This is a genomic window from Arthrobacter sp. Z1-9 (assembly GCF_054792695.1).
In genome coordinates, this window is record NZ_CP096456.1 from 964,225 (window position 1) to 1,021,895 (window position 57,671).

Genomic DNA, 57,671 nt, shown 5'->3' on the forward strand with positions numbered 1-57,671 from the left:
GTCGGGACGCACTGCGGACAGCCGCTCAAAGAGTTCGACGGCGGTGGCCGGGGTGGCGCCGTAGCCCAGGTCTACCACCAGGGGGTGCGCCGCAGACCGGAGCCGCCAGCCCTGCGTTCCGGTCAACCAGCGGTCAACGCGGCGCATGCGGTTGGGGTTGGTGGTGCCGCGGGTTACGTTGCCTACGGGCCGGCCCTGCCTGCCGCCCGGGTTCCTGCCGGTTATCTGCGGGGCGGCCACCCGTTCAGCTTTTTGCACCACCGCCCAACCTTATCCTTCCGTGCTCCCGGAGCTTCCCTGCCAGGTGGCGCCCGTTGTAACGCTGGGCGGGCGGCGGCGGCGCTCGGCTAGGATGAAAATCATGACTTACAAGCTGATTCTGCTGCGCCACGGCCACAGCGAATGGAACGCCAAGAACCTTTTCACCGGCTGGGTGGACGTAGACCTCAACGACCAAGGCCGAACGGAAGCAGCAAGGGGCGGTGAGCTCCTGGTTGAGAACAATATTCTCCCGGACATCCTTTACACCTCCCTGTTGAAGCGGGCCATCAACACCGCAAACATCTCTTTGGACAAGGCCGACCGCGGCTGGATCCCGGTCAAGCGCGACTGGCGCCTGAACGAACGCCACTACGGCGCACTGCAGGGCAAGGACAAGGCCCAGACCCTCGCCGAATACGGTGAAGAGCAGTTCATGGAGTGGCGCCGCTCCTACGACACTCCGCCGCCGCCCCTGGACGACGACTCCGAGTTCTCCCAGGCGCACGACCCCCGCTACGCGGACCTGGGCGACGCCCTTCCGCGCACGGAATGCCTCAAGGATGTCCTGGTCCGGCTGCTGCCGTACTGGGAGTCGGACATCAAGGAGGACCTGAAGGCCGGCAAGACCGTCCTGGTCACGGCCCACGGCAACTCACTGCGTGCGCTGGTCAAGCACCTGGACGGCATCAGCGACGAAGCCATCGCCGGCCTGAACATCCCCACGGGCATCCCGCTGGTCTACGACCTCGACGAGGATTTCCAGCCCGTCAAGCCCGGCGGCACCTACCTGGATCCCGAAGCAGCTGCAGAGGCCATCATGGCCGTGGCCAACCAGGGCAAAAAATAAGCCCCAGAACGTTCGACGGCGGGCCGGTCACGTGTGGTGACCGGCCCGCCGTCGTCTGTTCAGGGGCTTGCTGTGTCAGCTGTGCTCGGTGCCGTTCGGCTGCCAGGCACCGGTCACGAGGTAAGTGACCTTTTGCGCGACAGAGACGCCGTGGTCCGCAAAGCGCTCGAAGTAACGGCTGGCCAGGGCCACGTCCACGGTGGTTGCCGGTGATTCGGCCCATTCCGGGGCGGCGATGGCCTTGAAGACGCTGAGGTGCAGGTCGTTGATGGCAGTGTTTGCCTTCAGGATGTCCCGGGCCACCTCAAGGTCGCGGGTTTCCAGCAGCACGGTGAGCTTCTCAGCGATCTGCTGGTCCAGCTCCGCCATGCTCTTGAACGTTCCGGTCATGGATTCCGGAATAACAGTCGAGGGGAAACGGAGGCGGGCCAGCTGGGCGATATGGCGGGCAAGGTCGCCCATCCGCTCCAGCGAGGCGCTCATCCGCAGGGAGCCAACGATCATCCGGAGGTCACTGGCAACGGGACCCTGCAGCGCGAGGATGTCGATGGCCCGTTCATCCAGGCTGTTCTGCAGGAAGTCAATGCGGGCATCCGCAGCAATGACGTCCTGGGCGAGGTCCACGTCCGCAACCTCGAAGGATGTTGTGGCCTTGACTATGGCTTCGCTGACCAGCCGGGAGATCTCCACCAGCTGGTCACCGACCTGGGTGAGCTCTTCCTGAAAAACCTTGCGCACTTAGGCGTCCTTTCCTTGGAACTCCGTCCCGCCCGCTCCAGGGCAGCAGGAATTCGTGTCGCCGTTCGGCAGTCCAACTGGTTACTCTGCCAGTATCCGGTAAACGGTTAAGTCCTTGAAGATGAACGTTAGTTGAACCGTCAGTGCAGCAGTCCCGGACGCGCCGACGGCCGCGAGCCAGCGCATAAGGTGGAGCTGTGGATCCTATGCTCATCGGTCTGGTTGCCGGCCTCATCGGCCTGGCACTGGGCACCTTCGGCGTGCTGGCCTACCGTGTCAGCGAAAAGCAGCGGCACCTGCTGGACCTCGACGCCGATGAAATCGCGCTGCCGGCCGGCGCCGCCGAGGTGCTGGCCGTCGTCGGACGCGCCTTTGTGGTGGTGGACGCTGTGGACGGCGTGGTCCGGGCCAGCCCCGCGGCGTATGCCTACGGGCTGGTCCGCGGGCACACCGTGGTCCACAAGGAACTGCTGGACATGACAGCAGGAGTCCGGCGGGACGGCGTTATTTTGGAGAAGCAGCTGGAGCTTCCGCGCGGCCCGTTGGGGCAGGGCACCATCATTGTCCAGGTGCGGGCAGCCATGCTGGGGGAGGAATACATTCTCCTGCTCGCGGACGACCGCACCGAGATCACGCGCACTGAAGAGATCCGTAACGACTTCGTAGCCAACGTCTCCCATGAACTGAAAACCCCCGTCGGTGCCATCTCCCTGCTCGCCGAAGCACTGGAGTCCTCGGCTGATGACGAACAGGCAGTGCGCCGGTTCGCCAAGCGCATGCACAAGGAATCCGGCCGCCTGGCTGCCCTGGTACAGGACATCATCGAGCTATCCCGGCTGCAGGGTGCCAGCGTCGCACAGGAAGGCCGCCCGGTAGACGTCAACGCCGTCATCTCCGAGGCCGTGGACCGGTCCCAGCTCCCTGCCGAGAGCAAGAACATCCGCATTGTGGTTGGCGGCCGGACGGACGGCAAGGTTTTCGGTGACCAGGACCTTCTGGTCACCGCACTGCGCAATCTGATCGACAACGCCATCCGCTACTCGCCGGCCAACACCCGGGTGGGCATCGGCGTCCGCTCCCGGGATGGGCTTGTCTCCATTTCGGTGACCGACCAGGGCGAGGGACTCAGCCCCGAGGACCAGGAGCGCGTCTTCGAGCGTTTCTACCGTGTGGACTCAGCCCGGTCCCGCCATACCGGCGGCACCGGCCTGGGACTGAGCATCGTCAAGCACGTGGCCTCCAACCATGGCGGGGAAGTGACGCTCTGGTCCCAGCCGGGCCAGGGATCCACCTTCACGCTCCGCCTCCCGGAAATGGAAGGACAGGACGGCGAGGACGAGGTTCCGCAGGCCGCCACCCCGGGACTGACCGGACCCGGACACCGGAACCCCGCTGCCACCCAAGTACCCCGCGCCGCAGGCGCAAAAGAACGAGGAGCTAACGCTTGAGCAGGATTTTGATTGTGGAGGACGAGGAATCGTTCAGCGATCCCTTGTCGTATTTGCTGGGCAAGGAGGGGTTCGAGGTGGAGGTCGTGGACAACGGCCTGGACGCCATCACCGAGTTTGACCGGAACGGGGCGGACCTGGTGCTGCTGGACCTCCAGCTTCCCGGACTCTCCGGCACCGAGGTGTGCCGCCAGCTGCGCCAGCGCTCCAGCGTCCCGGTGATCATGCTGACGGCCAAGGATTCCGAAATCGACAAAGTAGTGGGCCTGGAACTTGGCGCCGACGATTACGTCACCAAGCCCTACTCCTCCCGGGAACTGGTGGCCAGGGTCAGGGCAGTGCTGCGCCGCCAGGGCGAGCCGGAGGAGCTGATCTCCTCCACCGTCCAGGCGGGGCCCGTCCGGATGGACATTGAACGCCATGTTGTCAGCGTGGGCGGCGAACAGGTGCTGCTCCCCTTGAAGGAGTTCGAACTCCTGGAGATGCTCCTCCGCAACTCCGGCCGGGTGCTGACGCGCGGGCAGCTCATCGACCGGGTCTGGGGATCGGACTACGTGGGCGACACCAAAACACTCGATGTCCACGTCAAGCGGCTGCGCGGGAAAATCGAACCCGATCCTTCAGCACCGCGGTTTTTAGTGACAGTGCGCGGCCTTGGCTACAAGTTCGAGCCGTAGCCGGGAATGAGCCTAAAAGGGCATAACAAAAGGGAGGAGCCGCCTGGCCCCTCCCTTTTGTTATGCCGAAGCTTCTTCGGGCCTGCAGCCTAGTGGTTGCCGCCGCCGAGGTCGGAAGCCGTGGGGGAGGGAGTTGCCGACGGCGACGGGGTGCTGCCTGCCGGCAGGTATTCCTCGTACTCCGGCAGCGTCGCGTCCAGCACCGGAACCTTCACGGTGTTGCTCACGTTGGTGCCGTCTTCGCTGATCTTGATATCAACCAGGGATCCCGGGATACCGCCAGTGGTGTCCAGGATGGCTTCGTCGGTGCTGTTGTTCAGCAGGGTGTAGTCGTTTGCCTTGACCGGCACTTCGGTCTCCGAGCCTTCGGCGCCGTTTAGCTTCAGCGTCACATCCTGGGAGGACGAGTTGTAGACCGCACCGATGACGCGGCCGGGCTGGTCTTCGCCGTTCGAGACAATGAGGATGTTGCGCAACTTCAGAGGACCGAGTTCGGTGATGATGCCGTCTGACGACTGGTACTGCTCGCTCGTCTGCTGGGAATTGGTGTACCCGCATCCTGACGTCAGCAGTCCGACGCCGAGGGCGGCAGCCGTCAGTGCCAATTTGGCGCGCTGGGCCCGGTTCATCGCAGTGAAACGCACGTCACGTACTCCTCGAGAGTTTTGAAAGATTATTCAGCCATAGCCTATCCGCAAACCCCGTCAAACGAGGATTCGCCGCCGTCATATCCTCCCTTGGCAGCGCCCGTGCGATGCACTAATATCCGCGTTCGTCAAGGGGTTCAAGGGGGTCGATTGTGCCGTTTTTCCGCGTATTTTCGCGGTTCGGAGCCCTTTTGCCGGCCGGTCATATGCCTGAATCGTGATAAACTGGTCTGCGGGAAAGGGGAAATGTCCACATGGTATTTGAGGTCGGCGAGACAGTAGTTTACCCTCACCACGGTGCTGCGAAGATTGAAGAAATCAAGATGCGCACCATCAAGGGCGAAGAGAAGATGTATCTCAAGCTCAAGGTGGCTCAGGGTGATCTGACCATTGAAGTTCCAGCAGAGAATGTAGATCTTGTTGGCGTTCGGGACGTAGTGGGCAAGGAAGGCCTGGAGCACGTTTTTGATGTGCTTCGTGCCGAGTTCACCGAAGAACCCACCAACTGGTCACGCAGGTACAAGGCAAATCTGGAGAAGCTTGCTTCCGGTGACGTCATCAAGGTGGCAGAGGTCGTCCGCGACCTGTGGCGCCGCGATCACGACCGGGGCCTTTCCGCAGGCGAAAAGCGAATGCTGGCCAAAGCCCGGCAGATTCTGATCTCAGAACTGGCCCTGGCTGAAAAGACCGACGAGGAGAAGGCTGCAAGCGTTCTCGACGAGGTTCTGGCTTCCTAAGAATTGAACCCCGGTGGCACCCAAGTGCCGCCGGGGCTTCTTTTTGCCCAAATTCAGGTCCGGGCGGGGCCAGCCGCGGGGACGTAGGCTAGTCCGCATGAGTGAAACTCCCACGCCCCCCGTCACCGCCGTGATCCTGGTGGCCGCCGGCTCCGGGCAACGGCTTGGCTACGGCATGCCCAAGGCGGCAGTGCCGCTGGGCGGCGAACCTATCCTGATGCACGCCCTCCGCGGCATCGTCGCGTCCGGGGTCAGCAGCCAGGTGTGCATCGCCCTGCCCGCCGGCGACACTGGCCTGCGGCAGTTATGCGAGGACTTCCGGGTAGAACTGGCCGACGGCGGACCCCTCCTATCCATTGTCGACGGCGGCGCCACCCGGGCCGATTCCGTCCGGGCGGGCATTGCAGCCCTTATGGACGGCATCGACGCCGTGCTGGTGCACGACGCCGCCCGGGCCCTGACCCCGGAATCGGTTTTCCACCGGGTGGTGAACGCGCTGGCCGCCGGAGCCGAGGCCGTTATTCCCACCGTCGCTGTGGTGGACACGGTCAAAACCGTTGCTGCCACTACCGGGGAAGACAGCGCGCTGGCGCCGGAGGTTGTTACCGGGACCGCGCACCGCGAAGACCTGCGTGCCGTCCAGACGCCGCAGGGCTTCCAGCTCAACACCCTCCTGAAGGCGCATGAAGCGGCCCGGACCCTGGACCAGCAGCAGTCCTCCGCCGTAACTGATGACGCGATGCTCGTGGAGATGCTTGGTACCCCGGTCCATGCCGTCCGGGGCTCCACCCAGTCGTTGAAGATCACTACTCCGCTGGATCTGATCCTCGCCGAGGGACTTTTGGAAGGGCCCCTGGGCGCCCGTTGGGTGGAGGGCTGACTGTGGCTGGCGTCAACATGGTCCTGCCCCGCACAGGGATTGGCATCGACGTGCATGCGTACGCCCCGCAGGACGTGCCGCGCCCGCTGTGGCTCGGCGGGCTCCTGTGGGAAGGCGAGCGTGGCCTTGCCGGGCACTCGGACGGTGACCCGGTGGCCCACGCCGCGGCGGACGCCCTTTTTTCAGCCGCCGGGATCGGTGACCTCGGCACGCACTTCGGCACCAGCCGTCCCGAGTTCGCCGGCGCATCCGGAGTCACCCTCCTTGCGGAAGCAGCCAGGATCGTTCGGGCCGCCGGGTTCGAAATTGGCAACGTCGCAGTCCAGTTCGTTGCCAACCGGCCCAAATTCAGTCCCCGCCGTGAAGAATCCCAACAGGTTCTCAGTCAAGCCGCAGGGGCGCCGATCAGCGTTACGGCAACCACCAGCGACGGCCTGGGGTTCACAGGGCGCGGAGAAGGCATCTCCGCCGTGGCCACAGCCCTCGTGTATCCGAGGCCTTCCACCGCCATCGGCTAATCTGGAGCGGTGACCCTGCGCTTCTATGACACTGCCTCCGCCGAAGTCCGGAACTTCGTGCCCCTCGTCGAGGGCAAGGCCAGCCTTTACTACTGCGGGGCCACGGTGCAGGGCATGCCCCACGTTGGCCACATCCGCTCAGCCATCGCATTCGACCAGCTCACGCGCTGGCTGACCTACCGGGGCTTCCGGGTCACAGTGGTCAGGAACGTCACCGACATCGATGACAAGATCCTCGCCAAGTCGGAGGCATCCTTCGCGCCGGAGTTCACGCCTGAGGCCGGTGAAGTCAGCCAGGAAGAGTGGTGGGCGCTGGCCTACCGCTACGAACAGGAGTTCCTGAAGGCGTACGACGCCCTGGGCGTCTCCCGGCCCACCTACGAGCCCCGTGCCACCGGCCACGTACCGGAGATGCATGCGCTGATCCAGCAACTGATTGACCGCGGCCACGCCTACCCGGCCTTGGATGAGTCCGGCGATGTGTACTTTGACGTCCGCTCCTGGAGCAAATACGGTTCCCTGACGCGGCAGAACATCGACGACATGCAGGCAGCCACCGATGCCGACCCGCGGGGGAAGAAGGATCCGCGCGACTTCGCGCTGTGGAAGGGCTCGAAAGACGGTGAACCGGCCACCGCGAGCTGGGCGTCCCCGTGGGGTGCCGGCCGCCCGGGCTGGCACCTTGAGTGCTCCGCCATGGTCACCAAATACCTGGGCACTGAATTCGATATCCACGGCGGAGGCCTGGACCTGAGGTTCCCGCACCACGAAAACGAGCTGGCCCAGTCCCAGGCTGCAGGCCATGCGTTCGCCAACTTCTGGATGCACAACGGCATGGTCACGTACCAGGGCGAAAAGATGTCCAAGTCCGTCGGGAACACCATCAGCCCGGCCGAGATGCTGGAACTGGCCCCGCCCCGGGTAGTCCGCTACTACCTTGGCCAGGCACATTACCGCTCCATCCTGGACTACCGGCCCACGTCGCTGCAGGAGGCTGCCGCCGCCGTCGAACGCATTGACGGTTTCCTCGCCAAGGCCTCAGCCCGTTTCGGCAACGATTTCGCCCCTGCCGACGGCAACTTCGGCTCATCCACGGACGCTGTGCGCACATTCTCGGAGGCAATGGACGACGACCTCAATGTCCCGCGTGCGCTGGCGGCGCTCCATGAGACGGTCCGCGCCGGGAACACAGCCCTCGCCGACGGTGACGACGACGCCGGCCGTCACGCGCTGAGCGCAGTCATGGTGATGACCGAGGTCCTTGGGCTCAACGCCGTCGCAGGCACGGGCGAGGGCAGCAGCAAGGAAGCAGCCGCCCTCGACGTCCTTGTCCAGTCGCAGCTGGCAGCCCGTGCCGCGGCACGGGCCGAGAAAAACTGGGCCGCGTCCGACGCCATCCGCGACACCTTGGCCGCCGCCGGCGTCATCGTGGAGGACGGTCCGGACGGCGCGACCTGGAGCCTGAAGCGGGACTGAGGGGTAAATACCCGTCGCCCATTCCGCCCGGGTCGGGCGATTTTACTTGATTCAGTAGACTGGTAGGCAGACTTAGTCAACACAATCAAGGGTGGAACACAATGGCCAACAATGGTCGCCGATCGGTTAAAGCGAAGAAGGGTCCAACCATCGGAACCGGTGGTCACGGCCGAAAGGCCCTCGAAGGCAAGGGCCCCACGCCCAAGGCAGAGGACCGCCCGTACCACAAGGCGCACAAATCCAAGCAGCTCGCAGAGCGCTCGGCGGCCAAGCGCGGCACGGGTGCCCGCAGTGCCGGCGCCGCCAAGTCCGGCCCCAAGGGGCGGGCCACTGAAGAAGTGGTCACCGGCCGGAACTCCGTGGTTGAGGCCCTCCGCGCGGGAATTCCCGCCAAAGCCCTGCACGTCGCCATCCGTATCGAAATGGATGACCGGGTCAAGGAATCCCTGAAGATCGCCGCGGAGCGCGGCATCCCGCTGCTGGAGACCGGCAAACCCGAACTGGACCGGATGACTGACGACGCCATCCACCAGGGCCTGGTCCTGCAGATTCCGCCCTACGAGTACCAGGACGCCTACGACCTTGCCGAGGAGACGGTGGCGAAGTGGAAAAAGGGCCACGTCCCCAATGCACCGCTCTTTGTTGCCCTCGACGGCATCACCGACCCCCGGAACCTCGGTGCCATCATCCGGTCCGTGTCCGCCTTCAGCGGCCACGGCGTGATCGTCCCCGAGCGCCGCTCCGTGGGCGTCACCGCCTCCGCCTGGAAAACCAGCGCAGGAGCGGCGGTCCGCGTACCGGTCGCACGCGCGTCCAACCTCAACAGTGCGCTGAAGCAGTTCAAGAACATGGGCATCTTTGTCCTCGGCCTGGACGGGGACGGTGACGTCTCACTGCCCGACCTCACCCTCGCCGCCGAACCCGTGTGCATCGTGGTGGGCTCGGAAGGCAAGGGCCTAAGCCGCCTGGTCCGGGAGAACTGCGACCAGATCGTTTCGATCCCCATCGACTCCGCAATGGAATCCCTGAACGCCTCCATGGCAGTGGGTATCTCGCTGTACGAGGTCTCCCGCCAGCGCGCGGCAAAGTAACCCGACGCAGTAACCACAATCCGTAGGGCCTGCCTGGGCGCCAGTATGACGCGCAGGCAGGCGATGTGCCCTTGGCGGCTAATATTTTAGGTGATGGTCATGCCGCTCTTCGACACTGCTTCCACCACGGACGCCTCAACGGCTCTTCCACTCGGTGTGACTGTCCCGCGCGCGGATTTGGCGGCGGCCGGTCCAGCCGGAAACGGAATCCGCCCGGGTGCGCGGGCCAATGTGGCCTGCTACGCCCCCGGCGTGCGGAACCTGGAAATCGTCTATATTCCCCCGGGCGGTGACTGGCGCGTCCAGGCACTGCCCAACGTAAGCGACGGCGTTCATCACGGAATTGTGGACAACCTGCCGTACGGTTCCCGCTACGGGTTCCGGGCAGCATCAGCCGAACAGTCCCTGCCGCTTGCCATGCCCACCCGGGATATTGACGACGACAGCGGGCAGCCGCTGCTGCTGGACCCCTACGGGCGTGCAGTCGACCAGCGGGACGGGTTCCTGACCAGCGTCCGGATGGCCAGCGACTTTGACTGGGGATCGGACGGCAGGCTCCGCCTTGAGTGGCGCGACACCATCATCTACGAGGCCCATGTCCGCGGCCAAAGTATGCTCCACCCCGACGTGCCCGAGGAAATCCGCGGCACCTACGCCGGCCTGGCGCACCCGGCCATTGTTGAACACCTCAAAAGCCTCGGAATCACCGCCGTTCAGCTGCTGCCCGTGCACTTCCACCTGGATGAACCGCACCTGCAGGACCTGGGACTGACCAACTACTGGGGATACAACACCGCAGCCTTTTTCGCACCGCACCCCGGCTATGCCACCAAGGCAGCCCAGGAAGCAGGCCCCCAGGCGGTCCAGGACGAGTTCAAGGGAATGGTCAAGGCACTCCACGCCGCAGGCCTCGAGGTCATCCTTGACGTCGTATACAACCACACCGCTGAAGGCGGGCCGGACGGGGAGACCCTGAGCTTCCGCGGGCTGGGGGAGGACACGTACTACCGGACGGACGGGAACGGCAAATACGAAGACACCACGGGCTGCGGCAACAGCCTGAACTTTGCGGAACCACGGGTGGTCCAGCTGGTGGTGGACTCACTGCGCCACTGGGTGGACGAGTTCCACATTGACGGCTTCCGGTTCGACCTTGCCGTGACGCTCTGCCGGAATGCGGCCAATGAGTTCGATCCCCGGCATCCGTTCCTCGTCGCCATCGCGGCGGATCCCGTCCTGTCCGGCGTCAAGCTGATCGCCGAACCCTGGGATATTGGCTACGGCGGCTGGCAGACCGGACGCTTCCCGGCCGGCTGGGCGGACTGGAACGACCACTTCCGTGACGCCGTGCGCTCATTCTGGCTGGCGGACCGGGCTTCCATCGAATCAGGCGGGCAGGGCGGATCGGTGGCCAAGCTCGCGGACGTGATGTCCGGTTCCGCAGCCCTTTTTGCGGCGTCCGGCCGCTCCCGGCTCGCGTCGGTCAACTACATCACCGCCCATGACGGCTTTACCCTGAACGACCTCGTCTCCTACGACCGGAAACACAACGAGGCCAACGGCGAGCAGAACCGCGACGGCCACGGTGATAACCGCAGCTACAACCACGGCTTTGAAGGCCCCACCGAGGACGGCGACATCCTCGCCCAGCGCGCCCAGTCCCGCCGCAACCTCATGGCCACGCTGTTGATTTCCCTCGGCGTGCCCATGATCACCGCCGGGGACGAACTGGCGCGGACCCAGCAGGGCAACAACAACGCGTACTGCCAGGACAACGCCATCGCGTGGCTGGACTGGACCAGGACGCCGGAGTCCCACGAAATGCTTCGCAGCACTAAACGGTACATCCGCCTGCGCAAGGAGTTCCTGGCCGCACAGCCCCATGACTTTCCTGTCCAGGATGGGCAGTCCTACCTGTACTGGTTCGACCACGCCGGGCAGCCCATGTCCATGGAACGCTGGAACGATCCCCAGCACCGCGTCATGCAACTCCTGCTGGGTTCCGACGACGGCACGTTAGCCGGCCTGGTGGTGGTGAACGGCACCAACTCCGATGTGCAGATCACGCTGCCCCGCATTAGCGCGAAGGGCACCCGGCACACCATGTTCGAGCTGCGGCTGACAACATCTCCGCTGCACGAGCTCCGCCAAGGTAGCATGGTGGCCCCCGGGGAGAAGGACCTCCTGGAGGCCAACTCCATCAATATCTACCGCAGCTGATCACCGGGGAATAACGCAATGCGCAACCGCAATGTCCTGCCCCTGGTGCTGACGGTGCTCGTGGTACTGGGGCTGCTCGCGTTCGGCGGCACCGGAATCCTAGGCCAGCTGACGGACAGTACGACGCCGGAGGGCGCGTCGAGTGCCTCGCCGGCGGCGGGTGCCGCCACAGGACCCTCCGCCCAGGGTTCCCCCGCTGCAGGCTCCGGTCAGGGACATACCGCACGCAAACCCCAGGCGCAGGAGAACCCTTCCCGGCTGCCGGAGGTGCGGGAGTCTGAATTGCCGGCTGAAGGCCGCCGCACGCTCGCCCTCATCCGCGCCGGGGGACCTTACAGTTACCGCCAGGACGACGAGACCTTCGGGAACTTCGAGCGGATCCTGCCTCGGCGGGACAGGGGCTACTACCGCGAATACACGGTGCCAACACCGGGGGAATCAGACCGGGGAGCCCGGCGCATCGTGGCCGGCCACGGCGGCGAGAAGTACTACACAGATGACCACTACGGGACGTTTCGATTCATAGTAGAAGGCAGCTAGGCAACCATGAAGATTTACTCCGGAGACACCTGGACCCTGGAAGAACTGCAGGAACAGGTAGCTGACGCCGGACGCCGCAGCCTGGTGGTTCCCGCCGCTGACAGCAAGAAGGCAGTCCTGGAAACCTTCGGGGAGGTCCTCAACTTCCCCGAACACTACGGCGTGAACCTGGATGCCCTCAACGATTCCCTGCATGACTTCGCGGACAGCATCACGGACAACGGCAACCCGCCGGTCACCGTGTTGTGGCAGGTAGCGGCGCCTTTCCGCGGCGACCGGTCCTTCGGAGTCATCTGCGAAATCCTCCAGGACGCCGAGCGCTACGCCGGCAAGGACCTCGCCGTCACAGCCGTCATGCTCTAAGCACGTTCTTCCTGCCCGGCATATGTCTCCAGCAGGTCCAGGGCCCGGCCGCCGCCCTCCTCCTCGGCAAGGGCCTTGCGCATGCTGTCTGCCTTCTCGCGGCCTCCCGGGAAGGGCGGCAGGAGGGGAACCTCGGGGTCGGTCAGCACTTCGATCACCACAGGCCGGTCGGCCGCGAACGCCCGCTCCCAGGCATCGCCCAGAAGCTCGGGATCGTCCACCCGGATGCCCGTGAGGCCCAGCAGTTCGGCGTAACCCGCGAACGGGAAGTCCGGGAGCTCCTGGCTGTCCCGGAATCGCGGCTCGCCCTCGGACTCGCGCTGCTCCCACGTCACTTCGGTGAGCTCCCGGTTGTTGAAGACGCAAACGACGAACCGGGGGTCCTGCCACTGCCGCCAGCGGTGGGCCACTGTCACCAATTCGGCTATCCCTGCCATCTGCATGGCACCATCCCCGGACAGCGCCACCAAGGGCCGGTCGGGGTGGGCAAGCTTGGCCGCAATGCCGTACGGGATGGAGCAGCCCATGCTTGCCAGCGTGCCTGAAAGGTGGGCCGGCACGCCCCGCGGAAGGATCAGTTGGCGGGCGTACCAGTAAACGCAACTGCCGACGTCGATACTCACCTGGGCGTTGGCCGGAAGCCTGCCGTTGAGCTCCCGCACCACCCTTTCCGGGTTGACGGGCATGGCAGGCACTGCGGCCCGTTCTTCGGCCAGTGCCCGCCAGCGCGTGACTTCCTGCTCGACGTCGGCCCGCCACTGCCCGGGCGGCCGCTGGTTGAGCCGCGAACCAAGGGCCTGCAGGGCCGTTGCCGCGTCGCCGGCAAGCCCCACTTCCACAGGGTAGCGGTTGCCGATCTTCCGCTCGTCGATATCAATTTGTACAGCCCGTGCCGCTCCGGGCGGTGGATAGAACTCGGTCCACGGATCGTTCGAGCCGACAATCAGCAGCGCATCGCAGTTGCCCAGCAGATGGGCGCTGGCGGTGGTGCCCAGGTGTCCCATGGTGCCCACGGCGAACGGCAGGGTTTCGTCCACGTACGGCTTTCCGAGGAGGCTCGTGGCGATCCCCGCGCCCAGCTGTTCGGCCACGGCCACTACTTCTGCGGCCGCATGCCGGGCGCCCTGGCCCACGAGAAGCGCAACCCTCTGCGCATTGTTGAGGATCGCAGCGGCAGCGTTCAGGTCCTCACCGCGGGGCGACTTCGCGGACGTGCTCCAGGACGGCGCGGTGACCACGATGCCATGTTCCTGTTCCAGCTGCGGTGCGGGCGCGGACTGGATGTCGTGCGGCAGGATCACCACGCACGGCGAAGAGGTGGCCCTGGCGGTGCGGAAGGCGCGGTCCAGGACCATGGGAAGCTGCTCCGGGGCGTTGACCTGCTGCACGAACTGGGCTGCAACGTCCTTGAACAGGACGGTCAGCTCGATTTCCTGCATGTAGGCCGAGCCCAGCACGGTACGGCTTTGCTGCCCCACGATCGCCACCACGGGCACGCCGTCGAGCTTGGCGTCGTAGAGGCCGTTGAGGAGGTGGACGGCGCCCGGTCCCTGCGTGGACGTCACCACTCCCACGCCGCCGGTGTACTTCGCGTGCCCGACCGCCATGAATGCAGCGGTTTCCTCGTGCCGTGCCTGCACGAAGTCAACCCGGCCCTCCGCCCGGCGGAGGGCGCCCATAAACCCGTTGATCCCGTCTCCGCTGTACCCGAACACGCGGTTGACGCCCCACGTTTCGAGCCGCTCCACGATCAGGTCTGCCACGGTCCGGTCGTTCATGGGATCCTCCTGCAATGGGTTCTGTCCCTGTCTGTTAGGCGTTGACGATCAGGCCCAGCTCAGCCTTCGAGGCCAGTGCGTCGTGCCGGGGCAGCACCCGGACGGTGTATCCGAAGGACCCGGAACGGTCGATCACCAGCGAACCGCTGAACAGGTGCCGGCCGCTGCCCAGGTCTTCCTGGACCTTCAGTTCCATCACCGTGATGTCCGCGAGGGTGTCGCTTTCCTCCGCCCTGCCGTAGGCCACCTCCACGCTGACGTCCTCCGGGGTGAGAGTGGTCAGTGCCACGTAGGCGTTCACCTGGAGCGTGTCGCCGATTTGCGGGTCCTCGGAGACCCCCACGGAGTCCACGTGTTCCACATGCACCTGGGGCCAGGCGGCGCGGACCTTCGCCGTCCAGGCCGCCAAAGTGCGGGCCTGGGAATAGGAGTTGGCGCCGGCGTTCCTGCCGGCCTCCGCAGCGGGACGGTAGAGGATGTTTACGTAGTCGCGCAGCATGCGCTCGGCGGAAACGGCCGGGCCAAGGTGCGAGAGGGTGTGTTTGATCATCGACACCCAGTGGGTGGGCACCTTCTCCGTGCCCGACGTCGACGGCCCCGCAGCACCTGCGGCTTCGGACACCGTGATGCCGTAGAAACGCGGGGCAACCTGCGTCTCAAGCAGCTCGTAGAGCGCGGCGGCTTCGATATCGTCGCGTTCCTCCGGCGATGCGTCATTGTTGGCCGTGGGAATCGCCCAGCCGTTTTCGCCGTCGTACATCTCATCCCACCAGCCGTCCAGGACTGAAAGGTTCAGCGAACCGTTGAGCGCGGCCTTCATGCCGGACGTTCCGCAGGCCTCAAGCGGCCGGAGCGGGTTGTTCAGCCAGACGTCGCAGCCCGGGAACAGCGTCCGTGCCATCCCGATGTCGTAATTGGGCAGGAAGGCGATGCGGTGCCGGACCTCCGGGTCATCGGTGAAGGTGACCAGGTCCTGGATCATCTTCTTCCCCGCGTCATCGGCGGGGTGGGACTTGCCGGCAATCACCAGCTGGATGGGATGTTCCTTGTGCAGGAGGAGTGCCTTGAGCCGTTCCGGCTCGCGCAGCATCAGGGTGAGGCGCTTGTAGGTGGGGACGCGGCGGGCGAACCCGATGGTGAGTATGTCCGGGTCCAGCACGTTGTCCGTCCAGCCCAGCTCGGCGTCGGCCGCGCCGCGTTGCTTCCATGCGGCACGGAGCCGGCGGCGGACGTCCTCAACCAGCGCGACCCGCATCTCGCGCCGCAGCGCCCACACGTCGGTGTCGCTGACGTTGTAGGCAAGGTCCCACCGGCCCAGCGCTTCAGCTTCGCTGCCGAACTGGTCCCGGGCCAGCTTTGAAATCCGGCTGTCCACCCAGGTGGGCACGTGCACGCCGTTGGTCACGGAGGTGATCGGCACTTCCGAGTGGTCGAAGCCGGGCCAGAGCGCGGAAAACATCCCGCGGGACACTTCGCCGTGCAGCTTGGCCACACCGTTGGCCCGCTGCGCCAGCCGCAGGCCCATCACTGCCATGTTGAAGACGGACGGGGTGCCGTTCGCGTAATTTTCGCGGCCCAGCTCCAGGATCCGGTCCACGGGCACAGCCGGTGCAAGCCCCGCCTGGAAGAAGTGGTGGATCTGTGAGATTTCAAACCTGTCGATGCCGGCTGGTACCGGGGTGTGCGTGGTGAAAACAGTGGAGGCGCGGCCGGCAGCCAACGCTTCGTCGAAGGTCAGTGCCTCGTCCCCGGCCATCAGTTCCTGGATGCGCTCGATGCCCAGGAAACCGGCATGGCCCTCGTTGGTGTGGAACACTTCCGGAGCGCGGGTCCCGGTGAGCTTCTGGAAGGCGCGCAGCGCCTTGACCCCGCCCATGCCCAGCAGCAGTTCCTGCTGGAGCCGGTGGTCGCCGCCGCCGCCGTAGAGGCGGTCCGTGATGCTGCGGGCGGCTTCGTCGTTGCCCGGAACATTCGAGTCCAGGAGCAGCAGGGGGACGCGTCCGACGTCGGCACGCCAGATGTGTGCCAACAGCCGGCGGTTGTTGGGAAGTGGCAGGGAGATCTGCACCGGCTGGCCGTTGCCGTCGCCGGAAGGCTCGCGGAGGAGGGTGAGCGGCAGGCCGTCGGGATCCAGGACCGGGTAGGTTTCCTGCTGCCAGGCGTCCCGGGACAGTGACTGCTTGAAGTATCCGGCCTGGTACAGCAGGCCGACGCCGATCAGGGGCACGCCCAGGTCCGAGGCAGCCTTGAGGTGGTCACCGGCCAGGATGCCCAGGCCGCCGGAGTACTGGGGGAGGACTTCGGTGATGCCGAATTCGGGGGAGAAGTAGGCAATCGACGCCGGCGCGTCCGGGCCCAGGCTCTGGTACCAGCGGGGCTGCTCAAGGTACCGGTCGAGGTCCTCCTCGGCGGCGCGGACACGGTCCACCACGGACTGGTCTGCAGCAAGCTGCTGGAACTCCTCACGGCTTACCAAGCCCAGGAAACCCACGGGATCCTCACCGCTTTCCACCCAAAGCCGCGGGTTCAGCCCGGCGAAGAGCTCCCGGGTGGGGCGGTGCCAGGACCAGCGCAAATTAGTCGCCAGCCGGGCCAGCGGCCGGATTGGTTCGGGGAGGACTGTACGGACCGTAAATCTGCGGATTGCCTTCACCTGCGTCACACTAACGGACAACATGCGCGGCTGGAACCAGCTTTGGGTTTCTTTTGCGTAAATGACAGTTGGGGCGGAGGAAATGACACAGGCCGCAACGAAAATAGTGCGCAGGCTTAGCATTCCTGGCCATTTCTCGCTAACGTCGAGGCTGTGACGACTAACTCAGGAACCATTGCCGCATCAAAGGAAAAGCCGCAGGGCCGCATCACGGAAGGCCTGCGGTTCGGACGTTTCCCCATCACGGCTGTGCAGCCGGTGGTGGAGGGTGGAAAATTCCCCGCCAAGGCCCTGCCGGGCGAGGGAATCGTGGTGGGGGCCACCGCCTTCCGGGAGGGGCACGACCAGCTCGGGGTCAGTGCCGTGCTCCTGGATCCGGCCGGCCAGGAACGCCAGCGCGTCAGGCTCACGCCGCCCCGCGGGGAACGCGGCATGGGGACCGACCGCTGGGAAGGCGTCCTCACGCCGTCGGACACTGGCAACTGGTCCTTTGTCATCGAAGCCTGGCACGACCGCTACGGCACGTGGCACCACAACGCAGAGGTGAAGGTGGAAGCCGGCATCGACGTCGAGCTGATGCTCGCCGAGGGTGCCGCCCTGCTGGCTGAAGCGGCCGACGACGACTCCCGCAGCGAGTGGGACAGGGGCGTCCTCCGGGATGCCGCCAATAAGCTGGCTGACCCCTCCCTCAGCACGGAGGAGCGCCTCGGGGCCGGATTCAGCCACGCGGTGACCGGCGTTGTCGCGCACCAGCCGATCCGCGAACTGGTCACGGTATCAGAGCAGTACCCGCTGCTGGTTGAGCGGGACCTGGCCGGCCGGGGCGCCTGGTATGAGTTCTTCCCCCGCTCCGAAGGCGCAGTCAAGGATCACAACACGGGCACCTGGACCTCCGGAAACTTCCGCACCGCCGCGCAACGGCTCGACGCTGTTGCCGCCATGGGCTTTGACGTCATCTATATGCCGCCCATCCATCCCATCGGCGTCCAGCACCGCAAGGGGCCCAACAACACACTCATCGCGGGCCCGAACGATCCCGGCTCGCCCTGGGCCATCGGCGCGAAGGAGGGCGGCCACGACGCCATCCACCCCGACCTCGGGACGTTTGAGGACTTTGACGCCTTTGTGGCGCGGGCCAATGAACTCGGCCTGGAAGTCGCCCTGGACCTGGCACTGCAGGCCGCCCCGGACCATCCGTGGGTTGAGTCGCATCCCGAGTGGTTCACCACCCGGGTGGACGGCAGTATTGCCTACGCGGAAAACCCGCCCAAGAAGTACCAGGACATTTATCCGCTCAATTTCGATAATGACCCGGAGGGGCTCTCCAACGAAATTCTCCGCATAGTCCTGCTCTGGGTCAGCCACGGCGTAAAGATATTCCGCGTTGATAACCCGCACACCAAACCTGTGTGGTTCTGGGAGTGGCTTATTGCCCAGGTTAATAAGGAGGTTCCGGGAGTTGTGTTCCTCGCCGAGGCCTTCACCCGCCCCGCCATGATGCACGCGCTGGGCCGCGCCGGATTCCAGCAGTCCTACACGTACTTCACGTGGCGCAACACCAAGAAGGAAATCGAACAGTACTTCAACGAGGTCAGCCACGAGTCTTCGGCCTTCTTCAGGCCAAACTTCTTTGTGAACACCCCGGACATCCTCACGGAATACCTCCAGTTCGGCGGCCCGGCAGCGTTCAAGATCAGGGCAGCCCTGGCGTCCACGGCAAGCCCGTTGTGGGGTGTCTATGCGGGGTATGAGCTGTACGAGCACGTTGCCCGGCCGGGGGCCGAGGAGTACATCGACAACGAGAAGTTCGAGTACAAGGCACGGGACTGGGATGCGGCCGCCCAGTCAGGACGGACACTTGCTCCGTACATCACCAGGCTGAACGAGGTGCGCCACAGCCACCCGGCGCTGCAGGACCTGCAGAACCTGACGGTGCACCACAGCACTGACGACTCCACAGTTGTGTACTCCAAGCACAAGACCCTCCCCGACGGATCCAAGGACACCATTATCGTGGTGGTCAACCTGGATCCCCACGTCACCAAGGAATGCAGTGTGTCGCTGGACCTCGCAGTGCTCGAGCTGGCCGCTGAGGACCTCACAGCAAATGGCGGCTTCCACGTGGACGACCTCATTTCCGGTGAAAGCTGGGAATGGGGCGAATACAACTACGTTCGGCTTGATCCGCACGTGGAGCCTGCGCACATCCTCAGCGTGAGGAGAATGCATCAGTGAGTTTTAATCCGCAAAGTTCGGGCCAGCATTTCACGCCGAAGAGCACCTTCGAACTGAATGCGCCGGGCCTGCAGCACGATCCGCTGTGGTACCGGAAGGCAGTTTTCTACGAGGTCCTCGTCAGGGCTTTTGCGGATGCCAACGGTGACGGTTCCGGGGATTTCTCGGGCCTCATCGACAGGCTTGACTACCTGCAGTGGCTGGGCGTGGACTGTCTCTGGCTGCCGCCGTTCTTCCAGTCGCCGCTGCGTGACGGGGGTTACGACATCTCCGATTACAACTCAGTTCTGGACGAGTTCGGCACCATCACCGACTTCAAGCGGCTGGTTGCTGAAGCGCACGCCAGGGGAGTGCGGGTCATCATCGACCTGCCCCTGAACCACACCTCCGACCAGCACCCCTGGTTCCAGGAATCGCGGAAGGACCCGGACGGACCGTTCGGCGACTTCTACGTGTGGAGCGACACGGACGAAAAGTACCAGGACGCCCGCATCATCTTCGTGGACACCGAGGAATCGAACTGGACCTTTGACCCCATCCGCCGGCAGTTCTTCTGGCATCGGTTCTTCAGCCACCAGCCGGACCTGAACTTCGAGAACCCCAAGGTCATCGACGCACTCTTTGACGTGGTCCGGTTCTGGCTGGACCAGGGCATCGACGGGTTCCGGGCCGACGCCATCCCCTACCTCTTTGAGGAAGAAGGGACCAACTGCGAGAACCTGCCCGCCACCCATGAGTTCCTCCGCAGGCTCCGCGCCATGGTGGACGAGAGCTACCCCGGACGGGTCATCATCGCCGAGGCGAACCAGCCGCCCAACGAGGTGGTGGAGTATTTCGGAACGGAAGCGGAACCCGAGTGCCACATGGCGTTCCACTTCCCGATCATGCCGCGCCTGTACTACGCGCTCCGGGACCAGAAGGCCGCACCCATCATCGAGACGATGCAGGACACGCCGGACATTCCCGACGGCGCCCAGTGGGGCACCTTCCTGCGGAACCACGACGAGCTGACTCTCGAAATGGTTACCGCCGATGAGCGCGCAGCCATGCTCGGCTGGTACGCGCCGGACCCCCGCATGCGTGCCAACATCGGCATCCGGCGCCGGCTCGCGCCCCTGCTGGACAACTCGCGGGCAGAAATCGAACTGATCAACGCCCTGCTGCTCTCGCTTCCAGGCAGTCCATTCCTGTACTACGGGGACGAGATCGGCATGGGGGACAACATCTGGCTTGAAGACCGGGACGCCGTCCGGACGCCCATGCAGTGGAACCCGGACCGGAACGCAGGCTTCTCCAACGCGGACCCGGGCAAGCTCTACCTGCCGGTCATCCAGTCACTGGTCTACAACTACAACATGGCAAACGTTGAGGCTGAAGCCGCCCACTCAGGCTCCCTGCTTCGCTGGACACGGCAGATCCTCAGCGTCCGAAAGAACCACCCGGCTTTCGGCCTGGGCACCTTCAAGCACGTCGCGGCCGACCATGACGCCGTGCTGGCCTACCTCCGGGAGTTGCCCAGCGGCAACTCCGCCGGTGTGGACGGCGAATCCATTCTGTGTGCCTTCAACCTCTCGCAGCACCCAGTGGCCGCAAGGCTCCGTATCCCCGATTACGGCGGACGCGGCCTTCGTGATGTATTTGGCGGCCAGCCATTTCCTGGCATCAACGAGGACGGGACGCTGACGCTGACTCTGGGCAGCCACGATTTCTTCTGGCTGAGGATCCGGTCGGCAGCGTCCAATCCTTCGTCCCCCTATACGCAGGCAATGCCGATCCTCTCGATTGAGAACTGACATGAACCAGCCCATCCTTACCCCCGCCCTTACCTCGTTGCTTCAGGAATGGCTTCCAAGGCAGCGTTGGTTTCCCATAAAGACGCCCGGCTTTGAGCTGTCCCAGGCCGGCAGCCTGGGGCTGGAGGATCCCTCCGGCCACGCAGGGCTCGAAGTGTTCCTGCTGAAGGTGACCACCAGGGGAGCCGACGGCGGCCGCCGCACGGCCGTTGTCCAGGTCCCCTTGAGTTTCCGGCCCGCGCCCGCGGCGGGCATGGAGCGCGCGCTGGTCGGGGAGGCCGCCGGGATGGATCCGACCAAGCCATGGGTTTATGACGCCGTGCACGATCCGGACTTCGTTGGCGGCTGGCTTGAGCTGATGCGCAGCGAGGACAAGGCGCCCAGCGGCACCGCTACCGGGTTCCGCGCCCCGGGTAACCACCGCCTTCCCACTGCCCGTGGCGTGGTGAAGGTCCTGTCGGGGGAGCAGTCCAACAGTTCAGTAATCGTGGACGACGGCGAATCGGCCGCCATCGTGAAGTTCTTCCGCGTCCTGTCCGAGGGGACCAACCCGGAGGTTGAGGTGGGTGCTGCCCTCACGTCGGCGGGCACCACTGAAGTTCCGGCGACCCTTGGCTGGGTGCGCGGCGAATGGCTGGCGCACGGCATGCCTTCCTCCGACGGACCGGGCTCCGGCTCCCGGTACGTCCAGGGGGAGCTGGCGGTGGCGCATGAGTTCCTGGCCGGCGGGCGCGACGCCTGGCGCCTTGCTGTTGACGCGGCAAGGTCCGGAACGGACTTTACGGCCGAGGCGCGGGCACTGGGTGCCGCCACCGCCACGGTCCATCGCCGCCTCGCAGAAGCACTGGGGCAATCAGCGGAGGCTGAACCCGGCAAGGTGATTGCCCCTGCCGTAGCCCAGCGCGTCCGGCAGGCCTGGGCGGAAGCCGCCTCCGCCGTCGGCCCCTACGATGACGCACTGGACGACCTCCTGCACGGGCTCGACGGCGTGGCAGCCGGTCCGCTCCAGCGGATCCACGGCGACCTCCACCTTGGCCAGATCCTCCAGGTCCCCGGAGAGGCCGGAAACCCGCCACGCTGGGCGATCCTCGACTTCGAAGGTGAACCACTGCGTCCCATCGCAGAGCGAAACGTTCCCGATGTTCCCCTGCGCGACGTCGTGGGCATGCTGCGGTCCTTCGACTACGCGGCAGGAGCGGCGCAGCGCGAACAGGAAGGCGCCCAAGTGCCGGCCACTTGGGTTGATGACTGCGCCGAGGCCTTCCTTGCCGGATACGCCGGCGTCACTCCCGGCACTGTGGACAGGGACTCGCCCCTGTTTGTGGCATTGTGGCTGGACAAGGCACTGTACGAAGTAGTTTATGAAATGCGCAACAGGCCGGACTGGCTGGCGATCCCTGTGAACGCCGCCAGACGGCTCCTCAGCGGTAACGGCGCCGGCGACCAGGCCGGGGCAGCATCGGAAGGTAACGAAATGACAGGCTCAGCACGAACGGACCGTCCGGGGGTGCCGCTGTATGTGGATGCGGGCATCCTGGGCAGGATCGCGAACGGTGAACACCACGCACCCCATTCCATCCTGGGCGCGCACCTGGACGACTATGGGCACGTGACCATCCGTACCGTGAAGCACCTGGCGGAAGCCGTGACGGTCATCACCGCGGCCGGCGAAATCCCGATGGAACATGAAGCCCACGGCGTGTGGGTTGCCGTTCTGGAGCCGCTGCAGCAGGGGCACGTCCCGGACTACCGCCTGGCCGTAACCTACCCGGGTGCTGAACCAGTCACCGTAGACGAGCCCTACCGCTACCTGCCCACCGTGGGTGAAGTTGACCTGCACCTCATCGGCGAAGGCCGGCACGAGAAGCTTTGGGAAGTCCTGGGCGCCCACGTCCAGCACTACAAGTCGTCCCTGGGGGACGTGGACGGTGTGTCCTTCGCTGTCTGGGCCCCCAACGCACAGGCTGTCCGCGTTATCGGCGACTTCAACGCCTGGGACGGACGCGAAAACTCGCTCCGCTCCCTTGGCTCCTCCGGCGTGTGGGAGATTTTCGTTCCCGGGGTTGCAGTCGGTGCGTGCTACAAATTCCAAATCCGCACCAAGGCCGGCCACTGGGTCGAGAAGGCTGACCCGCTGGCCTTCGGCACCGAGGTTCCCCCGCTGACGGCGTCGAGGGTGGTTGAGCCCTCGTACGCTTTCAAGGACGACGAATGGATGGAGGCCCGGGCCCAGCGGGATCCGCACAACTCGGCCATGAGCGTCTATGAAGTCCACCTCGGATCATGGAAGCTTGGCCTCGGCTACCGGGAACTGGCCAAGGAACTGGTGGACTACGTCAAGTGGCTTGGCTTCACCCACGTGGAATTCATGCCGGTGGCGGAGCATCCCTTCGGCGGATCGTGGGGTTACCAGGTCACGTCGTACTTCGCCCCCACCTCCCGGTTCGGCCACCCGGACGAATTCCGGTACCTGGTGGACGCACTCCACCAGGCCGGCATCGGGGTCCTGCTGGACTGGGTGCCTGCGCACTTCCCCAAGGACGCCTGGGCCCTGGCCCAGTTCGACGGCGAGCCCCTGTACGAACACGCCGATCCCGCCCTGGGTGAGCACCCTGACTGGGGCACGCTGATCTTCGACTTCGGCCGCACCGAGGTCCGCAATTTCCTCGTGGCCAATGCCCTGTACTGGCTGGACGAGTTCCACATTGACGGTCTGCGCGTGGACGCCGTCGCTTCTATGCTGTACCTGGACTACTCCCGCGACGAGGGGCAGTGGCGGCCCAACCGCTTCGGCGGCCGGGAAAACCTTGAAGCCATCTCCTTCCTGCAGGAAGTCAACGCCACGGTGTACAAGACGCACCCCGGGGCTGTCATGATCGCCGAAGAATCCACCGCCTTCCCCGGCGTTACGGGTCCCACCAGCCACGGCGGCCTCGGCTTTGGCCTCAAGTGGAACATGGGCTGGATGCACGATTCGCTCAAGTACGCGTCCGAGGACCCGGTGAACCGCAGGTGGCACCACGGCACCGTCACCTTTTCCCTGGTCTACGCCTTCACGGAAAACTTCCTGCTCCCCATCAGCCACGATGAGGTAGTCCACGGCAAGGGCTCCATGCTCCGCAAGATGCCGGGCGACCGCTGGCAGCAGCTGGCCAACCTCCGTGCGTTCCTGGCATACCAGTGGGCCCACCCGGGCAAGCAGCTCATCTTCATGGGTACCGAATTCGGCCAGGAAGCGGAATGGTCCGAGCAGCACGGTCTGGACTGGTGGCTCGCGGACATTCCGGCCCACAAGGGACTGCAGCTGCTGACCAAGGACCTCAACGAGCTGTACGCCTCCACCCCTGCGCTGTACAGCCGGGACAACGAGCCCGGCGGCTTCCAGTGGATCAACGGGGGAGACGCCGAGCGGAACGTGCTGTCGTTCATCCGCTGGGACAAGGAGGGCAACCCCCTGGTCTGTGCCATCAACTTCTCGGGAGCGCCGCATGCCGGCTACACCCTCGGAGTACCTGAGCCAGGTGCGTGGACAGAGGTATTGAACACCGATGCCACCACCTATGGCGGATCAGGTGTGCTGAACGCCGGTGAGCTGAAGGCGACGGATGAGGGGCAGGACGGGCAGCCCGCCACCTTGAGCGTTACCCTGCCGCCGCTCGGTGCTGCTTACTTCAAGCCGGGATCAGCATCGTCCGCCTGATTCCTGCCTGAACCTTTCGGAAGGCCCGGAATCCTTGTGGTTCCGGGCCTTTCCGCTGATCTGGCCGCCCGCCGGGAGCGGCCTCAGGGCCCCGGTTGGCTATCTCCGGAGAGTGGTGGTAGAGTTAATTTCCGCGCTGCTCCACAGAGTCAGACGGAAAAACCGACAACCAAAGCCTCGAGCTGAAGAACGTCGCGGACGCCGGTTTGACAAGTGAGAAGTCAGCGGGTAAGTTTGAAAAGTTGCTCCGGAGCGATCCTGAACCGTGTGGTTGGGTGGTGCCGGGTGTGTCTGTTGTTTGAGAACTCAATAGTGTGCCAAGTTTGTTGATACCGATTTGTTTTATGAATTGGTTGAATTTGCCGGGCTGCCCGCCCCTGTGGGTGGTCTGGTTTTGACAGCTGGTTTCAAATTTTTGCTGCCTGGTTGCCGCGTTTTCCCGTGGTTTCTTGGTGGTTTCTGTTTTTGTTTTACTTCAACGGAGAGTTTGATCCTGGCTCAGGATGAACGCTGGCGGCGTGCTTAACACATGCAAGTCGAACGATGATCCGGTGCTTGCACCGGGGATTAGTGGCGAACGGGTGAGTAACACGTGAGTAACCTGCCCTTAACTCTGGGATAAGCCTGGGAAACTGGGTCTAATACCGGATATGACTCCTCATCGCATGGTGGGGGGTGGAAAGCTTTTTGTGGTTTTGGATGGACTCGCGGCCTATCAGCTTGTTGGTGAGGTAATGGCTTACCAAGGCGACGACGGGTAGCCGGCCTGAGAGGGTGACCGGCCACACTGGGACTGAGACACGGCCCAGACTCCTACGGGAGGCAGCAGTGGGGAATATTGCACAATGGGCGCAAGCCTGATGCAGCGACGCCGCGTGAGGGATGACGGCCTTCGGGTTGTAAACCTCTTTCAGTAGGGAAGAAGCGAAAGTGACGGTACCTGCAGAAGAAGCGCCGGCTAACTACGTGCCAGCAGCCGCGGTAATACGTAGGGCGCAAGCGTTATCCGGAATTATTGGGCGTAAAGAGCTCGTAGGCGGTTTGTCGCGTCTGCCGTGAAAGTCCGGGGCTCAACTCCGGATCTGCGGTGGGTACGGGCAGACTAGAGTGATGTAGGGGAGACTGGAATTCCTGGTGTAGCGGTGAAATGCGCAGATATCAGGAGGAACACCGATGGCGAAGGCAGGTCTCTGGGCATTAACTGACGCTGAGGAGCGAAAGCATGGGGAGCGAACAGGATTAGATACCCTGGTAGTCCATGCCGTAAACGTTGGGCACTAGGTGTGGGGGACATTCCACGTTTTCCGCGCCGTAGCTAACGCATTAAGTGCCCCGCCTGGGGAGTACGGCCGCAAGGCTAAAACTCAAAGGAATTGACGGGGGCCCGCACAAGCGGCGGAGCATGCGGATTAATTCGATGCAACGCGAAGAACCTTACCAAGGCTTGACATGAACCGGTAAGACCTGGAAACAGGTCCCCCGCTTGCGGTCGGTTTACAGGTGGTGCATGGTTGTCGTCAGCTCGTGTCGTGAGATGTTGGGTTAAGTCCCGCAACGAGCGCAACCCTCGTTCTATGTTGCCAGCACGTGATGGTGGGGACTCATAGGAGACTGCCGGGGTCAACTCGGAGGAAGGTGGGGACGACGTCAAATCATCATGCCCCTTATGTCTTGGGCTTCACGCATGCTACAATGGCCGGTACAAAGGGTTGCGATACTGTGAGGTGGAGCTAATCCCAAAAAGCCGGTCTCAGTTCGGATTGGGGTCTGCAACTCGACCCCATGAAGTCGGAGTCGCTAGTAATCGCAGATCAGCAACGCTGCGGTGAATACGTTCCCGGGCCTTGTACACACCGCCCGTCAAGTCACGAAAGTTGGTAACACCCGAAGCCGGTGGCCTAACCCCTTGTGGGAGGGAGCTGTCGAAGGTGGGACTGGCGATTGGGACTAAGTCGTAACAAGGTAGCCGTACCGGAAGGTGCGGCTGGATCACCTCCTTTCTAAGGAGCACCTACAAAGACGCCGGCTCATGTATGTGAGTGTGGTGGGTTTGTCAGGAGTAAATGCCCGTTGCGCAGACGATTGTTCTGCGGCGGGTGCTCATGGGTGGAATATCAACAAATAGCGGTCGCCTGGATTTTTTCCTGGTCTAGTACGGATGCTTTAGGTGTCCTGGAACGGTCGGGGGGTTTGATGGGTGGTTTAGTGTTTGGCACACTGTTGGGTCCTGAGGCAACAGGGCTGTGGACTGGTCCCTTTGTGGGGGCTGGTTTGCGGGTTTGTTTGTTTCTGGTTTCCTGGCTGCACCGATCATGCGCGTTGACCTCTCTTTTGTGGGGTTGTGTGTGGGGTGTGTGGTTTGGGGTTGTTGTTTGAGAACTACATAGTGGACGCGAGCATCTTTTATAAGAAGCAATTTCCAAGAATATGAACCTGGATCTGGCTGCGCGTGATGATGGCTTCCTTTGGGGAGTGGTTGTTGGGTGTGGTTGGTTTTCGTGGTTCTCTCGAAAATTAGCGTTTTTGATCTTTTGTGGTCAAGTTTTTAAGAGCACACGGTGGATGCCTTGGCATTAGGAGCCGAAGAAGGACGTAGGAATCTGCGATAAGCCTGGGGGAGTCGATAACCGGACTGTGATCCCAGGGTGTCCGAATGGGGAAACCCCGCCAGACGCGCGAGTGATCTGGTGACCCGCATCTGAACACATAGGGTGCGTGGAGGGAACGCGGGGAAGTGAAACATCTCAGTACCCGCAGGAAGAGAAAACAATAGTGATTCCGTTAGTAGTGGCGAGCGAACGCGGATCAGGCTAAACCGTTCCATGTGTGATAGCCGGCGGGCGTTGCATGGTCGGGGTTGTGGGACTTTCCGTTCTGTCTCTGCCGGGACAGTGGGGTGTGATGTGCAGGCATAGGTGAACGGTCTTGAAAGGCCGGCCAGAGAGGGTGTGAGCCCCGTAACCGTAATGTTGTGTACCGCCTGGAGAGTATCCCAAGTAGCACGGGGCCCGAGAAATCCCGTGTGAATCTGTCAGGACCACCTGATAAGCCTAAATACTCCCTAATGACCGATAGCGGACCAGTACCGTGAGGGAAAGGTGAAAAGTACCCCGGGAGGGGAGTGAAACAGTACCTGAAACCGTGTGCTTACAATCCGTCGGAGCAGCCTTGTAGTTGTGACGGCGTGCCTTTTGAAGAATGAGCCTGCGAGTTAGTGTTACGTCGCGAGGTTAACCCGTGTGGGGAAGCCGTAGCGAAAGCGAGTCTGAATAGGGCGTTGCAGTGGCGTGATCTAGACCCGAAGCGAAGTGATCTACCCATGGCCAGGTTGAAGCGACGGTAAGACGTCGTGGAGGACCGAACCCACTTCAGTTGAAAATGGAGGGGATGAGCTGTGGGTAGGGGTGAAAGGCCAATCAAACTTCGTGATAGCTGGTTCTCCCCGAAATGCATTTAGGTGCAGCGTTGCGTGTTTCTTACCGGAGGTAGAGCTACTGGATGGCTAATGGGCCCTACAAGGTTACTGACGTCAGCCAAACTCCGAATGCCGGTAAGTGAGAGCGCAGCAGTGAGACTGTGGGGGATAAGCTTCATAGTCGAGAGGGAAACAGCCCAGACCACCAACTAAGGCCCCTAAGCGTGTGCTAAGTGGGAAAGGATGTGGAGTTGCGAAGACAACCAGGAGGTTGGCTTAGAAGCAGCCATCCTTAAAAGAGTGCGTAATAGCTCACTGGTCAAGTGATTCCGCGCCGACAATGTAGCGGGGCTCAAGTACACCGCCGAAGTTGTGGCATTCAGATTTTAGCTAAGCCCTTGTGGTTCAGGCGTCTGGATGGGTAGGGGAGCGTCGTGTGGGCAGTGAAGTCGCGGTGTAAACCAGCGGTGGAGCCTACACGAGTGAGAATGCAGGCATGAGTAGCGAAAGACGGGTGAGAAACCCGTCCGCCGAATGATCAAGGGTTCCAGGGTCAAGCTAATCTGCCCTGGGTAAGTCGGGACCTAAGGCGAGGCCGACAGGCGTAGTCGATGGACAACGGGTTGATATTCCCGTACCGGCGAAAAACCGCCCATGCTGAACAGGGGATACTAACTGCCCGAGACCTGCCTGACACCCCTTGTGGGTGAAGGGTTTTGGTGGAGCGCAGGACCTGATCCTGGGAGGCAAGCGTATTAACAGGTGTGACGCAGGAAGGTAGCCAAGCCGGGCGATGGTTGTCCCGGTCTAAGGATGTAGGGCGAACGGTAGGCAAATCCGCTGTTCATGATGCCTGAGATCTGATGGGACCCCCGTTTGGGGGGATTTGGTGATCCTATGCTGCCGAGAAAAGCATCGACGCGAGGTTTTAGCCGCCCGTACCCCAAACCGACACAGGTGATCAGGTAGAGAATACTAAGGCGATCGAGAGAATTATGGTTAAGGAACTCGGCAAAATGCCCCCGTAACTTCGGGAGAAGGGGGGCCCCAACCTTGATGGACACACGCTGTCCGGAGGGGATCGGGGCCGCAGAGACCAGGGGGAAGCGACTGTTTACTAAAAACACAGGTCCGTGCGAAGTCGCAAGACGATGTATACGGACTGACTCCTGCCCGGTGCTGGAAGGTTAAGAGGACCGGTTAGCCGCAAGGCGAAGCTGAGAATTTAAGCCCCAGTAAACGGCGGTGGTAACTATAACCATCCTAAGGTAGCGAAATTCCTTGTCGGGTAAGTTCCGACCTGCACGAATGGAGTAACGACTTCCCCGCTGTCTCAACCATAAACTCGGCGAAATTGCAGTACGAGTAAAGATGCTCGTTACGCGCAGCAGGACGGAAAGACCCCGAGACCTTTACTATAGTTTGGTATTGGTGTTCGGAGTGGCTTGTGTAGGATAGGTGGGAGACGTTGAAGCCCGGACGCCAGTTCGGGTGGAGTCATCGTTGAAATACCACTCTGGTCACTTTGGACATCTAACTTCGGCCCGTAATCCGGGTCAGGGACAGTGCCTGATGGGTAGTTTAACTGGGGCGGTTGCCTCCTAAAAAGTAACGGAGGCGCCCAAAGGTTCCCTCAGCCTGGTTGGCAATCAGGTGTCGAGTGTAAGTGCACAAGGGAGCTTGACTGTGAGAGAGACATCTCGAGCAGGGACGAAAGTCGGGACTAGTGATCCGGCGGTACATTGTGGAATGGCCGTCGCTCAACGGATAAAAGGTACCTCGGGGATAACAGGCTGATCTTGCCCAAGAGTCCATATCGACGGCATGGTTTGGCACCTCGATGTCGGCTCGTCGCATCCTGGGGCTGGAGTAGGTCCCAAGGGTTGGGCTGTTCGCCCATTAAAGCGGTACGCGAGCTGGGTTTAGAACGTCGTGAGACAGTTCGGTCCCTATCCGCTGCGCGCGCAGGAAATTTGAGAAGGGCTGTCCTTAGTACGAGAGGACCGGGACGGACGAACCTCTGGTGTGTCAGTTGTACTGCCAAGTGCACCGCTGATTAGCTACGTTCGGATGGGATAACCGCTGAAAGCATCTAAGCGGGAAGCTCGCTTCAAGATGAGATTTCCATACACCTCGTGTGTGAGAGGCCCCCAGCCAGACCACTGGGTTGATAGGCCGGATGTGGAAGCGAGGACTAACGACTCGTGAAGCTGACCGGTACTAATAGGCCGATAACTTACACCACACACCCTCTTCGTGAACGGATTCAAAAGACGTTCACACCATGAAGCAGGGTAAAAAGATAAATAAGACTGCTTGCGTCCACTATGTGGTTCCCAAACAACAAACCAAACCGGTTCGTTGCCCACGGAACAAAACACAACTACATAACAACACCACAATGTTGTAACCACCAGATTTCCCACCCCAGGCATCACCACACGGGGTGTGGAGCAAGGGTTACGGCGGTCATAGCGTGGGGGAAACGCCCGGTCCCATTCCGAACCCGGAAGCTAAGACCCACAGCGCCGATGGTACTGCACCCGGGAGGGTGTGGGAGAGTAGGTCACCGCCGGACATAAATTAGAGCAGGGCCCTGACAAAAGACGTCAGGGCCCTGCCGCATTTAACCCACAAACACCCGCCACATCCAGGGCCCCCACGGCCGAACCCGCCATCACCTCCCGCAGGAAACGGTGGAACCCGCCATCACCTCCCGCTGCCGGCGCTGCGACGCGCCATCACCTCGCGCGGCAGCACGCCGTCGAACTCCCCTCCAAACACTGCCGGCCCGCCAACCCAAAACCCGGGAAAACTGCCAGAGCGTCGACGAAAAGCCGCAGGAGGTGATGGCGCGTCCCCGGGAACCTGCAGGAGGTGATGCGGCGTCACCTGGATGTCCGAAGGAGGTGATGGGGCGTCCCCCGGAAAGCCGCGGGAGGCGTTGGGGCGTTGCAGTGGGCGGCGCGGGTAGAGTTGAGCACCATGGATAGCCTCTTCAGCCACGGCAGCGAGCCGTTCGGAAGCAATGACAGCAGCTCCATCGAGCTCCTCGAACCCGTGGTCAACACCGTGATCGTGCCTGGAAGCGTTTCACACGCCTTCGCCGGCTTCACCGACCACACCCACCTCTGGTGGCCGCTGGAAACGTTCGGTGTGTACGGCGCTGGCTCCTATGTGGAGTTCGAGGAGAACCTCATCCTCGAAACAGCTGATGACGGCAGGACCAGCATCTGGGGCACACTCGACGACTGGCACCCGCCGCTGTCCTTCCACGCGACATGGCACCCCGGCTCCAGCGCCCTGTGGTCCACCGAACTGCTTGTGGTCTTCCGGGCAGTGGAGGACGGGACGGAAGTACGGGTGTTCCACGAGGGCTGGGAAGGGGCCGAGAACCCGGCCGCTGAGCGCGCACACTACCTTGCAGCCTGGCCGCTGATTCTTGCCAAGTACTGCCGCTTTATGGGCGTCCCCGATGCCGGGGAGGCCAAAGGCTGAGGCGGTCCCGTATCAGGCAGGCGGCACCGCCGTGCTGGTCCTGATCACGAACTCCGTCGGGAACTCCTGATCCGCTTCGGGGGCTTGTTGTCCGTTGCCGGGTTCGACCGCGGGCTCAAGCAACTGCAGCGCAGTCCGGGCTGCCAAAGCGCCCTGCCCGCGGGGGTCCTGGTCGATGGTGGTCAGGCCGAACGTTTCACCCAATTCGTGGCCGTCCATTCCCACCACCGAGAGGTCCCGTGGAACGTGCAAACCGAAGTCGCGGGCGGCGAGGATAGTGCCGACAGCCATTTCGTCCGAGGCAGCGAAGACCGCTGTGGGGCGTTCCGCGGTAGTGCCCAACAGCTGGCGGGCAGCGGCGTATGCCCCCTGGACGGTGAAGTCGGCGGCGATTTGCCATTCAGTGCGGGCAACCAAGTCTGCGGCCGTCATGGCTTTCTGGTAGCCGGTCTGCCTGATGCCCGGCAGCTTAAAGTCCTGGTCGAGGGCCGCATTGCCGGTGACGTGGGCTATCCGGGTATGTCCCAGCCGTATCAGATGGTCGGTGGCCGCGCCGGCCAGCCGCTCGTCGTCGATCCTGATGGTCGACGCCCCGGGCAAAGCGCCGCCGATGCCCACGATGGGGCGGTGGACGGCCAGCAGTTGCTGGATCTCCGCGTCGGTGAGCACCAGCGCAACGGCGATGACCGCGTCGAGGCGCTTCCGGAGCAGGAAGTCGTTGAGCACGCGGTGACGGTGCTCGGGCTCGTGACCCACGTTGTACAGCGTCAGGTCGTAGCCGGCCTCCAGAAGGATCTCGGAAACACCCTCGAGAACTGAGGAGAAGTACCAGCGGTGGATAGCGGGAACCACAATGCCAATGTTGTGGTTCCGCCCGGAAGCAAGGCTGGAGGCGTGATAGGACGGGACGAACCCCAGTTCCGCTGCCGCTTCCAGCGCCAGCTTCCGGCTCTTGGCCGAGACGTTTGTTTTGCCGCTCAATGCCCGCGAGACGGTGGCTACGGACAGGCCCGCCTTGTCAGCAACATCCTTGATGCCCGCCATACTCACTCTGCCGCGGCGTCCGTCCCAATCCTGATCCAGGCGGTTTCGCCGGAAGCAAGGAGATGGTCCGTGGCTGATGAGGTGCTTCGGACGAGGATCTGTCCTGCAGGCATTTCCAGCGGCTCGTGGTTGAGGTTCATAAGCACCAGCGTAGTGCCGTTGACATAAGTCAGGGATGAACCTGTGCACCAGTCCTCCGCCCACGCCAATGACCCACGCCCCAGGTCCAGCTCACGGCGGACCGCCAGCATGCGCCGGTACAGGGCAAGGTGCGACGACGGCGAGTCCGCTTGCAGGTCCCGCGCCAATCCGCTGAATGAGGAGGGCAGCGGCAGCCAAGGGTCGCTCCCGGACCCGAATCCGAGGTGGGGTTCAGCAGCGCGCCACGGCAACGGAACGCGGCAGCCGTCCCTGCCCAGCCGTTCCCCGCCCGTTCTGGCGAACGTAGGGTCCTGGCGGAGGTGCTCAGGGATGTCGATGCCGTCGGGCAGTCCCAGTTCCTCACCCTGGTAGACATAGGCCGCCCCCGGAAGCCCGAGCATAAACAGCGAGGCAGCAGCGGCTCGTTGCCGGCCCAAGGGGACATCCGGCTGCGGGTCTGCCGGGCCGATCCCGTCACCATCGCGGGGCCCCTGCCCGTTATAGCCAAAGCGGCTGGCGTGCCGGACGACGTCGTGGTTGGAAAGCACCCAGGTGCTGGGAGCACCCACAGCGTCCAGGACCGTCAGGGAGTCCGTGATGACAGAGCGCAGCCGGTAGACGTCCAGCCCTGCGTGCAGGTAGGGGAAGTTGAAGGCCTGGTGCATCTCGTCCGGCCTGACCCACTGCGCAAGCCGGTGGAGGTCAACGCTGGCCTCTGCGCAAAGAATCCGGTCCGGCCCGTACTGGTCCAGGATCCTGCGCCACTCACGGTAGATGTCATGGATGGCCGGCTGGCCGAACATCGGTGCCTCGTGACCCGGGAAGCCGTCCGAACTTCCGCCGTCGGCACGTCCTCCCCAGGCTGGCAGACCCGGGGCCTTGACCAGCGCGTGGGCCACGTCCACACGGAAACCGGAAACTCCGCGGTCCAGCCAGAACCGGAGAATCCGTTCGAATTCCGCATGCACGGCGGGGTTGTCCCAGTTGAAGTCGGGCTGGGAGGAATCAAAAAGGTGCAGGTACCACTGCTCCGGCTGGCCGTCGGGCCCGGTTACCCGGGTCCAGGCGGGTCCGCCGAAGTGGGACTGCCAGTTGTTGGGCGGTTCATGGCCGCCAGGCCCATGGCCGTCGCGGAAGATAAACATCTCCCGTTCCGGGCTGCCGGCCGGCGCCGCGAGGGCTGCCTGGAACAGCGGGTGCTGGTCCGAGCAGTGGTTGGGCACCAGGTCCACGATGACGCGCAGACCCAGCCGGTGGGATTCGGCCATCATGACGTCGAAGTCCCCGAGGGTGCCGAAGATCGGGTCCACGTCGCAGTAGTCGCTGACGTCGTAACCGGCGTCGCGCTGGGGCGAGCGGTAGAAGGGGGACAGCCATACGGCGTCGACTCCGAGGTCCGCCAGGTGGGGCAGTTCCTCCGTGATCCCCGCGAGGTCTCCGACGCCGTCGCCGTTGAGGTCGCGGAACGAGCGTGGGTACACCTGGTAGATCACGGCGGAGCGCCACCAGCCGGGCTGGCTGTCCTCGGGGTGGACCAAGGTCAGCGGCCCGGCCTGGGCCGTGGTGGTGGGTGTCACAGTTTCGACAGACATGTAAGCAAGCTTAGGGGGCGCAGGCGCAGTAATGGAAACGCTTCCACCGCAAGCAGCGGGAGTGAAGGTGCAACCGCGCGCCTTTCCGCAGGTCAAGGCTGGAAGCGCTTGCAAAATTTTTATCGGCTCGGGCAATCCGGCGGAGGACCATCGCTGCCGCCCCGTGGCACAGTCCTACACTGGTTGGACATGTGCGACGACGGATGGAGGCTTCGTGGGAAGCGTAGTTGAGGAGCTGGAGACCATGCTGGCCGCCGGTCAGGTGGAGCGGACAGAAGCAACCCTCATTCGGTACGCGGTGGACCAGGCGCCCATTCTCGACTATCAGCTCCCGCTGGCAGTGGTGTTCCCGGAGTCAGTGCCGGACGTACAGGCAGTGGTACGGATTTGTGCTGACGGTGCCGTGCCAGTCGTGCCGCGGGGCGCCGGAACGGGAGTCTCCGGTGGTGCCCACGCCACCAAAGGCTGCATCATCCTGTCCCTTGAGCGCATGGACCGGATCCTGGACCTGAATCCCGACGACGAAACAGCCGTGGTGGAACCGGGTGTCATTAACGCCGTGCTGAATGAGGCAGCAGCGCCGCACGGACTGATGTACGCGCCGGACCCAGCCAGCTTCCGCAGCTCCACCATCGGCGGCAACGTTGCCACCAACGCGGGCGGCCTGCGGTGCGCCAAGTACGGAGTCACCAGGGATTCGGTGCTCGCGCTGGACGTCGTGCTGGCTGACGGTTCCCTCATCCATACCGGCCACCAGACCTTCAAGGGCGTAGCCGGTTATGACCTGACCGGCCTGTTCGTCGGCTCGGAGGGAACGCTGGGCATTGTGGTGGGCGTGACCGTGCGCCTGAAGTATCTTCCCCGCGAAGTGCACACTGTTGCGGCTTTCTACCCGGACTTCCGTCTCGCCGCCGCCGGGGTCCTTGCTGTGGGCAGGGCGCGGGTGCAGCCTGCCATCATGGAATTGCTCGACGGCGGTACGCTCGCCCAGCTGGACGGGATCCACGGATCGGACCTTACGGCGCGCGGCCGGTCGCTGCTCCTGATCCAGACAGACGGCTTCGGTGCTGCAGCCGAGGCGGACGTGGTGCGGGAGGTCCTGAAGGCCGGCGGGGCAACCGTCACCACGGAAGCAAGCGCAGAGGCGGAACGGCTGGTGGAGCTCAGGCGGCACAGCAGGGGCGTGGAAGTGGACGACGAGTACCGGGTGGGAGAGGACGTCGCAGTGCCCCGATCCCGCCTGGTTGACTACGTTGCTGCCCTGGAGGCCATGGCCGCCAGCTACGGCGTGCACCTGAAGGTTGTGGCCCACGCCGGCGACGGGAACCTTCACCCCACCTTCTGGATCGACCGGAAGGGCAGCACGGTGGATACCGGCGCCATGGGGCGGCTTCAGCAGGTACTTGATGAATCCATCACGGCAGCCCTGCAGATGGGCGGAACCATTACCGGGGAACACGGCGTTGGGCAGTACAAGCTGCGGTGGCTGGGGCAGGAACAGCCGGAACCGGTCCGGGAGTTCCAGCGCAGGATCAAGGAATTGTTCGATCCCGCGGGCATCCTGAATCCCGGTAAGGCGATCTAGCCTTAGTCGTCCGAGTCCGGGTATTCGTCGATGGTTTCGTCGTCGCCGTAGCGGGATTCTTCGGTTTCCACCTCGAGGATCTTCAGCATCCCGGTGTCCGGGTTGAGCATGATCGCCGCTTCGTCCCGGCGGTGCCGGAGGATGGAGTCGATGTAGGACTGGACGGCTTCGGCCAAGGGGATGTGCCGTTCCTGCTTTTCGGACATGTACCAGCGGTGCTCCAGGACCTCGTGCACCACTTCGGCGGGCTCCAGCTTTCCGGAAAGGTCCCGCGGGATGGACCTGACAATCGGCTCGAAGATCTGGCTGACCCAGAGATGGGCGCTGTATTCCTCGTCCATGCCCGGGTTGTTGTCCGCACGGAAGGAGTCCATGTCGTTAAGGAGCCTGCGGGCCTGGTTTTCCTGCGCGTCGATACCCGTGAGCCGCAGGAGCCGCCGCTGGTGGTGTCCGGCGTCCACCACTTTGGGCTGCAGTTGGATGGTGGACCCGTTTTGGGTGGTCTTGATGGCGTATTCCTCGACGTCGAAGCCGAGTTCGTTGAGCCGGCGGATTCGGGCACTCACGCGCCACCTCTCACCGAGTTCGAAGGACTCCTTCTCCGTCAGCTCCGCCCAGAGGCGCCGGTAGCTGTCCATGATCAGCTCACTCGTGGCCACGGGGTCAACCTTTTCCTCGATCAGCCCACCGTCCAGCAGGTCCATCAGCTCGCCGGCGATGTTCACGCGCGCGATTTCGAGGTCGTACTCGCGCTGGCCCGTGGACAGGTCCGGGTACAGCTCACCGGTTTCGGCGTCCACCAGGTAGGCGGCGAAGGCGCCGGCGTCGCGGCGGAACAGTGTGTTGGACAGGGAAACGTCGCCCCAGTAGAAACCGATCAGGTGCAGCCGCACCATCAGCAGCGCCTGCGCGTCGATGAGGCGCGTGAGCGTGTCCTTGCGGAGCATCTGCGAGAACAGGGCGCGGTACGGCATGGAGAACTTCAGGTGCCGGGTGACCAGTACCGGGTTCAGCGGCCGCCCGTCCAGGGTGGTGCGGCCGGTGATAACGGCGACTGGCTCCACGCAGGGAACGTCCAGCCGGGCCAGTTTGCGGAGCATGTGGTATTCATGCCGGGCGACGTGTTCGGAGGTTTCCTTGATGGCGATGACCGACCCGCCGAGGTGGGCGAAGCGGACGATGTGCCGGGAGATGCCGCGGGGGAGGGCGGCCAGGTTCTCCGCAGGCCAGTCCTCGAGCGCAATGTGCCACGGCAGGTCAAGCAGCTCGGGATCAGCCGCTGCGGCCGTGATGTTCAGCGAACTGGAGACCGAAGCGAGCTTGCCGTCGTCCGCGCTCGCGGCTACGAACCGGGGCAGTTTCCCCACCTGCGCATAGTCGGTGGGTTCGTCGTGCCACTGGGCGCTGTATTCCTCGGTCATGGGTCAATTCTTCCGTACATAGGCGTGGCCAGCTAATTCTTCTGCGGGCACAGTTAAAGGCCGACGGCGGCCGTCCAGTTAAGGAGGCCGCCGTCGGTATTGCGGTGCTTACCTTGGGCCCACGCCGGCAGGGTTCCCTGGCCGAAGCGGAGCGAGGTTAGGGTGCCGGTGGATGGGCCCACGCCGGCAGGGTTCCCTGGCCGAAGCGGAGCGAGGTTAGGGTGCCGGTGGGGACTAGTCGCCCAGGCGCAGGCCGGTCTTGGTGTCGAACAGGTGCACGTGGCCCGACTGCGGACGGACGTAGATGACCTCGCCCTTCATTGGGGGACGGCGGCCGTCGACACGTGCCACGATGTCGTGGTCCTTGCCGTCGAGCGTGGTGTGGCCGTAGACGTACGCGTCGGCGCCGAGCTCTTCGACGACGTCGACCTCAACCTGGAGGCCATTGCCGGCGGCGACAGTCTCGAGGTCTTCCGGACGGCTGCCCAGCGTCACGGTGGAGCCATGTGCCTCTTCGAGAACATTGCGAGGCACGGGGTAAACCGTGCCGCCGAACTGTACGCCGCCGTCGACGACGGGCAGTTCAAGCAGGTTCATGGCGGGGGAGCCGATGAAGCCGGCCACGAAGACGTTCTTGGGCTTGTCGTACAGGTTGCGGGGGGTGTCAACCTGCATCAGCAGGCCGTCCTTCAGTACAGCCACGCGGTCGCCCATGGTCATTGCCTCGACCTGGTCGTGCGTCACGTAAACGGTGGTGACGCCCAGGCGGCGGGTCAGGGATGCGATCTGGGTGCGGGTCTGCACACGGAGCTTGGCGTCCAGGTTGGAAAGCGGCTCATCCATGAGGAAGACCTGCGGGTTACGGACGATGGCGCGGCCCATGGCAACACGCTGGCGCTGACCGCCGGAGAGTGCCTTCGGCTTGCGGTCCAGGTAGGGCTCAAGGTCAAGGAGCTTGGCGGCTTCACGGACGCGCTCGGCGCGCTCTTCCTTGGAGACGCCGGCGATCTTCAGTGCGAAGCCCATGTTGTCGGCCACAGTCATGTGCGGGTACAGCGCGTAGTTCTGGAAAACCATCGCGATGTCGCGGTCCTTCGGCGGAACGTCGGTGACGTCGCGGTCGCCGATGAGGATGCGGCCTGCGTTGACGTCCTCAAGGCCTGCGAGCATGCGCAGGGAGGTGGACTTACCGCAACCGGAGGGTCCAACGAGGACCAGGAATTCGCCATCGGCGATGTCGATGTTGAGCTTATCGACGGCGGGCTTTTCTGTGCCCGGGTACAGACGCGTAGCGTTATCAAAAGTAACTGTAGCCACAGTTATCAATCCCTTCACCGGCAGGTACGTGCCGGACGATCCGTTGTGAATGGTTCATGTTTGTTCAGTTTTGTGCTGCAGACGTTCCTCAACCAAGGTTGGAGAGCGCCCAGTGACGCCGCACGGTACTTGTGCGCCACATCACAAGCAAGAGTATGTCAGTTGTTGTGCTTTTAGTCGCAAATGTTACGGAGGTCACATATGACCTTGCTCAACTTCTGCCCTGAAAGCCCTGCTGGTCTTCCTCGGCAACCGCCAGGCTCCGCTCCTGAAGCAGGACCTCCAGCATCTCTGCCACGTGCACCGGGGCCTCCACGCGGTACTGGGCCTGGGTGAAGTCCAGGCCCACCTTCACGCCCACGTCCCCGGTCTCCAGGCGTGCCAGCGCATCCTCGTCCGTGGTGTCGTCGCCGGCAAACAGGACGGCTGTGGCCCCGGTGACCTGCCGGAGGAACGTGACCCCCTCGCCCTTGGAGGCGTTGACCACTGAGGTCTCGAGGACGCGCTTTCCGTCCTTGAGGAAGACGCCCTTGCGGTCCTGGAGCACCGAGCGGGCTGCGGACACCGCGTCCTGGGCCACGTCGTCATCGGCCTGGCGGGTGTGCAGGACCACCCCGGCGGGCTTGTCCTCCAGCATGGTGCCTGGCGCCTCCTCGACGATTTCCGCCAGGATGCTGCGGACCTCGGCGAGCAGGGCCTTTTGCTCCTCATCGAGCGTCAGTCCTGTCGATCCCGGCCCCAGCCAAGCCTCCGCCCCATGGCTGCCTATCAGCAGGGTGTCAACCGGCGGCGACGCGACGGCGCGCAGGCTGGCGAGGGCACGCCCGGAGATGAGCGCCGTCGTCGTCCGGGGCAGCACGGCGAGCCCGGCGAACGCCGTGGCTGCGCGGGGAAGGGGGCGGGCGTCGTCGGCGTGGCCCACGATCGGAGCCATGGTGCCGTCGAAATCCATGGCCACCAGTAAATGGTCCGTGGCAGCGACTCGCCGAAGGGCCTCGCGAAGTTCCGGTGTCAGTGCCAGCTTGCCGTTGCCGGTCCGGCCGTCAGGAGTCATCACGGACCGCCTTTTCGTCCAGGGCACGGAGGAACTCGGCAGACCAGTAGTCCACGTCGTGCTCAAGGATCTGCTTGCGCATGGCCCGCATCCGTCGGGAGGCGTCGCGGGACGGCAGCTCGACAGCCCGCATGATCGCGCTTTTCAGGCCATCGATGTCGTGCGGGTTCATCAGCAGCGCCTGCTTGAGCTGGTCGGCGGCACCGGCGAACTCGCTGAGCACCAGGGCGCCGTCGTTGTTGGTGCGCGCGGTGACGTATTCCTTGGCTACCAGGTTCATGCCGTCCCGCAGGGCGGTCACCAGCATGACGTCCGCTGCCAGGTACAGGGCCACCATCTCCTCCACCGGGTAGCTGTGGTGCAGGTAGCGGACCGCGGTGTTCTCGAGGGTGTCGTAGGTGCCGTTGATGTGGCCCACCGTGCCCTCAACTTCTTCACGCAGGAGACGGTACTGCTCAACGCGCTCGCGGCTGGGGCTGGCCACCTGGATCAACGTGGCGTCGCCGACGGACAGCTTGCCGTCGGCCAGGAGCTCCTCGAACGCCTTCAGCCTGTGCCGGATGCCTTTGGTGTAGTCAAGGCGGTCCACGCCAAGCAGGATGGTTTTCGGGTTGCCAAGGTCCTGGCGGATCTGGCGGGCCCGCTCAATGATCTCCGGTTTTTTGGCCAGCTCCGTGATCTGCTGGACGTCGATGGAGATGGGGAACGCCTGGGCCCTGGCGATGTGGGTGATTTCCCCGTCCTGGCCCTTGACGTGCACCTGCTGCTGCTTGACGCTGGCGCCCAGGAAGCGGCGGGCCGAGCGCATGAAGTTTCCGGCGTCGCTGGGCCGCTGGAAGCCCACCAGGTCCGCGCCGAGGAGGCCGTCGATGATGGCCTGGCGCCAGGGCAGCTGGGCGAAGATCTCGGGCGGGGGGAAGGGAATGTGGTTGAAGAAACCGATCCGGAGGTCCGGCCGCTCTTCCCGGAGCATCTTCGGTACCAGCTGCAGCTGGTAGTCCTGGATCCACACGGTGGCGTCCTTGTCAGCATGGCGTACGACGGCGTCTGCGAACCTTCTGTTGACCGTGCGGTAGGCGTCCCACCAGGTCCGGTGGAATTCGGGCGGGGCGATGACGTCGTGGTAGAGCGGCCACAGCGTGGCGTTGGAGAAACCCTCGTAGTAGAGCTCGACGTCGTCAGAACTCAGCTGCACCGGAACCAGGTCCATGCCGCCGTGGCTGAACGGTTCCACCGTCTCATCCGGGGCGCCATGCCAGCCCACCCAGGCGCCGTCGGTCTTGGTCATCATCGGCGCCAGGGCGGTCACGAGGCCGCCGGGGGACCGGCGCCACCCGGAGCCGTCGTCGCCGCTTTCACCGGGGGCGCAGCGGTCAACGGGCAGCCTGTTCGAGACCACCATGAACTCATACTTTGTTTCCCCGCTGCCGGCGGCGCCGGAGTCGGCGGTGGTGGCAGGTTTTTCCTGGACGGGTGTTTGCATTGCGGCCCCCTGGGGTTGCTTGTGCCTCTCTGCCCACCCTAACGGGACGGAATCATCCATGCTATTCGTCCGTTGGTCAATCCGGCAGAATACTTGAACAGGCAAGCTCTCAGCTTTCTCCCCTAAAATGGTGGGGTTGCCACGAATTGGTCCCCCTCGTCAATCGACCCAAGGAACACATGAGCCCCGCAAACGAAGTACGTAAGTCCAAAGCTGAGCGAACCGCGGAGGCCCGCGAGAAGGCGCGGCTGATCCGTGAAGCCCAGCTGAAAAAGGACAAGCGCAACAAGCTGTTGATCGGGTGGGGGATTGTGGTGGCCGTTGTAGCCATCCTGGCGGTGATCGCGCTGGTGGTGACGACGGGCATCCGGCAGAACACCCCCATTGCAGACCAGGGCCCGGTGCCGGCAGGCGCCAACGTCAACGGTGGTGTGACCCTCCTGGCCAACACCGAAGTCAAGAAGACAGACCAGGCGACGGTGGACATGGCCAACCTTCCGGCCAAGCCGGATGCGCAGCCCAGCCCGGTCGTGGCACCGGGCGCCGAGGCCGAAGCGGGCCAGCCCGTAAAGGTCATTGCCTACATCGACTTCATCTGCCCGGTCTGCCTGCGGTTTGAAAACACCTACAACGAAGCCCTCACCACGCTCCGTAATGAAGGCAAGATCAGCATGGAGTACCGTCCGCTGGGCTTCCTGGACCGCCAGTCCAGCACCAACTACTCCTCACGCGCCGCCAACGCCGCGGCGTGCGTAGCCGACAAGGCACCGGAAAAGTACGCCGAATACGTAGACGTTCTTTTTGCCAACCAGCCTGCCGAAGGCGGAGCCGGTCTCTCTGACGACAAGCTGAAGTCGCTCGCCAGCGACATCGGTGCGGACATCAACAGCTGCGTGGATGACAAGACCTTCCGCCCGTACGTGAAGTACTCCACCGAGCTGGCGGCGAACACCGGCATCACCGGTACGCCCACGGTCTTTATCGACGGCAAGCAGTGGGACGGCGCAACGGACCTGAACGCCGAGATCCAGGCAGCAATTGACGCCAAGGCCTAACAGTCGTCTTCAAGCACCAGGGGCCCGCTTCCGGATCGTTTCCGGAGGCGGGCTTTTCCTTTGCCTGCTTCAGCGCGGCGGGAACCGTGCGGGAGCCGGGAACCGAGGCGTTTTTACCACCGGGAGGACTTGGGCTAACCTTATCTAGCGCCGTTCAGGCGCCGCCCGCAAGGGCACGCCTCCTTAGCTCAGTTGGCCAGAGCACCGCTCTTGTAAAGCGGGGGTCGTCGGTTCGAATCCGACAGGGGGCTCCGATTGTCCGTCCTGAGGAACGTTTTCACAGACGCGTCGGTGCGATGTTGTGGTTCAGGCGCAGGAGGTTCCGGGGATCATAGCGGTCCTTGAGTGCAACAAGCCGCTGGTACTTGTCCGGGCCGTAAGAACTGCGCGCGGCAGCCGCCCCCGCGACCCCCAGCTCCGCCCCCAGGAAGTTGACGTATTCTCCCTGCTCGGCGAACGGCCCCATCCGGGCGTAGGCCCTGCGGGCGAAGGCGGTCAGCCGTACGTCCTCTGCCGCATCGCGCCAAAAGCCGTAAACGTTCAGCCAGTAGCGTGCCGACCTGTTGGGGAACGCCGTCGCGTCTTCCGGGACCCGCCCGAAGACACCCTCAAGATGGTGGATATCGATGCCGGTTCCCTGCCACGCGAGTTCAGAGGCGAAACCAACCACAACATCGGCCACCTCCTCGTCCAGCCGGGAAAACGACACGTTTTTCCAGTAGCCACGTGAGCCCTTGGGGAATACCGCGTCCATGGCGCTTTGCCAGTCCAGCCACGACGTCGGTCCCACTTCCTCTTCGTCAGGCGGAGCAACGGCCCGGAGTTGGTCCACGAGGGTGAGGCCGGCCTGGTAGTCGTCCCCGACCCAGGCGAATCCGAGAATCATCCAGGGCTCATCGCCCATGCCGAACTCGGGCGGAAGGACCAGGAAGGAGATGATCGGGTTCATCTCATCGGGCAGGTCCCGGGTCCAGGCATCGAAGGCTATCAGGACGGCCTTCCATTGCGGTTGCCGGTAGAAGAGGTTGCCGCCCAGGGGTGCTGTCGGGAGGGGAATGGCACGGAAAGTGAAAGAGGATACGACGCCGAAGTTCCCGCCACCGCCGCGCAGCCCCCAAAACAGTTCACCGTTCTCGCCCGCGCTTGCGTGCAGGTGCTCGCCGGCCGCGGTGATGATGTCCGCGGCTTCGAGGTTGTCCAGGCTGAGGCCTCCGGTGCGGGTCAGCCAGCCCACCCCGCCGCCAAGGGTGAGTCCTGCCACCCCTGTCCCGCTGATGACTCCCAGCGGAACAGCCAGCCCATGCGCGGCCGTAGCCCGGTCTACGTCAGCCAGGGTAGCTCCGGGCTCGACAGTGACGAGCCGGCGTTCAACGTCCACCTGAACAGCCCGCAGTGGTCCCAGGTCCAGGACCAGGCCGCCTTCCACGCTGCTGTGGCCGGCAATGTTGTGCCCTCCGCCGCGGACCGCCAGCGCCAAGCCGCTGCGCCGCGCAGTATCCAGCACAACGTCGATGTCCTGGACGGCGCCGGCCCTCGCGATGGCGCGGGGGCGCAGATCGACCATGCCGTTCCACACCGCCCGGGCTTCCTCGTACAGCGGATCCTGTGGCTCGATCAACGATCCCTGCAGCCGCCCACGCAACTCATGCAAGGACTGCTGGACTTCGCGTTCCGGATCGTGTTGATGAACTGTGGCCATCGCTGGTACTTCCGCGTCGAAGGGCGGCAACTAGTCACCGGGAATCCCGGTGCCCGGAGTCTAGGAGCAGTTCCGCGGACGGTCAATAGCTTCCTTTTTGACGCCCGGTGAGCTTCTGTTGAGTGCCGAGGCGGCCCTGATTTATGCGGCCTCCGCTCGAACAGGAGAGCAGGATTAATATCCGCGAGACGGGGACGAAACGCGGCCACAACATTGGCTGCATACGGTCGGGGACATGTCAGCTTACTTCCCGCCCCGTATCCGGGCCTGGTTCACGGATACCTTCTACTGCGACACCCCGGGCCAGGCAGCAGATGCCATGGCAGATGCGACGCGTTGGGGCTGGCTGCCGGCTTTGAGTGGCGTGGCAGTCGGAGCCGACCACGCGCGGGAAAAGCACCTGGAATCTGCGGCGGAACAGGGCAGGATGTCTGGTTGAACACACTTTCGCGCGCGTGAAGGCATAATGACCTAAACTGCTTCACTGAGGTGCCTGAAATGGCGCTGTGCAGCAACGAAAGTGAAATGCAATGGCTACCGATTACGATGCTCCACGCAAGCAAGAAGAAGAGTCTCCCGCCGACTCCCTGGATGCCCTGCAGGCCTCCCGCGGCGGCAATGCGCAGACGGCAGTGATCGACCTCGATGAAAATGACACGGCCGAGGGCATTGACCTGCCCGGCGCCGACCTCTCCAATGAGGAGCTGACGGTCATCGTTGTTCCGGAGCAGTCCGATGAGTTCACCTGCTCCTCATGCTTCCTGGTCCGCCACCGGTCCCAGGTGGCCCGCGAGAAGAACGGCATGAAGTACTGCCGCGACTGCGAAGGCTGAAATTCCATCCGAAGAACAGCGCCGGCCACCCCCTCGGGTGCCCGGCGCTGTTTCGTCTTTCCGGCGTCGTTATCCGGCATAACAGCCGGGTCCAGAAACGGCACCGGAACGGTTAAGGATGGCGGTAAAAGGGGCCCGGATTTACTGCGGCGTGATGCGGATCCCGGCTTCTTCACGGTTCCGCGCCGAAGCGGCCACAACCCTCGTTTCGGCAGTGCTGCGCTCCTACGCTTGAGCTATCCAACCGCTCCACCAAACATGGATGGCACCACAATGAAAAAACTCCTCATCTGGCTCACGGCGCTCTTAATGGCTGTCGGGCTGGGAATCCTGGTTCCGGGGCCCGCCTCGGCAACCACATCGTATTGCGGCCTCCAGTGGGGTTCAAAGGCGAAAGCCGTTGATACCATGAGCGCCGCTGCAGTCACCAACATCCGGACCGGGCAGCACTACTGCTTCGACCGGATGGTGATTGACCTCAAAGGTGATGTTGCCGGCTACAACGCCCGCTACGTCCACACCGTGACACAGGACGGTTCCGGAAATCCGGTTCCTCTCCGGGGGCAGGCGTTCCTCCAGGTCACCGTGACCGCCCCGTCCTACGACGAGAGCGGCAACGCCACGTACAGCCCGGCCAACCCGGTCGAACTGTCCAACGTCAACGGCTACCAGACCTTCCGTCAACTCGCCTGGGCGGGCAGCTTTGAAGGTTACACAACGGTCGGTCTGGGCGTCCGCGCCCGGCTGCCGTACCGCGTCTTCACGCTCGATGGCCCGGGATCCGGATCACGGCTGATTGTGGACGTAGCCCACTTCTGGTGACACAACACAAAAGGTGCCGCATCCCGACGACCGGGGGTGCGGCACCTTTGTGTGCGCTGCTGTTAGGGGCTACTCCGGGACAACCAGGGCCGGAGTATCCCTTTTGAGGGTTTCGCCGCGGAAGAAGCCTGGGCGCAACCGGGCCATGATGAGCATAAACACCGCACCCAGGGCCAGGATCCCGATGCCCAGGACAAAGACGAGTCCCACGCCGAACACCTCGGAGCCGCTGCCGAACTCGGGGGCAAGGCTGTCCACGGCGGTCTGGCCGAACACCACGAACAGGCCCACCCCGCCCAGCACCGGGCACAGGAGCCGCAGGACGAAGTTGCGGGCGCTGGTGAACACGCTGTGCCGGAAGTACCAGGCGCAAGCCAGGGCCGTCAGGCCGTAGTAGAAGCAGATCATCAGGCCCAGGGCCAGGATGGTGTCATTGAGGACGTTTTCACTGACCACGTGCATCACGGCGTAGAACCCTGCCGACATAACGCCCGCCGCGACGGTGGCGAAGCCCGGTGTCGCAAACTTCGTGCTGATCCGGCTGAACGGCTTCGGCAGGGCACCATAGTGGCCCATCGCCAGCAGGCTGCGCGAGGGCGACATAAACGTGGACTGCAGGGAAGCAGCGGAACTGGACAGCACTGCAAGGGACATCAGGATGGCGAACGGACCCATGATGGGGGAGGCCAGGGCCGTGAAGATGTTCTCGTGGATTTCGGTGTTGTTCAGGCCATTGCCGGTATCGCCCACACCGGCGAACATCATGGTGGCGATGCTGACCAGCAGGTAGATGCCCAGGACGATAACGGCGGTGAGGGTGCCGGCCAGGCCGGAAGTCTTCTTGCCGTTCGCCGTTTCCTCATTCACAGTGAGGCAGACGTCCCAGCCCCAGTACACGAAGATGGAAAGCGAGATGCCGGCGGCGATCTGGCCGAACGTTTCAATCTTGGTGACGTCGAACCACTCCCAGCTGAAGGGGATGGCTGTTTCGGAGCTGGACCAGTTGGCGAACGCCATGGCCACGAACAGGCCAAGGACCAGCAGCTGGAACCCCACCAGGCCATACTGCACCAGCTTGGTGGTGTGCATCCCGCGGTAGCTGACCCAGACGGCCAGGGCCACGAACACAAAGCAGGTCAGCACGTTCAGCGGCTTGTTGGCCGCCAGCTCTGCCAGCTCCGGCTGCCCCGTGAGCTGCGAGAGGAACAGGTAGAAGAAGTCGACGGCGACGCCGGCCAGGTTGGACAGGACGATGATGTTGGCCGCAAGGAGCCCCCAGCCGCCCATCCAGCCCACCCAGGGGCCAAAAGCCTTGGTCACCCAGGTGAAGGTGGTGCCGCTGTCCGGGGAGTCGGCGTTGAGCTCCCGGTAGGCCAGGGATACCAGGATCATGGGGATGAACCCGATGAGGAAGATGACCGGCAGCTGGAGCCCGGCCTCGTTGACGGTGGGGCCCAGCGCACTGGTGAGCGTGTAGGCGGGGGCGATGGTGGAAATGCCAAGAACGACGACGGCGAGGAGTCCCAGCTGCCCGCCCTTCAGGCCCTTCGGGGTAATTCCGTGGGCAGTACCGGGAGCATGCCCGCCTGCGGCGGTTGTGCCGGTGCGGATGGTTTCTGTCATGACACCACTTTCTGGGAGGCAGCAGGCTGCTGTTGGGTGATGCAGTGGATACCCCCGCCGCGGGCAAACAGCTCGCGTGCGTCAATGGCGACGATACGCCGTCCGGGGTAGGCCTCGGCCAGGATCTGCAGGGCCTTGTCGTCCTGGGGGTCGTTGAAGCTGCAGGCGATCACTCCGCCATTGACCACCACGTGGTTGATGTAGCTGTAGTCCACGAAGCCTTCCTCGTCCCGGAGCGTTTCGGGGGCTGGGACTTCGATGATGTTCCACTTCCGGCCGGCGGCGTCCGTGGTGCCGCGCAGGAAGTCAATGACTTCCCGGCAGACCTCGAAGTCCGGATGTTCGGGGTTCCCCTGGGAATGGACCAGCAGCGTGCCGGGGGAGGGAATGGCGGCCACGATGTCCACGTGGCCGCGGGTGCCGAAGCGCTCGGAATCCCGGGTCAGGCCGCGGGGCAGCCACACCACATGGGTGGCGCCGATGGTGCGGGCCAGTTCCAGCTCGACGTCGGCCCGGCTGAGGCCGGGATTGCGCCCGGGATCCAGCTGTACTGTTTCCGTAACGAGGACCGTTCCCTGGCCATCCACCTGGATGCCGCCGCCCTCGTTAACCAGCGCCGACACGATGTGGTGTGCGCCGGACCGGCCGGCCACCTCGCCGGCGACCAGGGCATCTTTGTCCCACTGCGCCCAGTCCTGTCCGCCCCAGCCGTTGAAGACCCAGTCAACGGCGCCAAGGTTTCCCTCGCCGTCCAGGACAAAAGTGGGGCCGATGTCGCGCATCCACGCATCATTCAGCGGGGCTGCAAGTACCTCAACGTCAGGGTGGAGGTAGGCGGGGGCCGTGTCGACGTCGTCGGGATCCACCACCATCGTGACGGGCTGGAATTCGACGGCGGCGTTGGCTACCGCAGCCCAGGTGGACCTGGCTGCGTGGGCAGCCCCGGCCGACTCGCCAAGGGTGTAGCCGCCGGCGGGAAACGCCATCCAGAGCCGCTCCTGCCGGGCTGTTTCGGCAGGCATCCGCCACTGCCCGGCCTGCACCGGGGCTGCCGTGTCCTGCTGCGCCACGGGGGCGGTCACGAGCAGACCTCCGCGAACCCGCGCTCGCCGCCGATGGATTCATTCGGGCGGACGGGTTCGGTGAGGCGGCCGTAGGTGTCCGGACTGCGCGTTGCCAGGAAGGGGAACAGGGTCAGCCAGTCCTTCCTCTGGTCCAGGTCCAGGTCGGCCACGAGGACGGCGGACGCGTCGCGGGGTGCCTGGGCGAGGATCCTGCCGTAGGGGTCGGAGATGAAGGACGAGCCGTAGAAGTTCAGGGTGCCTTCGCTGCCCCATCGGTTGGGTGCGATCATAAACAGGCCGTTGGCGATGCCGTTTCCTACAATCACCTGCTGCCAGAGCGGCTGGGTGTCAAAATCGGGGTGGTCGGGTTCGGAGCCGATGGCCGTCGGGTAGACCAGGATTTCGGCACCGCCCAGCGAGTACAGCCGGGCCACCTCGGGAAACCATTCGTCCCAGCAGGTGGGCATTCCCAGCCGGGCGCCGCCAAGTTCGGCAGGGGCATGCACTTCGTAGGCGTCGGCCGCTGCCGGGCCCTTGCGGAAGAACTTGTCCTCGTAGTACCCGGCGGTGACGGGGATGTGGAGTTTGTGTGTCCGCGCCAGGAGTTCGCCCTCCGGGGAGACCAGGATCGCGGTGTTCAGGCCCAGCCCGTCGTCCTGCCCGTCAGGGTCTTCGGCCCGCTGGTACAGGGACGCGTGCACGGATACCCCGTGACGGCGGGCAGCGTCTGCTGCGAAGCGGAAGGTGGGCCCCGTCAGCAGGTCTTCGGCGATGTCCGAGGGCCGGGTACGGTTTGTCCCCTCCGCCGGATCGTTGTGCGGCCGCGTGTCCGCCGGATAGCGCGAAAGCGTCAGCTCCGGCAGGAAAACCACAGAGGCTCCCGAGGCCGCGGCCCGGCTGATGCCCTCGTTGAGTTCGGCCTCGACAGCGGCGCTGTCTGCTTGCCACCGGTGCTGGACCACGCCAACGCGCAGGGCCTCCCGGCTGGACGGCGATGTCCGTGCCAAGGAGGCGGGTGCGTCGAGGCAGGAAATTTCAATCATGTTTGCTACTCCAGTGAGACGATGGTCACTAAATGAATGACGTTCATTTAGTATGCGGTTCCGCTGGCCCGGATGCAAGGGGAAATATGAATCGCGTTCGTTTATGTCGGAGAAAAGGAATTAGTAAGCTCACTGAGAAATTGCCCCCGGGTGCCGCCCCCTGCCCGGCGCGGGGCTGGTAGCGTCGGGATTACTGGACCAATCGAGGAGGACGTATGAAAGCTTCACCGACACTGACCAACAACCTGCAGGCTGTGCTCACGGACCTGATTGAGCTGCACATCCAGGGCAAGCAGGCCCACTGGAACATTGTGGGAACCAACTTCCGGGACCTGCACCTGCAGCTGGACGAGATCGTTGACGCCGCGCGCCAGTTCGCTGACGACACGGCCGAGCGGATGCGCGCACTGCACGCCCTCCCGGACGGACGCAGCTCCACCGTGGCAGAATCGACCAGTCTCGCTCCGTTTCCTGAGGGCCTGATCAGCACCAAGGATGCCATCGAGCGGATTGTGGCGGCCCTGGAAGCTGCCGTGGGCACCATGCGGAAGGTCCACGACGAAGTAGACGAGGAAGACCCCACGTCAGCCGACCTCCTGCACGAGTTCATCGCCAAGTTTGAGCAGTTTGCCTGGATGGTGAGCGCCGAAACCATGAAGCCTACGGCGAGCGTCACAGCCCCTGACGCTTAGCAGCCAGCAAGGCACAAGCCACAACCTTCCAGCGCCCGGCCCGGACCGAAGTCCGGCGCCGGGCGCTGTTTTTATGCCTGCCTGCGGGAGCCTTGGGCAGTGGCCCCTACTGTGCTTTGGGCACCTTCCGGAGCACGACGGCGGCCAGGACTGCCGCCGTCGCCATCAGCACCAGCCCGATCGCGGCGGTAACGTGCACGCCGGAGTCGAAAGCGGAGCCGGCGGCATGCCGGACGGCGTCCGCCAAAGGCGCCGGCAGGCCGGCTGCAAGTTCCATGGCTCCCGCCAGGGTTTCGCTGGCATGCCCAGTGCCCTGGCCGGCGGCGGCCTCGACCGCCCCGGCAGGAAGCTGCAGGTTCTGCTGGTAGGAGGCGGTCAGGATGGAACCCAGGACGGCAGTCCCCAACAGGGCGCCCACCTCATAGCCTGTCTCCGAGATCGCCGAGGCTGCCCCCGATTTTTCCGCCGGGACGCTGCCCAGGATGAGGTCATTGGAGATGGTTTCGGCTGTTCCCACGCCCAGGGCCAGGACCAGCAGGGCACCGAGCAGCAGGGCCGGCCCGTCGGCATGGTCGCCGAACGTCACCATGCTGTAGCCTGCGGCGCTCATGGCCAGGCCGGTGCCCACCACGAAGCCCGGCCGGACCTTCCGCACCACGGGCACCACTGCAAGGCCCGCCGCAACGGTTGCCACCAGCGCCGGAATCATGGCCATTCCGGCGGCGGAAGGGGACATGCCCTCAAGGAGCTGAAGGTGCTGGGCCAGGAAGAGGATGAAGCCATTGAAGGAGAACAGGGCCAGGACGTTGGCCGCGATGGCCATGCTGAACACCCGGTTGCGGAACAGCGACATGTCCAGCAGCGGGCTCTTCAACCGCTGTTGCCGCCGGACAAAGGTGGCGCCCATTGCCAGGCCGAAGGCCACACTGCCCAGGGCCAGCGGCCCGGCACCGTCGGTGGCGAATTCCTTGATGCCGTAAACCACCGGAACCATGGTGAGCAGCGAGAGCAGGATGCTTGGCACATCCACCCGGCCGGGTGTTGGGTCCTTGGACTCCGGGATGAATGCGGGTCCGAAGGCCAGCAGGGGCAGCATGATGGGCACGGCCACGAGGAGTACTGCTCCCCACCAGAACTGTTCAACGAGCCACCCGCCAAAAATCGGCCCCAGGGCGGCGCCGCCGGAAAATCCCGCGGCCCAGATGGCAATGGCCAGCCGCCGGCGGTTGGGATCCACAAAAATGTTGCGGATCAGGGACAGCGTGGAGGGCATGAGCATGGCGCCGAAGAAACCCAGGGCCGCGCGGCCGGCAATCAGCCAGCCGGCGCTGGGAGCGAAAGCTGTTGCTGCTGATATGGCCGCAAAACCAATGCTGCCGATGATCAGGAGCCGCCGGCGCCCAATCCGGTCGCCCAGGCTCCCCATAGCCACGAGCAATCCAGCCAGCACCAGCGGATAGGCATCCACAATCCACAGCAACTCCACTCCCGAGGTGCCCAGCGCAGCCGCGATCGCAGGCAGCGCGAAGGTCAGTGCCGTATTGTCCACGGCCACGAGGAGGACGGGGAACATCAGCAACCCCAGCGCGAGCCAGTCACGCCGCGTACCCCTTGCGGGATCCGGGGTGGTCAGGGCGGTGCGGGTGAGTGCTTGCTGGGAAGAGGTGGACGGCGTCATTCGATAACTATACCGTCCAGACGGTATAGTTAAGAAATCGAGGACCGGCGATGCATGATGGGAAGCATGCCCCGAAAACCCGTAGCGCGAGACGCAGTCCTCGATGCCTTTGAAGAACTCCTCATCGACGTGGGGGAGCGCGCCGCCACGCTGGATGCGGTGGCAAAGCGGGCCGGCGTCTCCAAGGGCGGCCTGCTGTACCACTTCCCCAACAAGGAAGCGCTGATCACGGCCACCCTGGAGCGGTTGGACCGCCTGGCAGGGGAAGACCTCGCCGCGATGGCGGCCGCGCCTGAAGGGGCCGCTGCCTACTTCATCCGGTCATCCCTCTGGTCCGACACCCCCATGGACCGCTCTTTTGTCGCCGTGACGCGACTCGCCGAGGTGGCCCACGAGGATGCCCGCCGCCGCTTCGCAGTGATCCAGCAGCAGTGGCTGGACCTGATCGGCAAGGACGTGGGCGCGGCGATGGCAAAGGCCGTGCTGTATATGGGGGACGGGTTGTACTTCAACGCCATGTGGGAAAGCGGGCCGTCTGGAAACGCGGGGGACAGGCAGGCCGAGGTGGACGAACTCCTGGCTGCCGTGGAACGGCTGAGGGGCTAGCCGGTATTTGCTCCTGAGCCTGCGGCGTAGGAGAATTAGTGCATGTGTGGGCCGTTTCCGGCCACCAGGAAAACCCAAATGAATAGCCTTTGATCTGCGGCGGGAGAGTTCTGCCAGAAGGTACAAGCAGGCGCCGTAGGAGCAATACCTCCCCAGGAATCTCACAGGCCCATGTACCGCCGCGGCGAGGCAACTCTGGAAAGTAGCAGGCTGTCCGCCTGGCATCCGGTTCCCGGATACCTGGGCTGCTGTGCTCACCGACGGTGCAAGCGGGGCCAGCGTCAGCAGGCAACGCGGAAACTCTCAGGTCCAATACAGAGCGGGGAGGAACCCGACTCGATGCGGCGTACCCTGACGCCGCCTTAGCTATGGAGTTCCTCGTGACTGTATCTCCGGCCTCCGCCACCCCGGCCTCCGCCACCCCGGCCTCCGCCACTTCGGCTATTGCCGCCCCGGCTGCTGCCACCTTCGTTGACCGGCACATCGGCGCCCGCCGGGAGGCCGACGTCGACACCATGCTCAAGGCCGTGGGCTACGACACCGTGGACGCACTGGTGGATACTGCCGTCCCCAAGGACATCCGCCAGGATTCCCCGCTGGGACTGACGGGCGCGCTGAGCGAGGTGGAGGCCCTTACCGAACTGCGCAGGCTGGCCGCCAAGAACAAGACTGCCGTCCAGATGATCGGCCAGGGCTACTACGACACCGTCACGCCGCCGGTGATCCGCCGCAACATCCTTGAGGGCCCGGCCTGGTACACCGCCTACACGCCCTACCAGCCCGAGATTTCCCAGGGCCGGCTCGAAGCGCTGATCAACTTCCAGACCATGGTCCAGGACCTGGTGGGCCTGCCCATCGCCAACGCCTCCCTGCTGGACGAAGCCACGGCCGTGGCCGAGGCCGTGCTGATGATGCGCCGGGCGAATAAAAACAAAGATGCGCGTGACGGCAAGACAGTCCTGGACGCTGATTGCCTGCCGCAGACCATCGCCATCGTTAAGGGCCGCGCCGAGGCGCTCGGCTTCGAGGTTGAGGTCGCGGACCTCACCGACGGACTGCCCGACGGCGCCATCAACGGCGTGGTCCTGCAGCAGCCCGGCGCTTCCGGCAGGGTCTTTGACCACAGCGCCGTGATCGCCGACGCCAAGGAGCGCGGCGCCCTCGTGACCGTCGCCGCTGACCTGCTCGCCCTGACCCTCATCACGCCTCCCGGTGAGCAGGGCGCGGACATCGCCGTCGGCTCGGCGCAGCGCTTCGGTGTCCCGCTGTTTTACGGCGGCCCTCACGCCGCCTACATGGCAGTCCAGAAAGGCCTGGAACGCTCGATGCCCGGCCGGCTGGTGGGCGTCTCCAAAGACTCCGCAGGGACCCCGGCCTACCGCCTTGCCCTGCAGACCCGCGAGCAGCACATCCGCCGCGAGAAGGCCACGTCCAACATCTGCACGGCCCAGGCCCTGCTGGGCATCGTGGCCTCGATGTACGCCGTCTACCACGGCCCCGAGGGGCTGAAGGCGATTGCGCAGTCCGCGCACGCACATGCCAGGACCCTTGCCGCCTCGCTCAAGGCCGCCGGCCTTGAGGTACTGCACACCAGCTTCTTCGATACCGTTACGGTTTCCGTTCCCGGCAAGGCGGCGGGCATCATTGCCGCCGCAGAGGCCAAGGGAATCAACCTGCGCAGCATCGACGCGGATACGGTGGGCTTCTCCACCGACGAGACGACAACGCGGGACATTGTCGACGCCGTCCTTGAAGCTTTTGGTGCCGGGCTGGCCGAGATGACGGACGGGTTCGGCCTGGACGCCGCCGTCGAACGTTCCTCAGAGTTCCTGCAGCACCCGGTGTTCAACACCTACCGTTCAGAGACGCAACTCCTCCGCTACATCCGCAAGCTCTCCGACCGGGACCTGGCACTGGACCGCACCATGATCCCGCTGGGCTCCTGCACCATGAAACTGAACGCAACGGCCGAGATGGAAGCCATCTCCTGGCCCGAGTTCGCCTCGATCCACCCGTTCGCTCCGGACTCCCAGACCGAAGGCTGGCGCGAACTGATCGGCGACCTGGAAGCTCAACTCACCGAGATCACGGGCTACGACCAGGTGTCCATCCAGCCCAACGCTGGTTCCCAGGGCGAGCTCGCCGGCCTGCTGGCAATCCGCGGCTACCACCACTCCCGCGGCGACCAGCAGCGCAACGTCTGCCTCATTCCCGCTTCGGCGCACGGCACCAACGCCGCCTCCGCAGTCCTCGCCGGCATGAAAGTTGTTGTGGTGGCCACCGCCGCTGACGGCACCATCGACCACGCCGACCTGTACGCCAAGATCGAGGCCAACAAGGACGCCCTGTCCTGCATCATGATCACCTACCCGTCCACGCACGGTGTGTACGACGCCGACGTGCGCGAAGTCTGCGACGCCATCCACGCCGCCGGCGGCCAGGTCTACATTGACGGCGCCAACCTCAACGCCCTCGTCGGTTTGGCCCAGCCGGGCCAGTTCGGCGGCGACGTCTCCCACCTGAACCTGCACAAGACGTTCTGCATCCCGCACGGCGGAGGCGGACCCGGCGTCGGCCCGGTCGCTGCGAAGGCGCACCTGGCGCCCTTTATGCCGGGCAACGCGGCCACCTGGACCGAAGGCAACGACGTCCCCATCTCCGCCTCCAAGTACGGTTCCGCCGGCGTGCTCCCCATCTCCTGGGCGTACGTGAAGCTTATGGGCGGCCAGGGGCTCACCGAGGCCACCAAGTCCGCGCTGCTCGCGGCGAACTACATCGCGGCCCGCCTGAACGACTTCTTCCCGGTCCTGTACACCGGTGAAGGCGGCCTGGTAGCCCACGAGTGCATCCTGGACCTGCGCGAGCTCACGGCCAAGACCGGGGTCACGGCCGAGGATGTGGCCAAGCGCCTCATCGACTACGGCTTCCACGCCCCCACCCTGGCGTTCCCCGTTGCGGGCACCCTGATGGTGGAGCCCACGGAATCCGAGGACCTCGGCGAGATCGACCGCTTCATTGAGGCCATGATCGCCATCCGCGCCGAAATCGACCAGGTGGCGCAGGGTGACTTCACTGTTGCCGACAGCCCGCTCCGCAACGCGCCCCACACCGCCGCTGCTGCCATCAGCAGCGACTGGGACCGTGCCTACCCGCGCGAGCAGGCCGTGTTCCCGGTGAAGTCACTGAAGCAGGACAAGTACTTCCCGCCGGTGGGCCGCATCGACGGCGCAGCCGGCGACCGCAACCTGGTCTGCTCCTGCCCGCCGCTCTCCGAGTTCGAGAACTAAGGCCCCGCCATGACTGAGAAGTACACCGCCCTCTACGACGAGCACAAGAAGCTGGGCGCGTCCTTTACCGACTTCGGCGGCTGGCAGATGCCCCTGAAGTACAACTCCGAGCTGGCCGAGCACCACGCGGTGCGCAAGAGCGCGGGCCTGTTTGACCTCTCCCATATGGGCGAGGTCTGGATTACCGGTGCGGATGCCGCGGCCTTCCTGGACTACGCCCTGGTGGGAAAAATTTCCGCCATGCCGGTGGGCAAGGCAAAGTACTCGCTGATCTGCAATGAGGACGGCGGGATCATCGACGACCTCATCATTTACCGCCGCCCTGCAGGCAGGGGCACCGCCCAACATGGCAGCGACGATTTCCTGGTGGTCCCCAACGCAGGGAACGCCCCGGTGGTTGCTGCTGCCCTTGCCGAGCGGGCCGCTGGATTCGACGTCAATGTCGATGACGCTTCCGCCACCACCGCCTTGATCGCCGTCCAGGGCCCCAAGGCGCAGGAGCTGTTGCTGCGCCTGGTCCCGGCCGCGCAGCACGAACTGGTGACGGAGCTGAAGTACTACGCTGCAGTGGAGGTTCCGATCCTGGTGGGCGGCGCCGGACTGGACCTCCTGCTCGCCCGCACCGGCTACACCGGCGAGGACGGGTTTGAGATTTTTGTGTCCAACGACGACGCCGCTGGCCTTTGGCAGGCACTCCTCGCCATCGCTGACGAAGGGGAGCTGACGCCAGCCGGCCTCGCCTCCCGCGATTCCCTCCGCCTTGAAGCAGGGATGCCGCTGTACGGCAACGAGCTTTCCCTGCAGGGCGACCCCTACGCCGCAGGCCTGGGGCCCGTCGTCGCCCTCTCCAAGGAAGGGGACTTCGTGGGCAAGGCTGCGCTGGCGGCCAAAAAGGAGGCCGGCGCGGGCAGTACGTCCGGCCGCAGGCTCGTTGGCCTTAAGGGTCTGAGCCGACGGGCCGGCCGAGCCCACTACCCGGTCCTCAAGGACGGCAAGGTCGTTGGCGAAGTCACCTCCGGCCAGCCCAGCCCCACCCTGGGGTACCCGATCGCGATGGCCCACGTCGACGTCGAATTCACCGAAGTCGGCACAGCACTGGACATTGATTTGCGAGGCAAGGCAGAGCCGTTCGAAGTCGTCAACCTGCCGTTCTATAAACGCGCGAGGTAGGTTACCGTGGTCGGCTCCAGGCGCGCCGGACCGGACTTTTCACGCGTGCTGGCTCGTTCCTCGCCTCTGACGCACGCTTTCGAAAAGCCCGGCTCCGCCGTGCCCTCGAGGCTAGGTCACCATTGCCGGTGGGGAGCACGTTTCGAAAAGTCCGGCTCCGCCGTGCCCTCGAGGCTAGGTCACCATTGCCGGTGGGGAGCACGTTTCGAAAAGTCCGGCTCCGCCGGCCCCTTGAGGGCAGGTCACCGCTGCCAGTGGGGAGCACGTTTCGAAAAGTCCGGCTCCGCCGACGCTCGCGGTTCCGTCGCCTCGGTAACGGACCCTCGGAGGTGGTGGGGCATCCGGCAGCATGCGTCTAAGGGAGCGACACGTCCGCGCAGCGGGCGTCTTCGCGACCGAGCATGCAGAGGATGTTCCGGCACCTCCACCCGACCAGAACTTAGTTAGGAATACCCGTAATGGCTGTTGGAGTCTTTGATCTCTTTTCGATTGGGATCGGTCCCTCTTCCTCGCACACTGTTGGGCCGATGCGGGCTGCTGCTGTGTTTGCCGAGGAGCTCAAGGCCTCCGGCATGCTCGCTGAGGTGGTGTCGCTTCGGGTGGATCTGTATGGGTCGCTCGCGGCGACGGGTCACGGTCACGGCACCATGACGGCGATCCTGCTGGGGCTGGAGGGGTTTCATCCGGAGTTGATCCTGCCGGACGAGGTGGAGGAACGCCTGGCCGCGATCGCCGACACCGGGATGCTGCAGCTGGCCGGCGCTGTTCCGCTGCCGTATGGGGTGAAGGACATGGTGCTGCGGCCGCTGACCATCCTGCCCCGGCACACCAACGGCATGACGTTCACAGTTTCCGACGCCGACGGCACCGTCCTGCACACCGCAACCTTCTTCTCCGTCGGCGGCGGGTTCATCGTCCGGGAGGGCGAGGAGGACGCGGCGCAGCAG

42 protein-coding genes, 1 tRNA gene, 3 rRNA genes and 1 riboswitch (2 of these 47 only partly in view) are annotated in these 57,671 nt (G+C 64.2%); of the genes, 29 read left to right on the plus strand and 17 right to left on the minus strand.

Features of this window, described 5'->3' with window-relative positions:
• A protein-coding gene (locus M1D93_RS04545) for a class I SAM-dependent methyltransferase (protein WP_461173984.1) crosses the window boundary here: on the minus strand, nt 1–261 show its 5' end (the start). The gene continues 585 nt to the left of window position 1, outside the view; only the first 261 of its 846 coding nucleotides appear in the window; its start codon is at nt 259–261; its stop codon lies beyond the left edge, outside the window.
• Nucleotides 262–361: 100 nt separating this feature from the next.
• On the opposite strand from M1D93_RS04545, the gene M1D93_RS04550 reads away from it, so the two are divergent.
• Complete coding sequence (locus M1D93_RS04550; protein WP_461173985.1) at nt 362–1,108, plus strand: phosphoglyceromutase; 747 nt, start codon at nt 362–364, stop codon at nt 1,106–1,108.
• 75 nt (nt 1,109–1,183) lie between these two features.
• On the opposite strand, the gene phoU is transcribed toward M1D93_RS04550, so the two are convergent.
• Nucleotides 1,184–1,846: a phosphate signaling complex protein PhoU gene (phoU, locus tag M1D93_RS04555; RefSeq protein ID WP_461173986.1), complete on the minus strand. Its 663-nt coding sequence runs from the start codon at nt 1,844–1,846 to the stop codon at nt 1,184–1,186.
• 206 nt (nt 1,847–2,052) lie between these two features.
• Here phoU and M1D93_RS04560 point away from each other — a divergent pair, with 206 nt between their 5' ends.
• Nucleotides 2,053–3,294 (plus strand): sensor histidine kinase, encoded by a 1,242-nt coding sequence (locus tag M1D93_RS04560; RefSeq protein ID WP_461174923.1) that lies wholly within the window; start codon nt 2,053–2,055, stop codon nt 3,292–3,294.
• On the plus strand, nt 3,291–3,971 hold the full coding sequence (locus M1D93_RS04565; protein WP_104043086.1) for a response regulator transcription factor: 681 nt from the start codon (nt 3,291–3,293) through the stop codon (nt 3,969–3,971). Before M1D93_RS04560 ends, M1D93_RS04565 begins: the two co-directional genes overlap by 4 nt.
• A gap of 89 nt (nt 3,972–4,060) precedes the next feature.
• Here the strand turns inward: M1D93_RS04565 and M1D93_RS04570 are convergent, their stop codons facing one another.
• A complete protein-coding gene (locus M1D93_RS04570; RefSeq protein WP_461174924.1) occupies nt 4,061–4,600 on the minus strand; it encodes a hypothetical protein in 540 nt (179 codons plus the stop codon).
• A 272-nt stretch (nt 4,601–4,872) separates the two neighbouring features.
• On the opposite strand from M1D93_RS04570, the gene M1D93_RS04575 reads away from it, so the two are divergent.
• The 8 genes from M1D93_RS04575 (at nt 4,873) to M1D93_RS04610 (ending at nt 12,443) form a co-directional block, all read left to right on the plus strand.
• On the plus strand, nt 4,873–5,355 hold the full coding sequence (locus tag M1D93_RS04575; RefSeq protein ID WP_011690592.1) for a CarD family transcriptional regulator: 483 nt from the start codon (nt 4,873–4,875) through the stop codon (nt 5,353–5,355).
• A 97-nt stretch (nt 5,356–5,452) separates the two neighbouring features.
• A complete protein-coding gene (gene ispD / locus M1D93_RS04580; protein WP_461173987.1) occupies nt 5,453–6,235 on the plus strand; it encodes a 2-C-methyl-D-erythritol 4-phosphate cytidylyltransferase in 783 nt (260 codons plus the stop codon).
• Between the two features lie 17 nt (nt 6,236–6,252).
• A complete protein-coding gene (ispF, locus tag M1D93_RS04585; RefSeq protein ID WP_461174925.1) occupies nt 6,253–6,753 on the plus strand; it encodes a 2-C-methyl-D-erythritol 2,4-cyclodiphosphate synthase in 501 nt (166 codons plus the stop codon).
• A gap of 9 nt (nt 6,754–6,762) precedes the next feature.
• Entirely contained in the window at nt 6,763–8,229 is a 1,467-nt protein-coding gene (cysS, locus tag M1D93_RS04590) for a cysteine--tRNA ligase (protein ID WP_461173988.1), read from the plus strand.
• A gap of 101 nt (nt 8,230–8,330) precedes the next feature.
• Nucleotides 8,331–9,320 (plus strand): 23S rRNA (guanosine(2251)-2'-O)-methyltransferase RlmB, encoded by a 990-nt coding sequence (gene rlmB, locus M1D93_RS04595; protein WP_461173989.1) that lies wholly within the window; start codon nt 8,331–8,333, stop codon nt 9,318–9,320.
• 93 nt (nt 9,321–9,413) lie between these two features.
• Nucleotides 9,414–11,540, plus strand: a complete 2,127-nt coding sequence (gene glgX, locus M1D93_RS04600) for a glycogen debranching protein GlgX (RefSeq protein ID WP_461173990.1) — start codon at nt 9,414–9,416, stop codon at nt 11,538–11,540.
• An 18-nt stretch (nt 11,541–11,558) separates the two neighbouring features.
• Entirely contained in the window at nt 11,559–12,080 is a 522-nt protein-coding gene (locus M1D93_RS04605) for a guanyl-specific ribonuclease (RefSeq protein WP_461173991.1), read from the plus strand.
• Nucleotides 12,081–12,086: 6 nt separating this feature from the next.
• Nucleotides 12,087–12,443 carry a barstar family protein gene (locus tag M1D93_RS04610; RefSeq protein ID WP_461173992.1) on the plus strand — a complete coding sequence of 119 codons (357 nt, stop codon included), beginning with the start codon at nt 12,087–12,089 and terminating at the stop codon, nt 12,441–12,443.
• On the opposite strand, the gene M1D93_RS04615 is transcribed toward M1D93_RS04610, so the two are convergent.
• The gene (locus tag M1D93_RS04615; RefSeq protein WP_461173993.1) at nt 12,440–14,221 is read right to left on the minus strand and encodes a thiamine pyrophosphate-requiring protein; all 1,782 of its coding nucleotides are present in this window, start codon (nt 14,219–14,221) and stop codon (nt 12,440–12,442) included. The genes M1D93_RS04610 and M1D93_RS04615 overlap by 4 nt on opposite strands.
• 34 nt (nt 14,222–14,255) lie before the next feature.
• Nucleotides 14,256–16,874 carry an alpha-glucan family phosphorylase gene (gene glgP, locus M1D93_RS04620; protein WP_461173994.1) on the minus strand — a complete coding sequence of 873 codons (2,619 nt, stop codon included), beginning with the start codon at nt 16,872–16,874 and terminating at the stop codon, nt 14,256–14,258.
• A 153-nt stretch (nt 16,875–17,027) separates the two neighbouring features.
• Here glgP and M1D93_RS04625 point away from each other — a divergent pair, with 153 nt between their 5' ends.
• The 7 genes from M1D93_RS04625 to M1D93_RS04655 all read left to right on the plus strand — a co-directional run bounded on the left by M1D93_RS04625 (nt 17,028) and on the right by M1D93_RS04655 (nt 31,515).
• Nucleotides 17,028–19,109 (plus strand): alpha-1,4-glucan--maltose-1-phosphate maltosyltransferase, encoded by a 2,082-nt coding sequence (locus tag M1D93_RS04625; protein ID WP_461173995.1) that lies wholly within the window; start codon nt 17,028–17,030, stop codon nt 19,107–19,109.
• Nucleotides 19,106–20,902, plus strand: coding sequence for a maltose alpha-D-glucosyltransferase (treS, locus tag M1D93_RS04630; RefSeq protein WP_461173996.1), 1,797 nt, complete (start codon nt 19,106–19,108; stop codon nt 20,900–20,902). The genes M1D93_RS04625 and treS overlap by 4 nt, the downstream gene beginning before the upstream one ends.
• A gap of 1 nt (nt 20,903) precedes the next feature.
• Nucleotides 20,904–24,602 (plus strand): 1,4-alpha-glucan branching enzyme, encoded by a 3,699-nt coding sequence (locus M1D93_RS04635; RefSeq protein ID WP_461173997.1) that lies wholly within the window; start codon nt 20,904–20,906, stop codon nt 24,600–24,602.
• A gap of 475 nt (nt 24,603–25,077) precedes the next feature.
• A 16S ribosomal RNA gene (locus tag M1D93_RS04640) occupies nt 25,078–26,602 on the plus strand.
• Between the two features lie 535 nt (nt 26,603–27,137).
• A 23S ribosomal RNA gene (locus M1D93_RS04645) occupies nt 27,138–30,262 on the plus strand.
• Nucleotides 30,263–30,478: 216 nt separating this feature from the next.
• Nucleotides 30,479–30,595, plus strand: a 5S ribosomal RNA gene (gene rrf, locus M1D93_RS04650).
• Together the 16S, 23S and 5S rRNA genes form the textbook arrangement of a ribosomal RNA operon.
• Nucleotides 30,596–31,002: 407 nt before the next feature.
• Entirely contained in the window at nt 31,003–31,515 is a 513-nt protein-coding gene (locus M1D93_RS04655; protein WP_461173998.1) for an SRPBCC family protein, read from the plus strand.
• Nucleotides 31,516–31,527: 12 nt separating this feature from the next.
• Here M1D93_RS04655 and M1D93_RS04660 read toward each other — a convergent pair whose 3' ends face one another.
• Both M1D93_RS04660 and M1D93_RS04665 read right to left on the minus strand, forming a co-directional pair.
• A complete protein-coding gene (locus M1D93_RS04660) occupies nt 31,528–32,559 on the minus strand; it encodes a LacI family DNA-binding transcriptional regulator (RefSeq protein ID WP_461173999.1) in 1,032 nt (343 codons plus the stop codon).
• Nucleotides 32,560–32,561: 2 nt separating this feature from the next.
• A complete protein-coding gene (locus M1D93_RS04665; protein ID WP_461174000.1) occupies nt 32,562–34,292 on the minus strand; it encodes a glycoside hydrolase family 13 protein in 1,731 nt (576 codons plus the stop codon).
• Nucleotides 34,293–34,536: 244 nt separating this feature from the next.
• On the opposite strand from M1D93_RS04665, the gene M1D93_RS04670 reads away from it, so the two are divergent.
• Nucleotides 34,537–35,877 carry an FAD-binding oxidoreductase gene (locus tag M1D93_RS04670; protein WP_461174926.1) on the plus strand — a complete coding sequence of 447 codons (1,341 nt, stop codon included), beginning with the start codon at nt 34,537–34,539 and terminating at the stop codon, nt 35,875–35,877.
• Nucleotides 35,878–35,879: 2 nt separating this feature from the next.
• Here the strand turns inward: M1D93_RS04670 and M1D93_RS04675 are convergent, their stop codons facing one another.
• The 5 genes from M1D93_RS04675 to M1D93_RS04695 form a co-directional block, all read right to left on the minus strand.
• Nucleotides 35,880–37,298, minus strand: coding sequence for a DUF4032 domain-containing protein (locus M1D93_RS04675; protein ID WP_461174001.1), 1,419 nt, complete (start codon nt 37,296–37,298; stop codon nt 35,880–35,882).
• 53 nt (nt 37,299–37,351) lie between these two features.
• Nucleotides 37,352–37,480: a hypothetical protein gene (locus tag M1D93_RS04680; RefSeq protein WP_461174002.1), complete on the minus strand. Its 129-nt coding sequence runs from the start codon at nt 37,478–37,480 to the stop codon at nt 37,352–37,354.
• A 52-nt stretch (nt 37,481–37,532) separates the two neighbouring features.
• The gene (locus M1D93_RS04685; RefSeq protein ID WP_461174003.1) at nt 37,533–38,615 is read right to left on the minus strand and encodes an ABC transporter ATP-binding protein; all 1,083 of its coding nucleotides are present in this window, start codon (nt 38,613–38,615) and stop codon (nt 37,533–37,535) included.
• 211 nt (nt 38,616–38,826) lie between these two features.
• The gene (gene otsB, locus M1D93_RS04690) at nt 38,827–39,669 is read right to left on the minus strand and encodes a trehalose-phosphatase (RefSeq protein ID WP_461174004.1); all 843 of its coding nucleotides are present in this window, start codon (nt 39,667–39,669) and stop codon (nt 38,827–38,829) included.
• Entirely contained in the window at nt 39,659–41,152 is a 1,494-nt protein-coding gene (locus tag M1D93_RS04695) for an alpha,alpha-trehalose-phosphate synthase (UDP-forming) (RefSeq protein WP_461174005.1), read from the minus strand. Before M1D93_RS04695 ends, otsB begins: the two co-directional genes overlap by 11 nt.
• Nucleotides 41,153–41,331: 179 nt before the next feature.
• Between M1D93_RS04695 and M1D93_RS04700 the strand changes: the two genes are divergently transcribed.
• The gene (locus tag M1D93_RS04700; protein ID WP_461174006.1) at nt 41,332–42,207 is read left to right on the plus strand and encodes a DsbA family protein; all 876 of its coding nucleotides are present in this window, start codon (nt 41,332–41,334) and stop codon (nt 42,205–42,207) included.
• Between the two features lie 177 nt (nt 42,208–42,384).
• Nucleotides 42,385–42,458: transfer RNA gene (locus tag M1D93_RS04705), tRNA-Thr, on the plus strand.
• A 26-nt stretch (nt 42,459–42,484) separates the two neighbouring features.
• On the opposite strand, the gene M1D93_RS04710 is transcribed toward M1D93_RS04705, so the two are convergent.
• Complete coding sequence (locus M1D93_RS04710; protein ID WP_461174007.1) at nt 42,485–43,906, minus strand: FAD-binding oxidoreductase; 1,422 nt, start codon at nt 43,904–43,906, stop codon at nt 42,485–42,487.
• A gap of 235 nt (nt 43,907–44,141) precedes the next feature.
• Here M1D93_RS04710 and M1D93_RS04715 point away from each other — a divergent pair, with 235 nt between their 5' ends.
• The 3 genes from M1D93_RS04715 (at nt 44,142) to M1D93_RS04725 (ending at nt 45,561) form a co-directional block, all read left to right on the plus strand.
• Nucleotides 44,142–44,345 carry a hypothetical protein gene (locus M1D93_RS04715; protein ID WP_461174008.1) on the plus strand — a complete coding sequence of 68 codons (204 nt, stop codon included), beginning with the start codon at nt 44,142–44,144 and terminating at the stop codon, nt 44,343–44,345.
• Between the two features lie 91 nt (nt 44,346–44,436).
• On the plus strand, nt 44,437–44,739 hold the full coding sequence (locus M1D93_RS04720; RefSeq protein WP_461174009.1) for a DUF4193 domain-containing protein: 303 nt from the start codon (nt 44,437–44,439) through the stop codon (nt 44,737–44,739).
• A 273-nt stretch (nt 44,740–45,012) separates the two neighbouring features.
• A complete protein-coding gene (locus M1D93_RS04725; RefSeq protein ID WP_461174010.1) occupies nt 45,013–45,561 on the plus strand; it encodes an AMIN-like domain-containing (lipo)protein in 549 nt (182 codons plus the stop codon).
• Nucleotides 45,562–45,630: 69 nt separating this feature from the next.
• Here the strand turns inward: M1D93_RS04725 and M1D93_RS04730 are convergent, their stop codons facing one another.
• The 3 genes from M1D93_RS04730 to M1D93_RS04740 are packed head-to-tail and all read right to left on the minus strand — an operon-like array spanning nt 45,631 to nt 49,291.
• Nucleotides 45,631–47,184, minus strand: a complete 1,554-nt coding sequence (locus M1D93_RS04730; RefSeq protein WP_461174011.1) for an APC family permease — start codon at nt 47,182–47,184, stop codon at nt 45,631–45,633.
• The gene (locus M1D93_RS04735; protein WP_461174927.1) at nt 47,181–48,206 is read right to left on the minus strand and encodes an agmatine deiminase family protein; all 1,026 of its coding nucleotides are present in this window, start codon (nt 48,204–48,206) and stop codon (nt 47,181–47,183) included. Before M1D93_RS04735 ends, M1D93_RS04730 begins: the two co-directional genes overlap by 4 nt.
• A gap of 56 nt (nt 48,207–48,262) precedes the next feature.
• A complete protein-coding gene (locus tag M1D93_RS04740) occupies nt 48,263–49,291 on the minus strand; it encodes a nitrilase-related carbon-nitrogen hydrolase (RefSeq protein ID WP_461174012.1) in 1,029 nt (342 codons plus the stop codon).
• Between the two features lie 215 nt (nt 49,292–49,506).
• On the opposite strand from M1D93_RS04740, the gene M1D93_RS04745 reads away from it, so the two are divergent.
• A complete protein-coding gene (locus tag M1D93_RS04745) occupies nt 49,507–49,983 on the plus strand; it encodes a Dps family protein (protein WP_461174013.1) in 477 nt (158 codons plus the stop codon).
• 106 nt (nt 49,984–50,089) lie between these two features.
• Here the strand turns inward: M1D93_RS04745 and M1D93_RS04750 are convergent, their stop codons facing one another.
• Nucleotides 50,090–51,661 (minus strand): MFS transporter, encoded by a 1,572-nt coding sequence (locus tag M1D93_RS04750; RefSeq protein WP_461174014.1) that lies wholly within the window; start codon nt 51,659–51,661, stop codon nt 50,090–50,092.
• A 66-nt stretch (nt 51,662–51,727) separates the two neighbouring features.
• Here M1D93_RS04750 and M1D93_RS04755 point away from each other — a divergent pair, with 66 nt between their 5' ends.
• The 4 genes from M1D93_RS04755 to M1D93_RS04770 all read left to right on the plus strand — a co-directional run.
• Complete coding sequence (locus tag M1D93_RS04755) at nt 51,728–52,267, plus strand: TetR/AcrR family transcriptional regulator (protein ID WP_163165710.1); 540 nt, start codon at nt 51,728–51,730, stop codon at nt 52,265–52,267.
• A gap of 90 nt (nt 52,268–52,357) precedes the next feature.
• Nucleotides 52,358–52,456: riboswitch (glycine riboswitch) on the plus strand.
• A gap of 179 nt (nt 52,457–52,635) precedes the next feature.
• Nucleotides 52,636–55,554, plus strand: a complete 2,919-nt coding sequence (gene gcvP / locus M1D93_RS04760) for an aminomethyl-transferring glycine dehydrogenase (protein ID WP_461174015.1) — start codon at nt 52,636–52,638, stop codon at nt 55,552–55,554.
• Nucleotides 55,555–55,563: 9 nt separating this feature from the next.
• A complete protein-coding gene (gcvT, locus tag M1D93_RS04765) occupies nt 55,564–56,724 on the plus strand; it encodes a glycine cleavage system aminomethyltransferase GcvT (protein WP_461174016.1) in 1,161 nt (386 codons plus the stop codon).
• 458 nt (nt 56,725–57,182) lie between these two features.
• Nucleotides 57,183–57,671: the 5' end (the start) of an L-serine ammonia-lyase gene (locus tag M1D93_RS04770; RefSeq protein ID WP_461174017.1), read on the plus strand. Its footprint extends 939 nt past the window's final position; 489 of the gene's 1,428 nt are visible here — the first part of the coding sequence; it begins with the start codon at nt 57,183–57,185; the stop codon falls past the right edge of the window.

What these genes read in the sequence shown, in the direction of transcription:
- M1D93_RS04715 (WP_461174008.1), top strand. Translation starts at nt 44,142, where the DNA reads ATGTCAGCTTACTTCCCGCCCCGTATCCGGGCCTGGTTCACGGATACC.
- M1D93_RS04610 (WP_461173992.1), top strand. Translation starts at nt 12,087, where the DNA reads ATGAAGATTTACTCCGGAGACACCTGGACCCTGGAAGAACTGCAGGAA.
- M1D93_RS04750 (WP_461174014.1), bottom strand. Translation starts at nt 51,661, where the DNA reads ATGACGCCGTCCACCTCTTCCCAGCAAGCACTCACCCGCACCGCCCTG.
- M1D93_RS04740 (WP_461174012.1), bottom strand. Translation starts at nt 49,291, where the DNA reads ATGATTGAAATTTCCTGCCTCGACGCACCCGCCTCCTTGGCACGGACA.
- M1D93_RS04755 (WP_163165710.1), top strand. Translation starts at nt 51,728, where the DNA reads ATGCCCCGAAAACCCGTAGCGCGAGACGCAGTCCTCGATGCCTTTGAA.
- M1D93_RS04745 (WP_461174013.1), top strand. Translation starts at nt 49,507, where the DNA reads ATGAAAGCTTCACCGACACTGACCAACAACCTGCAGGCTGTGCTCACG.
- glgX (WP_461173990.1), top strand. Translation starts at nt 9,414, where the DNA reads ATGGTCATGCCGCTCTTCGACACTGCTTCCACCACGGACGCCTCAACG.
- M1D93_RS04730 (WP_461174011.1), bottom strand. Translation starts at nt 47,184, where the DNA reads ATGACAGAAACCATCCGCACCGGCACAACCGCCGCAGGCGGGCATGCT.
- M1D93_RS04695 (WP_461174005.1), bottom strand. Translation starts at nt 41,152, where the DNA reads ATGCAAACACCCGTCCAGGAAAAACCTGCCACCACCGCCGACTCCGGC.
- M1D93_RS04570 (WP_461174924.1), bottom strand. Translation starts at nt 4,600, where the DNA reads ATGAACCGGGCCCAGCGCGCCAAATTGGCACTGACGGCTGCCGCCCTC.
- M1D93_RS04735 (WP_461174927.1), bottom strand. Translation starts at nt 48,206, where the DNA reads ATGCCTGCCGAAACAGCCCGGCAGGAGCGGCTCTGGATGGCGTTTCCC.
- M1D93_RS04550 (WP_461173985.1), top strand. Translation starts at nt 362, where the DNA reads ATGACTTACAAGCTGATTCTGCTGCGCCACGGCCACAGCGAATGGAAC.
- M1D93_RS04710 (WP_461174007.1), bottom strand. Translation starts at nt 43,906, where the DNA reads ATGGCCACAGTTCATCAACACGATCCGGAACGCGAAGTCCAGCAGTCC.
- M1D93_RS04560 (WP_461174923.1), top strand. Translation starts at nt 2,053, where the DNA reads ATGCTCATCGGTCTGGTTGCCGGCCTCATCGGCCTGGCACTGGGCACC.
- ispF (WP_461174925.1), top strand. Translation starts at nt 6,253, where the DNA reads ATGGTCCTGCCCCGCACAGGGATTGGCATCGACGTGCATGCGTACGCC.
- M1D93_RS04575 (WP_011690592.1), top strand. Translation starts at nt 4,873, where the DNA reads ATGGTATTTGAGGTCGGCGAGACAGTAGTTTACCCTCACCACGGTGCT.
- M1D93_RS04615 (WP_461173993.1), bottom strand. Translation starts at nt 14,221, where the DNA reads ATGAACGACCGGACCGTGGCAGACCTGATCGTGGAGCGGCTCGAAACG.
- M1D93_RS04635 (WP_461173997.1), top strand. Translation starts at nt 20,904, where the DNA reads ATGAACCAGCCCATCCTTACCCCCGCCCTTACCTCGTTGCTTCAGGAA.
- M1D93_RS04720 (WP_461174009.1), top strand. Translation starts at nt 44,437, where the DNA reads ATGGCTACCGATTACGATGCTCCACGCAAGCAAGAAGAAGAGTCTCCC.
- M1D93_RS04660 (WP_461173999.1), bottom strand. Translation starts at nt 32,559, where the DNA reads ATGGCGGGCATCAAGGATGTTGCTGACAAGGCGGGCCTGTCCGTAGCC.
- M1D93_RS04655 (WP_461173998.1), top strand. Translation starts at nt 31,003, where the DNA reads ATGGATAGCCTCTTCAGCCACGGCAGCGAGCCGTTCGGAAGCAATGAC.
- M1D93_RS04670 (WP_461174926.1), top strand. Translation starts at nt 34,537, where the DNA reads ATGCTGGCCGCCGGTCAGGTGGAGCGGACAGAAGCAACCCTCATTCGG.
- rlmB (WP_461173989.1), top strand. Translation starts at nt 8,331, where the DNA reads ATGGCCAACAATGGTCGCCGATCGGTTAAAGCGAAGAAGGGTCCAACC.
- otsB (WP_461174004.1), bottom strand. Translation starts at nt 39,669, where the DNA reads ATGACTCCTGACGGCCGGACCGGCAACGGCAAGCTGGCACTGACACCG.
- M1D93_RS04605 (WP_461173991.1), top strand. Translation starts at nt 11,559, where the DNA reads ATGCGCAACCGCAATGTCCTGCCCCTGGTGCTGACGGTGCTCGTGGTA.
- gcvT (WP_461174016.1), top strand. Translation starts at nt 55,564, where the DNA reads ATGACTGAGAAGTACACCGCCCTCTACGACGAGCACAAGAAGCTGGGC.
- M1D93_RS04700 (WP_461174006.1), top strand. Translation starts at nt 41,332, where the DNA reads ATGAGCCCCGCAAACGAAGTACGTAAGTCCAAAGCTGAGCGAACCGCG.
- gcvP (WP_461174015.1), top strand. Translation starts at nt 52,636, where the DNA reads ATGGAGTTCCTCGTGACTGTATCTCCGGCCTCCGCCACCCCGGCCTCC.
- M1D93_RS04665 (WP_461174000.1), bottom strand. Translation starts at nt 34,292, where the DNA reads ATGTCTGTCGAAACTGTGACACCCACCACCACGGCCCAGGCCGGGCCG.
- M1D93_RS04675 (WP_461174001.1), bottom strand. Translation starts at nt 37,298, where the DNA reads ATGACCGAGGAATACAGCGCCCAGTGGCACGACGAACCCACCGACTAT.
- M1D93_RS04725 (WP_461174010.1), top strand. Translation starts at nt 45,013, where the DNA reads ATGAAAAAACTCCTCATCTGGCTCACGGCGCTCTTAATGGCTGTCGGG.
- ispD (WP_461173987.1), top strand. Translation starts at nt 5,453, where the DNA reads ATGAGTGAAACTCCCACGCCCCCCGTCACCGCCGTGATCCTGGTGGCC.